The organism is Sphingomonas metalli, from assembly GCF_014641735.1.
Lineage (GTDB): Bacteria > Pseudomonadota > Alphaproteobacteria > Sphingomonadales > Sphingomonadaceae > Sphingomonas > Sphingomonas metalli.
Window position 1 is genome coordinate 1 of sequence record NZ_BMIH01000006.1, and the last position, 52326, is coordinate 52326.

Annotated in this window: 69 protein-coding genes (1 of these 69 only partly in view); 39 read left to right on the plus strand and 30 right to left on the minus strand. The window is 66.3% G+C overall.

Annotated features, from left to right (window positions below; genetic code table 11):
* The first annotated feature begins 505 nt into the window (after positions 1-505).
* From IEX18_RS17200 to IEX18_RS17210, 3 genes are all read left to right on the plus strand, one after another.
* On the plus strand, positions 506-1210 hold the full coding sequence (locus IEX18_RS17200; protein WP_188660873.1) for a hypothetical protein: 705 nt from the start codon (positions 506-508) through the stop codon (positions 1208-1210).
* 31 nt (positions 1211-1241) lie between these two features.
* The gene (locus IEX18_RS17205; RefSeq protein ID WP_188660877.1) at positions 1242-4310 is read left to right on the plus strand and encodes a hypothetical protein; all 3069 of its coding nucleotides are present in this window, start codon (positions 1242-1244) and stop codon (positions 4308-4310) included.
* Positions 4311-4658: 348 nt separating this feature from the next.
* Positions 4659-5210 (plus strand): recombinase family protein, encoded by a 552-nt coding sequence (locus tag IEX18_RS17210; RefSeq protein WP_114688837.1) that lies wholly within the window; start codon positions 4659-4661, stop codon positions 5208-5210.
* Positions 5211-5248: 38 nt separating this feature from the next.
* Here the strand turns inward: IEX18_RS17210 and IEX18_RS17215 are convergent, their stop codons facing one another.
* Positions 5249-5656: a MerR family transcriptional regulator gene (locus IEX18_RS17215; RefSeq protein ID WP_041043303.1), complete on the minus strand. Its 408-nt coding sequence runs from the start codon at positions 5654-5656 to the stop codon at positions 5249-5251.
* Positions 5657-5703: 47 nt separating this feature from the next.
* Here IEX18_RS17215 and IEX18_RS17220 point away from each other — a divergent pair, with 47 nt between their 5' ends.
* The 3 genes from IEX18_RS17220 to IEX18_RS17230 are packed head-to-tail and all read left to right on the plus strand — an operon-like array spanning position 5704 to position 7108.
* Positions 5704-6471, plus strand: a complete 768-nt coding sequence (locus IEX18_RS17220; protein WP_444544615.1) for a MauE/DoxX family redox-associated membrane protein — start codon at positions 5704-5706, stop codon at positions 6469-6471.
* Positions 6472-6508: 37 nt separating this feature from the next.
* On the plus strand, positions 6509-6841 hold the full coding sequence (locus tag IEX18_RS17225) for a hypothetical protein (protein WP_133178094.1): 333 nt from the start codon (positions 6509-6511) through the stop codon (positions 6839-6841).
* Positions 6842-6886: 45 nt separating this feature from the next.
* Positions 6887-7108, plus strand: coding sequence for a hypothetical protein (locus tag IEX18_RS17230; protein ID WP_058733717.1), 222 nt, complete (start codon positions 6887-6889; stop codon positions 7106-7108).
* Between the two features lie 31 nt (positions 7109-7139).
* Here IEX18_RS17230 and IEX18_RS17235 read toward each other — a convergent pair whose 3' ends face one another.
* The 9 genes from IEX18_RS17235 to IEX18_RS17275 form a co-directional block, all read right to left on the minus strand.
* The gene (locus IEX18_RS17235; protein WP_184116771.1) at positions 7140-7502 is read right to left on the minus strand and encodes a DUF411 domain-containing protein; all 363 of its coding nucleotides are present in this window, start codon (positions 7500-7502) and stop codon (positions 7140-7142) included.
* A gap of 137 nt (positions 7503-7639) precedes the next feature.
* Positions 7640-8014, minus strand: a complete 375-nt coding sequence (locus IEX18_RS17240) for a DUF305 domain-containing protein (RefSeq protein WP_066779343.1) — start codon at positions 8012-8014, stop codon at positions 7640-7642.
* Between the two features lie 75 nt (positions 8015-8089).
* Complete coding sequence (locus IEX18_RS17245; RefSeq protein ID WP_197420567.1) at positions 8090-8689, minus strand: DUF305 domain-containing protein; 600 nt, start codon at positions 8687-8689, stop codon at positions 8090-8092.
* A 47-nt stretch (positions 8690-8736) separates the two neighbouring features.
* Entirely contained in the window at positions 8737-9474 is a 738-nt protein-coding gene (locus tag IEX18_RS17250; RefSeq protein ID WP_066779346.1) for a PepSY domain-containing protein, read from the minus strand.
* On the minus strand, positions 9465-10643 hold the full coding sequence (locus IEX18_RS17255) for a copper resistance protein B (protein WP_184116743.1): 1179 nt from the start codon (positions 10641-10643) through the stop codon (positions 9465-9467). The genes IEX18_RS17250 and IEX18_RS17255 overlap by 10 nt, the downstream gene beginning before the upstream one ends.
* 23 nt (positions 10644-10666) lie before the next feature.
* The gene (locus IEX18_RS17260; protein WP_066779353.1) at positions 10667-12637 is read right to left on the minus strand and encodes a copper resistance system multicopper oxidase; all 1971 of its coding nucleotides are present in this window, start codon (positions 12635-12637) and stop codon (positions 10667-10669) included.
* 67 nt (positions 12638-12704) lie between these two features.
* Positions 12705-13274 carry an RNA polymerase sigma factor gene (locus IEX18_RS17265; protein ID WP_188660880.1) on the minus strand — a complete coding sequence of 190 codons (570 nt, stop codon included), beginning with the start codon at positions 13272-13274 and terminating at the stop codon, positions 12705-12707.
* Complete coding sequence (locus tag IEX18_RS17270) at positions 13271-13711, minus strand: periplasmic heavy metal sensor (protein WP_041043253.1); 441 nt, start codon at positions 13709-13711, stop codon at positions 13271-13273. The genes IEX18_RS17265 and IEX18_RS17270 overlap by 4 nt, the downstream gene beginning before the upstream one ends.
* Positions 13708-13980: a hypothetical protein gene (locus IEX18_RS17275; protein WP_093008121.1), complete on the minus strand. Its 273-nt coding sequence runs from the start codon at positions 13978-13980 to the stop codon at positions 13708-13710. Before IEX18_RS17275 ends, IEX18_RS17270 begins: the two co-directional genes overlap by 4 nt.
* A gap of 120 nt (positions 13981-14100) precedes the next feature.
* Here IEX18_RS17275 and copC point away from each other — a divergent pair, with 120 nt between their 5' ends.
* Positions 14101-14472: a copper homeostasis periplasmic binding protein CopC gene (gene copC, locus IEX18_RS17280; protein WP_093008123.1), complete on the plus strand. Its 372-nt coding sequence runs from the start codon at positions 14101-14103 to the stop codon at positions 14470-14472.
* 1 nt (position 14473) lies between these two features.
* Entirely contained in the window at positions 14474-15403 is a 930-nt protein-coding gene (gene copD, locus IEX18_RS17285; protein WP_188660883.1) for a copper homeostasis membrane protein CopD, read from the plus strand.
* Positions 15404-15439: 36 nt separating this feature from the next.
* Here copD and IEX18_RS17290 read toward each other — a convergent pair whose 3' ends face one another.
* Complete coding sequence (locus IEX18_RS17290) at positions 15440-15763, minus strand: four-helix bundle copper-binding protein (protein ID WP_229664686.1); 324 nt, start codon at positions 15761-15763, stop codon at positions 15440-15442.
* 166 nt (positions 15764-15929) lie between these two features.
* Between IEX18_RS17290 and IEX18_RS17295 the strand changes: the two genes are divergently transcribed.
* The 3 genes from IEX18_RS17295 to IEX18_RS17305 are packed head-to-tail and all read left to right on the plus strand — an operon-like array spanning position 15930 to position 18293.
* Positions 15930-16361 (plus strand): LexA family protein, encoded by a 432-nt coding sequence (locus IEX18_RS17295; RefSeq protein ID WP_116462783.1) that lies wholly within the window; start codon positions 15930-15932, stop codon positions 16359-16361.
* 3 nt (positions 16362-16364) lie between these two features.
* The gene (locus IEX18_RS17300) at positions 16365-17627 is read left to right on the plus strand and encodes a Y-family DNA polymerase (protein ID WP_188660886.1); all 1263 of its coding nucleotides are present in this window, start codon (positions 16365-16367) and stop codon (positions 17625-17627) included.
* 33 nt (positions 17628-17660) lie between these two features.
* On the plus strand, positions 17661-18293 hold the full coding sequence (locus IEX18_RS17305) for an SOS response-associated peptidase family protein (RefSeq protein ID WP_116462782.1): 633 nt from the start codon (positions 17661-17663) through the stop codon (positions 18291-18293).
* On the opposite strand, the gene IEX18_RS17310 is transcribed toward IEX18_RS17305, so the two are convergent.
* Entirely contained in the window at positions 18290-18697 is a 408-nt protein-coding gene (locus IEX18_RS17310) for a MerR family transcriptional regulator (protein WP_116462781.1), read from the minus strand. The genes IEX18_RS17305 and IEX18_RS17310 overlap by 4 nt on opposite strands.
* Positions 18698-18766: 69 nt before the next feature.
* Between IEX18_RS17310 and IEX18_RS17315 the strand changes: the two genes are divergently transcribed.
* The 5 genes from IEX18_RS17315 (at position 18767) to IEX18_RS17335 (ending at position 25522) form a co-directional block, all read left to right on the plus strand.
* Positions 18767-19387: a cation efflux transmembrane domain-containing protein gene (locus tag IEX18_RS17315; protein WP_116462780.1), complete on the plus strand. Its 621-nt coding sequence runs from the start codon at positions 18767-18769 to the stop codon at positions 19385-19387.
* Between the two features lie 110 nt (positions 19388-19497).
* Positions 19498-19821, plus strand: coding sequence for a hypothetical protein (locus tag IEX18_RS17320; protein ID WP_133177375.1), 324 nt, complete (start codon positions 19498-19500; stop codon positions 19819-19821).
* A 49-nt stretch (positions 19822-19870) separates the two neighbouring features.
* Positions 19871-21133 (plus strand): TolC family protein, encoded by a 1263-nt coding sequence (locus IEX18_RS17325; RefSeq protein WP_188660889.1) that lies wholly within the window; start codon positions 19871-19873, stop codon positions 21131-21133.
* Complete coding sequence (locus IEX18_RS17330; RefSeq protein ID WP_188660892.1) at positions 21130-22293, plus strand: efflux RND transporter periplasmic adaptor subunit; 1164 nt, start codon at positions 21130-21132, stop codon at positions 22291-22293. The genes IEX18_RS17325 and IEX18_RS17330 overlap by 4 nt, the downstream gene beginning before the upstream one ends.
* Positions 22294-22297: 4 nt before the next feature.
* A complete protein-coding gene (locus tag IEX18_RS17335; protein WP_188660895.1) occupies positions 22298-25522 on the plus strand; it encodes an efflux RND transporter permease subunit in 3225 nt (1074 codons plus the stop codon).
* Between the two features lie 34 nt (positions 25523-25556).
* On the opposite strand, the gene IEX18_RS17340 is transcribed toward IEX18_RS17335, so the two are convergent.
* From IEX18_RS17340 to IEX18_RS17350, 3 genes are all read right to left on the minus strand, one after another.
* Positions 25557-26771 carry a Fic/DOC family protein gene (locus IEX18_RS17340; RefSeq protein ID WP_229664687.1) on the minus strand — a complete coding sequence of 405 codons (1215 nt, stop codon included), beginning with the start codon at positions 26769-26771 and terminating at the stop codon, positions 25557-25559.
* An 80-nt stretch (positions 26772-26851) separates the two neighbouring features.
* Positions 26852-27109 carry a hypothetical protein gene (locus tag IEX18_RS17345; protein WP_041043231.1) on the minus strand — a complete coding sequence of 86 codons (258 nt, stop codon included), beginning with the start codon at positions 27107-27109 and terminating at the stop codon, positions 26852-26854.
* Positions 27110-27236: 127 nt separating this feature from the next.
* Entirely contained in the window at positions 27237-27623 is a 387-nt protein-coding gene (locus IEX18_RS17350) for a DUF3768 domain-containing protein (protein WP_041043230.1), read from the minus strand.
* Positions 27624-27914: 291 nt separating this feature from the next.
* Here IEX18_RS17350 and IEX18_RS17355 point away from each other — a divergent pair, with 291 nt between their 5' ends.
* The 7 genes from IEX18_RS17355 to arsH all read left to right on the plus strand — a co-directional run bounded on the left by IEX18_RS17355 (position 27915) and on the right by arsH (position 32259).
* Positions 27915-28574 (plus strand): hypothetical protein, encoded by a 660-nt coding sequence (locus IEX18_RS17355; RefSeq protein ID WP_058733676.1) that lies wholly within the window; start codon positions 27915-27917, stop codon positions 28572-28574.
* Positions 28575-28643: 69 nt separating this feature from the next.
* On the plus strand, positions 28644-29126 hold the full coding sequence (locus IEX18_RS17360) for a hypothetical protein (RefSeq protein WP_058733677.1): 483 nt from the start codon (positions 28644-28646) through the stop codon (positions 29124-29126).
* 72 nt (positions 29127-29198) lie between these two features.
* Positions 29199-29531 carry an ArsR/SmtB family transcription factor gene (locus IEX18_RS17365; RefSeq protein ID WP_041043227.1) on the plus strand — a complete coding sequence of 111 codons (333 nt, stop codon included), beginning with the start codon at positions 29199-29201 and terminating at the stop codon, positions 29529-29531.
* Between the two features lie 11 nt (positions 29532-29542).
* Entirely contained in the window at positions 29543-29986 is a 444-nt protein-coding gene (arsC, locus tag IEX18_RS17370; RefSeq protein WP_058733678.1) for an arsenate reductase (glutaredoxin), read from the plus strand.
* A 4-nt stretch (positions 29987-29990) separates the two neighbouring features.
* Positions 29991-31070: an ACR3 family arsenite efflux transporter gene (arsB, locus tag IEX18_RS17375; RefSeq protein WP_058733679.1), complete on the plus strand. Its 1080-nt coding sequence runs from the start codon at positions 29991-29993 to the stop codon at positions 31068-31070.
* A complete protein-coding gene (arsN2, locus tag IEX18_RS17380; protein WP_052490788.1) occupies positions 31067-31504 on the plus strand; it encodes an arsenic resistance N-acetyltransferase ArsN2 in 438 nt (145 codons plus the stop codon). Before arsB ends, arsN2 begins: the two co-directional genes overlap by 4 nt.
* Positions 31504-32259, plus strand: coding sequence for an arsenical resistance protein ArsH (gene arsH / locus IEX18_RS17385; RefSeq protein ID WP_041043294.1), 756 nt, complete (start codon positions 31504-31506; stop codon positions 32257-32259). Before arsN2 ends, arsH begins: the two co-directional genes overlap by 1 nt.
* Positions 32260-32450: 191 nt before the next feature.
* On the opposite strand, the gene IEX18_RS18690 is transcribed toward arsH, so the two are convergent.
* From IEX18_RS18690 to IEX18_RS17395, 3 genes are read right to left on the minus strand one after another with little or no spacing between them, the layout of a single operon-like run.
* A complete protein-coding gene (locus tag IEX18_RS18690) occupies positions 32451-33578 on the minus strand; it encodes a hypothetical protein (protein WP_229664688.1) in 1128 nt (375 codons plus the stop codon).
* Complete coding sequence (locus IEX18_RS18695) at positions 33470-34288, minus strand: ParB/RepB/Spo0J family partition protein (RefSeq protein WP_229664689.1); 819 nt, start codon at positions 34286-34288, stop codon at positions 33470-33472. The genes IEX18_RS18690 and IEX18_RS18695 overlap by 109 nt, the downstream gene beginning before the upstream one ends.
* A 42-nt stretch (positions 34289-34330) precedes the next feature.
* Positions 34331-34522, minus strand: a complete 192-nt coding sequence (locus tag IEX18_RS17395) for a hypothetical protein (protein ID WP_066671104.1) — start codon at positions 34520-34522, stop codon at positions 34331-34333.
* Positions 34523-35041: 519 nt separating this feature from the next.
* Here IEX18_RS17395 and IEX18_RS17400 point away from each other — a divergent pair.
* Positions 35042-35680: a hypothetical protein gene (locus IEX18_RS17400; protein WP_188660899.1), complete on the plus strand. Its 639-nt coding sequence runs from the start codon at positions 35042-35044 to the stop codon at positions 35678-35680.
* Positions 35681-35806: 126 nt separating this feature from the next.
* Here the strand turns inward: IEX18_RS17400 and IEX18_RS17405 are convergent, their stop codons facing one another.
* Positions 35807-36001, minus strand: a complete 195-nt coding sequence (locus tag IEX18_RS17405; RefSeq protein WP_058733683.1) for a hypothetical protein — start codon at positions 35999-36001, stop codon at positions 35807-35809.
* 200 nt (positions 36002-36201) lie between these two features.
* Positions 36202-37116: an ArdC family protein gene (locus IEX18_RS17410; protein ID WP_188660902.1), complete on the minus strand. Its 915-nt coding sequence runs from the start codon at positions 37114-37116 to the stop codon at positions 36202-36204.
* Between the two features lie 330 nt (positions 37117-37446).
* Here IEX18_RS17410 and IEX18_RS17415 point away from each other — a divergent pair, with 330 nt between their 5' ends.
* The 3 genes from IEX18_RS17415 (at position 37447) to IEX18_RS17425 (ending at position 38928) form a co-directional block, all read left to right on the plus strand.
* On the plus strand, positions 37447-37776 hold the full coding sequence (locus tag IEX18_RS17415) for a hypothetical protein (protein WP_206542365.1): 330 nt from the start codon (positions 37447-37449) through the stop codon (positions 37774-37776).
* Positions 37777-38032: 256 nt separating this feature from the next.
* On the plus strand, positions 38033-38518 hold the full coding sequence (locus IEX18_RS17420; RefSeq protein ID WP_041043290.1) for a helix-turn-helix domain-containing protein: 486 nt from the start codon (positions 38033-38035) through the stop codon (positions 38516-38518).
* Positions 38515-38928, plus strand: coding sequence for a type II toxin-antitoxin system PemK/MazF family toxin (locus tag IEX18_RS17425; RefSeq protein ID WP_229664690.1), 414 nt, complete (start codon positions 38515-38517; stop codon positions 38926-38928). The genes IEX18_RS17420 and IEX18_RS17425 overlap by 4 nt, the downstream gene beginning before the upstream one ends.
* 176 nt (positions 38929-39104) lie before the next feature.
* Here IEX18_RS17425 and IEX18_RS17430 read toward each other — a convergent pair whose 3' ends face one another.
* Both IEX18_RS17430 and IEX18_RS17435 read right to left on the minus strand, forming a co-directional pair.
* Positions 39105-39482, minus strand: coding sequence for a hypothetical protein (locus IEX18_RS17430; RefSeq protein ID WP_188660905.1), 378 nt, complete (start codon positions 39480-39482; stop codon positions 39105-39107).
* Positions 39483-39485: 3 nt separating this feature from the next.
* Positions 39486-39809, minus strand: a complete 324-nt coding sequence (locus tag IEX18_RS17435; RefSeq protein WP_188660908.1) for a hypothetical protein — start codon at positions 39807-39809, stop codon at positions 39486-39488.
* A gap of 89 nt (positions 39810-39898) precedes the next feature.
* On the opposite strand from IEX18_RS17435, the gene IEX18_RS17440 reads away from it, so the two are divergent.
* The 3 genes from IEX18_RS17440 to IEX18_RS17450 all read left to right on the plus strand — a co-directional run bounded on the left by IEX18_RS17440 (position 39899) and on the right by IEX18_RS17450 (position 41785).
* The gene (locus IEX18_RS17440; RefSeq protein ID WP_188660911.1) at positions 39899-40660 is read left to right on the plus strand and encodes a nucleotidyltransferase family protein; all 762 of its coding nucleotides are present in this window, start codon (positions 39899-39901) and stop codon (positions 40658-40660) included.
* Positions 40657-41370 carry a DUF6602 domain-containing protein gene (locus IEX18_RS17445; protein WP_188660914.1) on the plus strand — a complete coding sequence of 238 codons (714 nt, stop codon included), beginning with the start codon at positions 40657-40659 and terminating at the stop codon, positions 41368-41370. Before IEX18_RS17440 ends, IEX18_RS17445 begins: the two co-directional genes overlap by 4 nt.
* A gap of 88 nt (positions 41371-41458) precedes the next feature.
* Positions 41459-41785 (plus strand): hypothetical protein, encoded by a 327-nt coding sequence (locus tag IEX18_RS17450; RefSeq protein WP_188660917.1) that lies wholly within the window; start codon positions 41459-41461, stop codon positions 41783-41785.
* Between the two features lie 7 nt (positions 41786-41792).
* Here the strand turns inward: IEX18_RS17450 and IEX18_RS17455 are convergent, their stop codons facing one another.
* Entirely contained in the window at positions 41793-41963 is a 171-nt protein-coding gene (locus IEX18_RS17455; protein WP_188660920.1) for a hypothetical protein, read from the minus strand.
* A 78-nt stretch (positions 41964-42041) separates the two neighbouring features.
* On the opposite strand from IEX18_RS17455, the gene IEX18_RS17460 reads away from it, so the two are divergent.
* The 3 genes from IEX18_RS17460 to IEX18_RS17470 all read left to right on the plus strand — a co-directional run bounded on the left by IEX18_RS17460 (position 42042) and on the right by IEX18_RS17470 (position 44119).
* Positions 42042-43213, plus strand: a protein-coding gene (locus IEX18_RS17460) for an IS3 family transposase (protein ID WP_188660923.1) whose coding sequence is annotated in 2 segments (ribosomal slippage) — positions 42042-42306 and positions 42306-43213 — 1173 coding nt in all. Because the reading frame shifts where the segments join, the coding sequence is not laid out codon by codon here.
* A 189-nt stretch (positions 43214-43402) separates the two neighbouring features.
* Positions 43403-43666, plus strand: a complete 264-nt coding sequence (locus IEX18_RS17465) for a DksA/TraR family C4-type zinc finger protein (protein ID WP_096343125.1) — start codon at positions 43403-43405, stop codon at positions 43664-43666.
* 138 nt (positions 43667-43804) lie between these two features.
* The gene (locus tag IEX18_RS17470; RefSeq protein ID WP_188660926.1) at positions 43805-44119 is read left to right on the plus strand and encodes a hypothetical protein; all 315 of its coding nucleotides are present in this window, start codon (positions 43805-43807) and stop codon (positions 44117-44119) included.
* Here IEX18_RS17470 and IEX18_RS17475 read toward each other — a convergent pair.
* The 3 genes from IEX18_RS17475 to dinB are packed head-to-tail and all read right to left on the minus strand — an operon-like array spanning position 44090 to position 47072.
* The gene (locus tag IEX18_RS17475) at positions 44090-44683 is read right to left on the minus strand and encodes an alpha-ketoglutarate-dependent dioxygenase AlkB (RefSeq protein WP_373284597.1); all 594 of its coding nucleotides are present in this window, start codon (positions 44681-44683) and stop codon (positions 44090-44092) included. The genes IEX18_RS17470 and IEX18_RS17475 overlap by 30 nt on opposite strands.
* Positions 44683-45948: a DUF763 domain-containing protein gene (locus IEX18_RS17480; RefSeq protein WP_188660930.1), complete on the minus strand. Its 1266-nt coding sequence runs from the start codon at positions 45946-45948 to the stop codon at positions 44683-44685. The genes IEX18_RS17475 and IEX18_RS17480 overlap by 1 nt, the downstream gene beginning before the upstream one ends.
* Positions 45948-47072: a DNA polymerase IV gene (gene dinB / locus IEX18_RS17485; protein WP_188660946.1), complete on the minus strand. Its 1125-nt coding sequence runs from the start codon at positions 47070-47072 to the stop codon at positions 45948-45950. Before dinB ends, IEX18_RS17480 begins: the two co-directional genes overlap by 1 nt.
* Positions 47073-47224: 152 nt before the next feature.
* On the opposite strand from dinB, the gene IEX18_RS17490 reads away from it, so the two are divergent.
* The 3 genes from IEX18_RS17490 to IEX18_RS17500 are packed head-to-tail and all read left to right on the plus strand — an operon-like array spanning position 47225 to position 49058.
* Positions 47225-47470: a glutaredoxin domain-containing protein gene (locus tag IEX18_RS17490; protein WP_096342240.1), complete on the plus strand. Its 246-nt coding sequence runs from the start codon at positions 47225-47227 to the stop codon at positions 47468-47470.
* Positions 47467-48006 carry a TspO/MBR family protein gene (locus IEX18_RS17495; protein ID WP_188660950.1) on the plus strand — a complete coding sequence of 180 codons (540 nt, stop codon included), beginning with the start codon at positions 47467-47469 and terminating at the stop codon, positions 48004-48006. Before IEX18_RS17490 ends, IEX18_RS17495 begins: the two co-directional genes overlap by 4 nt.
* A gap of 59 nt (positions 48007-48065) precedes the next feature.
* Positions 48066-49058, plus strand: a complete 993-nt coding sequence (locus tag IEX18_RS17500; protein WP_188660953.1) for an MBL fold metallo-hydrolase — start codon at positions 48066-48068, stop codon at positions 49056-49058.
* On the opposite strand, the gene IEX18_RS17505 is transcribed toward IEX18_RS17500, so the two are convergent.
* The gene (locus IEX18_RS17505) at positions 49055-49885 is read right to left on the minus strand and encodes an aldo/keto reductase (protein WP_188660956.1); all 831 of its coding nucleotides are present in this window, start codon (positions 49883-49885) and stop codon (positions 49055-49057) included. The genes IEX18_RS17500 and IEX18_RS17505 overlap by 4 nt on opposite strands.
* A 72-nt stretch (positions 49886-49957) precedes the next feature.
* On the opposite strand from IEX18_RS17505, the gene IEX18_RS17510 reads away from it, so the two are divergent.
* The 3 genes from IEX18_RS17510 to IEX18_RS17520 are packed head-to-tail and all read left to right on the plus strand — an operon-like array spanning position 49958 to position 51128.
* Positions 49958-50449, plus strand: coding sequence for a nucleoside deaminase (locus tag IEX18_RS17510; protein WP_183930236.1), 492 nt, complete (start codon positions 49958-49960; stop codon positions 50447-50449).
* Positions 50446-50946, plus strand: a complete 501-nt coding sequence (locus IEX18_RS17515; protein WP_229664691.1) for a cupin domain-containing protein — start codon at positions 50446-50448, stop codon at positions 50944-50946. The genes IEX18_RS17510 and IEX18_RS17515 overlap by 4 nt, the downstream gene beginning before the upstream one ends.
* Complete coding sequence (locus IEX18_RS17520; protein ID WP_188660959.1) at positions 50943-51128, plus strand: helix-hairpin-helix domain-containing protein; 186 nt, start codon at positions 50943-50945, stop codon at positions 51126-51128. The genes IEX18_RS17515 and IEX18_RS17520 overlap by 4 nt, the downstream gene beginning before the upstream one ends.
* A 2-nt stretch (positions 51129-51130) precedes the next feature.
* Here IEX18_RS17520 and IEX18_RS17525 read toward each other — a convergent pair whose 3' ends face one another.
* From IEX18_RS17525 to IEX18_RS17535, 3 genes are all read right to left on the minus strand, one after another.
* Positions 51131-51754, minus strand: a complete 624-nt coding sequence (locus IEX18_RS17525; protein WP_188660961.1) for a class I SAM-dependent methyltransferase — start codon at positions 51752-51754, stop codon at positions 51131-51133.
* Positions 51751-52113, minus strand: coding sequence for a hypothetical protein (locus IEX18_RS17530; RefSeq protein WP_188660964.1), 363 nt, complete (start codon positions 52111-52113; stop codon positions 51751-51753). Before IEX18_RS17530 ends, IEX18_RS17525 begins: the two co-directional genes overlap by 4 nt.
* A 65-nt stretch (positions 52114-52178) precedes the next feature.
* Positions 52179-52326, minus strand: partial view of a DUF6961 family protein gene (locus tag IEX18_RS17535; protein WP_188660969.1) — the 3' portion only. It continues 50 nt past the right edge of the window; the window shows 148 of its 198 coding nt (coding positions 51-198); its start codon lies off the right edge, out of view; it ends in the stop codon at positions 52179-52181.

A 52326-nucleotide genomic window follows, 5' to 3' on the forward strand; every position in this document is an offset into this window, starting at 1 on the left:
CCCAAATGGAGCAGCTTACCACTGGCAGGATTTCTCTCCGCCGCACCGGCACCTATGCCGGCGCTCCCGTGGCCGGGTTTGTCACCGCCCTACACATGAGCGTCGGCTCTTTCCGAAACCCGCCAAACGGGGCAAGTGAATCAGTGGGTCGGCTTTGCGCCCAAATCCGATCGCTTAGTCGCTGCCACGCAAGGCCCGAAAACTGCCGATCCGATCGATAAGTGAGTAGCAGTCTACGAGAGTACGTTTATCACGATGACGCCAACCACGATCAAGCCCATTCCCGCCACCGCGGGAATGTCTAGCTACTGTCACTGAATGATCTACGCGACGGCCGCGACAAGTCCGAAATCGCAGCCCGACCAAGTAGCATATGCTTCGCTATCCGGCTTGTTTGCGTGCTTTTGCCTGTTGGTCGTGCCGGATGGTGGCGGCCGCTGCGCTTGCAGCGCCGCATTCCTATGAGCGCGGGCGCTGGGTTGAGTGAAAGCTCTGGGAGAACATCGTGAGTGAAACGGGAAATATCGAAGTGAAGGACGATGAGCTGCTGGGTTTCGTCCTCCGGTGCTTTCAGTGGTCGAACGCCGATGTCTTTGCGCTAGGCAGGCATGAGAGCATCACTCGCCTTGGAGAGATCGCTACCTTCATCTCTTGGTATGACGGAAGAGGAAAGCGTCCGACGGCGGAAGCCGTGCGCATCGTCCTCCCGCCTTTCGCTGGGCGTGACGCCGCCGTAATGATCGATCAGCTTAAGATGGGGATCAGGCGCGGGCTCGAGCGGTTTGGCGCCCCGGAGGAGGGTATCGACGGCTTCGTCGACAAGACTTTCGACAAGCTGGCGATAGTTCACGCAGCTGATTTCGAGATGACCTCTCTCGACGCGCACTTCGAAGTTATGACGAAGCACGAGGTCCTGATCGTCGGCGAAGCGTCGCATTACCGTTCGTCAGCCTTGGCTCTCGCTCATCCGGGCCGCTCCCTTCCAGAGGACATCTGGTCGGCGCATTTGAAAGAGACAATGCTCTTGGCGGAGCGACGAGCGAAGGCGTCGGAAGCCTACATCGTCCTCGACATTGGTCAGTTCTTTCCAGAGCGAGCAAGGAACATGGAGTTGCTCAGGTCTGCAGGCGACGTCGGTCTCTGCGGGGGGGGGCTACGAGCAGCTTCTCACGCCCGAGCAAGTCATCGCGAAGGTCGAACTTGCATATGACGCCGCCGCGAGCGGCGACATTGGGAAGGCGATGTCGCTGATCGAGGGTGATGCCGATTTCTCAGATCTTCAGAAGTGGGTTCTGAAGCTCGTCGTGCTTGAGCGCGCCAACCTCCGCGACGAGGTGAGCCGGATCCTAGACGAATCCGGCGACATCATATCGGACTTGAGGAGCGAGAATCTTCTAGGGGTCGCGCGGATCGCCGCAGGCGTCGATCGCGACGACTTTGCACAGGATCTAGTCGAGCGGGCCCTGCCGCATCTGATCGCGGCCAACGATCTCGAAGAGGCATTGAAGGTCGCGCGGGACACTCGGCGCCGTCCTCTAATCGAGGCAACCCGCGAGCGGCTGCGCGGGCTCTACCCCAGCTCCGAACTGCTCAAGTCCGTGGACGCCAGGGAGGCTGCTCAAGAAGGAAGATACGGCGAAGCTGCGGGGCTTCTCGAGAAGGCGTCTGACGATCGGGAGCGCGAGATCGGCGAAGTCTTTGGGCTTCTTGCCAAAGGCAATGAAGGCTCAGGGCTTGATGATCCGGGCAAGCTCGCAGCGGACCTTTCGCGAGGGAAGCCGGACTGGCGGTCGGACATCCAGCGCGAAATCATGCTTTCGTTGGAGCGGGCGTCGCGACGGGACGACGCCGTCGAAATGCTGCTTCACGGCGACGTCGCCTGGGACGAGACATGGTTCGTGTTCGCCCGAGGGCTTCTGTCGCGATCGCTCAACTCCGACAGCGGCATCGTTGATCGTGCCGCCATGTCGAGAATGATGGACGTTTGCGCAGCCTTCCTCGCCGAGCACCCGGCGGCAGGCTACGCTCGCACCAGCGTCGCCGACCTGCTGGACGCCGACAACGCCGGAGTGGCGGGCATAGCCGTGATGGTCATGAACGTCGTGGAGAAGGCTCTCCGGCAGCCAGATCCCGTTCCCGGAGCTGAGAAGGAGAGCGCTGGTCTCGACGATATGGGGAGGTTGCCCAAGGCCATGCAGAGGGTGCTTCGCTGGCTCGCGAAGGAAGGTGAGGGCGTCATCGTGCCGGGCAGGCACTTCGTGCCACGCGAGGTGCTTCGCGAGGATCCCGATGCATTCCTGCACGGCATTCTCGTGATGGTTGACCGGCATGCCCCCGAACCCGACGATCCGGTGGAAGAGACTTTGCTGAGGCAGTTCGGGGCGGTCGCGATATCCGCTGCGCCGATGGCGGAGGATCCGGACGCGGATCTGCCGGTACTTCGGGGGACCGCGGTGAAGGCAAGCATGAGCGGACGACCCCAACTTGCGCGCGATATCGCGGAGCTCGTGCTGCTTGTGGCCGGCGACCGCCCGGATAGGCGACGCGCCGCATTCGCTGCGTTCGCGGACATCTATGCGCGTGTAGGGAAATACCGCGAAGCGCTTCTCGTTCTGGCCGCGGCTTTCGAGCTGCCGTCAAGTCGCACCTGGCGGGAGATGTGGGAGGAGCGGAGCGTGCTGCTGCGCATCCTCCGCGATCTGGGAGTCGCTGATGCGGCGGTCGACGTCGTGACGAGCCTTCGAGAGGTGGCCAAAGGCATTCCGGAGGCGAAGGGCTATGGCTCACGCTTGGACACGCTTGAATTGCACGCGCAGTTGCGTCGAAGCCAAGTCGGAGAGAAGGACGCCTGGACCGCCGGTCGTCTTCTGGAGGCAGCGGTGATGAACGCCGAAGCCGTTCTCGAGGCAGGCGACGAAGCTCTTCCGGCTGCGGTCATGCTGCGCCAGCTCGTCGACCGCGCGGAGGAGGAGGGGGTCGAGATACCCGTGGCCGCGACGACGGCGATGGAGAGCCTGAACGACCGCCTTGCGCCGCCCCATCGCACTTTGGTTTCCGCAGCCGGACGCCTGCCGGAGGCGGCCCTCGTGGCCTCCATCGCCGGACGGATCGCGCCAGCGCGATACAACGACGACGTCAGTTACGATCTGCGGCTGGCGCGCACGATGGCCAGTCGGCTTGCGCGCGCAGCTGCTGTGAACGGCGACCCGCTCAGCTTCGCCTACGCGCTGGAAGTGCTCGGCAGCCAAGGAGTGGGCGTCCACGGGACAGGGCCGGAGGTCAAAGCTGCGGAGCGTCTATTGAGCGCTCCCGAACAGCCGCTCGCGGTAGCAACGGAGATCGCTGCGCTCGGCGTTCCTGTCGTGGGCATGGCGCTGGACGGTGACGGGCTCATGATGATGACCGTCGATGCGACCGGTCCGACGCCTCCGGTTGCTGTCGGCAAGGAGGTGTTTGACCCGGCGCAGATCCGCGTCTGGCAGCAGGCGTGGCCCCGGCGCTACGGAAAACCGGGCCTACCGGTAGAACAGTTTCGTGGCGCAACTGACCGGCTCGGGATTCCGACCCTGCCGGAGCGCGCAATCATTCTGTCTGGCGACCTCTCGCCCATGCCTCCGAACGTCCTCACCGTTGGCGACGATCTCGCGGGGACCAGCCGCTCCCTCGCGATGGCACCTTCACTTTCATGGTTGAAGGCGTCGATCCGGTCAGCGCGTGTGGGCGACGGGAGTGCGGCGGCATGGATCCCGGTCGGGGCGGACGGCTACTACATGGACACGCTCAGCCTGATGAGCGGCGAGGTCGAGGATGTGCTCGAGAAGGCCGGAATTCCTCTGCACACGCAATCGGCGGTGCCAATCGAGATGGCATCGGCGGATCTGGCGATCGTGGGTGCGCATGGCGGGCTCGCAGAGAGCAACCGCTTCTTCCAGGGAGTCAGCGACGACAAGGCCCAGCAGACCGACCTGAGGCACATGGTCGATGCGCTCCGCTCTAGCCGCGTGGTCCTCCTCTTCGTTTGCTCCGGCGGCCGCCTCGACCAGCATCCGGAGAGCGGGGGCGTGGTCGGCATCGCCCACCGGCTCCTCGACAAGGGCGTGGATGCGGTCATAAGCCCTGCCTGGCCAATACCGTTCAACATGGTCCGGCCCTGGCTAGGATCGTTTCTTGCGAAGTGGAAGGACGACGTTCCGTTGCTTGACGCCTACGGCGCGGCCAACGCGGAGGTGGCGGCGGCTACCAGCATGGACCTCTCGCGTAGCCTGGCGATGTCGCTCTATGGCAACCCGTTCCTAAAGCGCCTCGGCTGACCGTTTCCAGCCAAAGCAGCCGCTCGGAACCGTCGGCTGGAAGGGCGGAAATGTCCCCACTTTTTGCCAATCCGCGTCCTCTACACCTCGTTCACGGCGACGGATCAGCGTACATGAATGACCGACCGAAGCTGGGAAGCGAGCAGGGCGGCCTGAACGTCCACATGTGGGTCTGCGCGGACGACGGTCGATTGCGAGTGAAGCACCAGATCAGAGTTTTCTCACAAACGATCGATTTTGATCCGCGCCCATGTGAGAACGTCTAGCAGGCGCGGAGCGTGTATCAAAACACATTCTCGATTGCGGTTGGTCGTGTTAGGCACGTGAGATGAGTTTTGAGAAGGTGCCATGCTGATCGGCTATGCGCGGGTGTCGACCCCCGAACAGGATCTGACGCCGCAACTCGACGCACTACGCGAAGCGGGGTGTGAGCGGACCTTCAGCGACAAGGCGAGCGGTGCGAAGGCGAACCGGATCGGCTTGGCCGATGCCCTGTCACACGCTCGCGCCGGCGACGTGCTGGTGGTCTGGAAGCTCGACCGGCTCGGCCGGACGATGAAAGGCCTGGTCGATCTTGCGGCCGAGCTGGCGGAGCGGGGTATCGGCTTCCGCTCGCTGACGGACGGGATCGATACCGCCGGCACCGCCGGCAAGCTCGTCTTCCACATCATGGCGGCCATGGCGGAAATGGAGCGGGACCTGAACCGCGAGCGCACGACGGCCGCACTGATGGTGGCGAAGCGCGAGGGCAGGGTAGGCGGCCGCAAGACAGTGATGACGCCCAAGCGGCTCGAGGCCGCCCGCAAGCTCCTGGCCTCCGGAATGCCGATGCGCGAGATCGCGCCGGCGATCGGCGTCTCGGTCCCGACACTCTACCGCCACCTTCCCGCGCCGGAATAAGAGGCGATCAGCGCGGAAGGGGTATAGCACCGACCGGATCAGTCGGCGTCGAACGCGGTTAGAATGGGGCAGGGGCCTTCCGAGCCCGACCCACATTCATGAGCAAGCCGCTGGAGTGATGCGCGCACGCGCTTCAGCTCCTGGATCTTCGCATCCAGCGCCGCGATCCGCTCGTTGGCAAGCTGGCGTGCCCGAGCGCGATCGTCGGTCGCGTCCAGCGCCACCAGTTCTCCGATCTGCTCCAACGTGAAGCCAGCGGCCTGCGCCGATCGGATGAACCGGAGCCGGCGAACATCGTCTGCTGTGTAGCGGCGAATACCGCCATTCGAGCCCGATCCTTCAGGCCTCTCCGGCGTCTCGAGCAACCCTCTGCGCTGATAATAGCGGACCGTTTCTACACCGACGCCGCCCTCGCGCGCGAGCCCCGCAATTGTCACGTCGGCCATGCCTTGACTCCGTACCATAGTACGGCCCCTATATAGGTGTCGCGAACATGGTGGAGAAGAACATGGCGACCGCGGCGCCCAAGAAGGCAACGATCTACCGCATGGTGATGCCGACGCACACCTGCCCCTACGGCTTGAAGGCAAAGGACCTGCTGCACCGACGCGGCTACGAGGTCGAGGACCATTGGCTGACGACGCGCGAGGAAACCGACGCATTCAAAGCCGAGCACGGGGTCAAAACGACACCCCAGACCTTCATCGGTGGCGAGCGGGTAGGCGGCTACGACGATCTGCGCCGGTTTTTCGGCAAGACCGTGGCCGACCCCAAGGCGGTGACCTACCGGCCGGTCGCGGTTGTGTTCGCGATGACGGCATTAATGGCGCTGGCGGCCAGCTATGCCGTGCTCGGCACACCCTTCACGGTACGCGCCGGTGAGTGGTTCATCGCCTTCTCCATGTGTGTGCTGGCGCTGTTGAAGCTCCAGAACGTCGAGAAGTTCGCGACCATGTTCCTCAACTACGACTTGCTCGCGAAGCGCTGGGTGCCATACTCCTATATCTACCCCTACGCGGAAGGCGCGGCGGGCGTGCTGATGGCGGCCGGCGTATTGACCTGGTTGTCGGTGCCGATCGCGCTGGTGATCGGGACGATCGGGGCGGTCTCGGTCGTCAAGGCCGTGTATGTCGACAAGCGCGAGCTGAAATGCGCGTGCGTGGGCGGTGACAGCAATGTGCCGCTGGGCTTCCTGTCGCTCACCGAGAACGTGATGATGGTCGCCATGGCGATCTGGATGGTGCTGGGCGTCGCGCACTGATCTGGTGCAGCGTCCCGGCGCAGCCTAGAAGGGCCGCATGAGCTTCGGCCGCCTCGCCCGCACACTCGCGCTGCTCCTGCTGGGCGCGATGCTGTTCGTGCGGATGGGCCCAATGTGCGAGGCCATCGCGCAGGCTGCTCCGCCTGCGGAGGCGCATGCCGGAATGGCCGATTGCGATCGAGCGCCGCCCACGCCCGTGAAAAAGGCCCCTTCGGTGGACTGCGTAGGAGCCTGCATCGCGACGGTCCTCGACGTTCACACGTCTCCCGCGCCGCAGCTCGCCGTGCGGACGAACCTGCCCGCACCCGAGCCTCATGCCCTTGTTGGTCGCTCGGGCGGTCCTGCGCCGCCACCTCCTCGAACCGCCTGATCGACGTGGATTCCAATCAATCAGTGCATTCGAGGAAAATTACACATGAAGACCATCAAGTTCATCGGCGCGGCCATCGCGCTCGCTCTCGTTCCCGCCACGGCCTTTGCCGCCGCTGACTGCTGCGCCGGGAAGGAGTGCTGCAAGGATGGCGCCGACTGCTGCAAGGACAAGGACGGCGCGAAGAAGGATTGTTGCGCCGACATGAAGGACATGAAGCACGGCGAGCACGCCGGTCACGACATGTCGGGCATGCAGAAGAAGTAAGCGGAGAGGGAGGCGTTCGCGCCTCCCTTTTTCAATGGCGGGCGAACACTCTGCGGCCGCTCAGCCCAAACGCGATCACGTCATAGGCCTGGGCCTTCATGCCCGGCATTTCCATGCCGGGTGAGCCCATCGGCATTCCGACGACAGCGAGGCCGGTGACGCCCTTCGGATGCGTGGCAAGGGCGCGCTTCATGTCGGCGATCGGGACGTGGCCCTCGAAGGTCATACCGTCGATGATGGCAGTGTGACACGAGGCGAGGTCCTGAGGTACACCGCGTGCCTTCATGAACGCCGGCCGGTTCGCATCGTCGACGACGCGGACGGCGCGGCCGAACTGCGCCTTCACCTGCTGCGCCCATTTCTCGCAACAGGGGCAACCCGGGTCGCGATGCATCAGGACGGGACCTGCAGCGAGAGCCCCCGCAGGGGTAGCGCACGCCAGCGCGGCGGCGAGAAGGCGAAAGCGATCCATATCTGAGTTCCCGGGTGGCCATCCCCCCGCACGGTGACGGGGGGAGGGACGATAGTCGATTACTGGGCGCTCTTGCCATGCGCCCGCAGCCAGGCGTTCAACTCGCCGATCTCGCGGGTCTGCTCTGCGATCGTCTTGGTGGCCATCTGGCGAACCTTGGGATCCTTGGTTTCGCGCAGCACGATACGCGACATGGCGATGCCGCCGCGGTGGTGCTCGACCATCTTGCGGACCCACGTCTCGGTGGCATCCGCACCCATCGCCGACATCATCTTCTGATGCATGTCCATCTCGGCCTGCGGGTACGGGTTCGCCGGCGTCGGCCGCATCATCTGCCCATGGTTCATGCCGGAATGGTCCATGCCCTGCATCTGGGCGACCGCGGGGACCGCGCCGAGGGCGGCCGCGACGGCCAAAATCATCATCTTCTTCATCGTGTCGCTCCTGCGTCAAAGCCCCCGCTCAACAGGGATACGGGCTTCAAACGATTAGCCCTCAAGCGATGTTGCTCAGCGGATCGGCTGAAGCGTGTTGATGCCGACGCTCTCGTCGGTTTCGGGGGGCGGGGGAGGCACCTGCTTGTCGCGATAGGAGGGGAGGTCGGGCGCATTATCGGGCGTCGGGTGCGCCTCGAGCCGAGCGATGTAGCGCTTCATCTGCGCGATCTCGCGGACCTGGGCGTCGATGATCCCGTCTGCGAGCTTGCGCACCTCGGGGTCTTTGATGTGCGCTCGCTCGCTGGTCATGATCGCGATCGAGTGATGCGGGATCATGGCCTTCATATACGCGACGTCGCCGACCGTCTCCTGGCTGCGGACAAGCCACAAGGCGCCGGCGAACACCACGATCGAGGCCGCCACGATGCCGAGATTGGCCTTCCGGTTGGGGTACATGCTCCACATGAAGCCGATCATGATGAGCGCCATCACGGCGCCCATAACGATCGCCATCCATGTCCTGGTCTGGCTGTATTCGACGTGGCTCAGCGCGTAAGTGTTGAGATACATGAGGCCGAACATCACGACCGTCGACGTCACGATCATCGCGGCGAAGCGCCCGTAGCTCATCCCCATAGCGCCGCCCTGTTTGGAATTGGGGTCGTGGTCCATGTCGCGCTCTCCTGTTCGGCCCCACCCACTGAAGGATACGCGGCTCTCTAGCGGACCCCTTGAGCTTTTCTGCGGCGTCGACGGGGCCAGCGCATGAAGAGCAGGATTGCCCCGGCGACGGCGAACACGAGTCCCCCCGCTGCGAAGGCGTTGAGCCACGGCGTGTTGAACCGTTCGTGCTCGGTCCAATCCATGATGTGGAGTCCCCAGAAGAAGTCGTAGAGCCGCCACGTGCCGGTTCGCACCGATGTCAGCCGGCCAGTCTCCGCCGCGACGTAGATGCGGGTTCCGTCGGTGTCGGGGAAGGAAGCACGCCAGGCGGGGAGGGCACCGCGGTACTCGGTGCTGGGGCGCTCGATCCGCTCGACGACGGGCGCCGAACCAGTTTCGCCGCGATACGCCTGCCTTGCGATCAGCGCTGCGGCCGGGCCGTCGACCGGGGGCAGCGGCTTTGCGGTGCGGGCGTCCAGCAAACGCACCTTGCCGTCGCCGAGCTGGGCTTCGACGATCGGCCGCCCCAGCAGCATCCGGTGCTGGAGCTGACGCACCGGCGCTCCGGCCGATGCGAGAAGGGCAGGGACGGGCGCGAAATCCTGAGTGGCGATCAGGGCCGGTTCGACGTTCCGGTCGATCCGGTGATCGCCATGCACGGTGTCGATCGGCAGCAGGCTCATGACGAGCCCGCTGGTGAACCAGACGATCGCCTGCGCCCCGATCAGGAGCGCAAGCCAGCGGTGAACCTTGCTTGCCCCGACATGGAGGCGGAGCCGCGGGCTCAGAACCAGGTCCTCACGCCCGCGACGAAGCTGAAGCCGCCCGTATTGTCACCGCGTGCGCGGGTGAAGCGCGCGGTGTCGCCGAACTGCCGCTCCCACGACACGCCGATGTAGGGCGCGAACTCGCGCCGGCCCTCGTAGCGAAGCCGAAGCCCGGCCTCGAGGTCCGTGAGCCCGGAGCCGGTGCCGGTTTCGGGCACGTCCTGCGCGGAGAAATTGGCCTCCACCCTAGGCTGGAGCACGAACCAGTTGGTGATGCGCTGGTCGTAATAGCCCTCCGCACGGCCAAGCACGTCGCCCTTGTCGGAGAGGAACAATGCGCCCTCCACCTCGAACCAACCGGGGGCCAGCCCCTCGATCCCTACCGTCGCGTAGGTGCGCGAGGGGTTGGGCTTGAAGTCGTAGCGAACGCCCGCCTGAAGGTTCCAGTATGGATCGAGCGCGCGGCTGTAGAGCGCCTGCACCTCGGCCTGTTCGAGCGGCTTGCCGAACGTGCCTTCGCCCTCGCTCTTTAGCGTAAAGCGATTGATGTCGCCCCCGATCCAGGCCTCGCCATCCCAGCGATAGCCGTCGCCACCCTTGCGAGCCTGATATTCGGCGAGATTGAAGAGGATCTGATAGACGGTCATTCCGCCATGCTCGCGGCGTAGATCGTTCTCGCGCGAGCTGGCCATGGCGTCCGCGCCCCAGAAACGATCGGCGAGGTGGTCCCCGGCCGGAGCGGGAGCGGGCTTGTTGCCGGGGGGAAGGTCGGTTCCGACCTTGGCAGCGGGCTGATCGCCGGGCATCGCCATGCCCGGCATCGTGCTCATGTCGTGGCCGGCATGCGGGTCCTGCCCCGCACCTGTCGATGCTGCCATGCCCGGCATAGCAGACATATCGTGACCGGCGTGCGGGTTCTGGGTGGGCGCAGCCTGCTGCTGACCGCTCATATCCATTCCCTGCATCCCGCTCATGTCATGCCCGGCATGAGGGTCGGCAGCCTGCGTCTTCGCCGGTTGCGCGCGCCGCGGCGCGGTGCATCGGACGGGAGCCTTACGCTTAGTCGCGGACTTGGCCGCGGCTTTCGCCTTCGGCTTGGCGGCCGGCTTTGCCGGCATCGTCATGCCCGGCATGTTGTGCATGGAATGGTCCATGGTCTGCCCGAATGCGGGTGTCGCAAGGCCGAGCGGCGCCATACCGGCGAGGAGGAGCGACCGGATCACGCCGCGGCCTCCCCGGCCTTGCGGACCTGGACAACGCGCATCATGCCCGCGTGCATGTGGTAGAGCATGTGGCAGTGGAAGGCCCAGTCGCCTTCCTCGCCGGTCACGTCCCAGCTCACCGTGCCTCCCGGCTGCACCAGCACCGTATGCTTTCGGGGGGCGTAGGCGCCCTTGCCGGTCACCAGGTCGAAGAAGTGGCCGTGGATGTGGATCGGATGTCCCATCATCGTGTCGTTGATGAGCGTCACCCGTACCCGCTCGCCGTGAAGCAGCGTGATCGGGTCGGGGTTCTCCGACAGCTTCTCGCCGTCGAAGCCCCACATATAGCGCTCCATGTTGCCGGTGAGGTGGAGCTTGATCTCCCGCTCCGGTGCGCGTGTGTCCGGGTTGCGGTCGAGCGCCATCAGGTCGCGATAGGTGAGAACGCGATGCCCGACATTCTCCAGCCCCTGCCCGGGATCGCCGGTCCGATCGACCGGCATCGGCGAGATGGTCTGCACGCCCGGTCCCTTTTTAACCTCGGGGGCATTGCTGAAATCGCGCATGGAATGGCTCATGCCGCCCATGTCCATCCCGCCCATCTGATCGCCGTTCATCGCCGGCATCGTGCCGGAGCCATGGTCCATACCGGCCATGGCGCCGCCCTGAGCCTGGCCGTGGTCCATGCCTGCCATGCCGCCTGCCGCGGTGCCGGCCGCGCCGTGGTTCATTTGGGAATGATCCATACCCGGCATTGCGCCGGTGCCCGCGCCATGCCCCATCGCAGCATGGTCCATGCCGGACATCGAACCCGCAGCGCCGCCCATGGCGCCATGATTCATGCCGCCGTGGTCCATCGTGCCATGATCCATGCCGCCCATGCCCATGTCCTTCATGGTCGCGAGCGGGCGCTTGCGGAGCGGGGGCACCTCGGCCGCCATGCCCTCGCGCGGAGCGAGCGTCGCGCGGGCCATGCCGGAGCGATCGATGCTCTCACCGACCAGCGTATAGGCGCGCAGGTCGGGCGGGGTGACGATCGCGTCATAGGTCTCGGCCGGGCCGAACTGGAACTCGTCGATCTCGACCGGGCGCACGTTCAAGCCGTCGGCCGCGACGATCGTCATCGGCAGGCCCGGAATGCGGACGTTGAAGGTGGTCATCGACGAGGCGTTGATGAAGCGCAGCCGCACCCGCTCGCCGGGGCGGAATAGCGCGGTCCAATTGTCCTTGGGGCCGTAGCCGTTGACCAGGTAGGTGTAGACCGAGCCCGTGACGTCGGCGACGTCGGCGGGGTCCATCCGCATCTTGCCCCACTCCAACCGCTCTTTCAGCGACTGATCCTTGCCGGCGAGAAGCCCGGCCAGGGTCTGGCGCTGGCGGTTGAAGTAGCCCGACTCCTTCTTCAACCGATCGAAGAGGTAGTGCGGGTGGTGGAAGCTGTGGTCGGACAGCACGATCACGTGCTCCCGGTCGAACTTCACCGGATCGGGATTCTTCGGATCGATCAGGATCGGGCCGTAGTGTCCCTCCTGCTCCTGAAGCCCGGAATGGCTGTGATACCAGTAGGTCCCGCTCTGGATGATCGGGAACTCGTAGGTGAAGGTCGAGCGCGCCGGAATGCCGGGGAAGGCGATCCCCGGCACCCCGTCCATCTGAAAGGGCAGCAGCAGCCCATGCCAGTGGATCGAGGTTTCCTCGTCGAGCTCGTTGACGACGTGGAGGCGGACGTTCTGTCCCTCGCGCAAGCGGATGAGCGGCGCGGGCACGGTGCCGTTGATGCCGATGGCGTGGCTCTGCCGCCCGTCGATCATCATCATCTGATGCGCGACCTTGAGCGTGATGTCCTCGCCCGACACCGTGGGCAACGGCTTGGCGATGCCGGCGGAGACGGGCTGTGCCCATGCCGGCATATAGGCCGACAAGGCGAGGCCGCCTCCTGCCAGACTGGCACCGCGCAGCACCTGGCGGCGGTCGAGAACGCGCGACATGCAAGCTCCTAAGAATGGGGCCGTGAAAGGGCCGTCGCTTCTTCTACGCGGCCGATCCGTCCAGCCCTCAGCGGTTCCCGAGTTTTTCGAGCAGCCGCGCCCGCGCGCGATACAGGCGGGTTTCGACCGCCTTCTGGCTGATCCCCAGCACCTCGGCCGTCTCGGCCTGGCTCAGGCCTTCGATCGTCCGAAGTACCAAAGGCTCCTTCAGGTTCGCGGGCAAGGTCGAGATGGCGCGGGTCACACGATCGAGTTCCTGCCGATCGCCGGCTGCGTCGTCGATCGGCACCTGTTCGTCGACGATGCTCTGGACCTGTTCGTCGTTCGGCAGCGCGAACGACAGAAACCGGCGCACGGCACGCTTACGCGCCCAATCGCGGCATTTGTTGACGGCGATGGTCGTTAGCCACGCCTGCATCGATCGGTTGGGGTCGTAGCGCGACAAGGCCTGATGCGCGGCCACAAACGCTTCCTGCGTCACGTCCAGCGCTTCGTCGGCATCGCCGAGGAAGGCGCGCGAAAGCCGGAACATCGGCTGCCGATAGCGTCGCACGATCTCGGCGAAAGCGGCTTGTCGGCCGTCGATGCTGAGCGTCGCCAGTTCGCCATCCGACAGCGCGGTCCAATCGAGGCTCACCCCTGGCCGTCGGTGAGCGCCTTCACCACCGCGTCATCGAATTGAGAGGTCTGATCGGGCCGGAGAAGCTGACGCATGGCGAAGATGTGCGCCAGCGTCGCCTTCTGCAGCTCGCCCATCGCGGCATGGCTCTGGTCGACCGCAGCGGCCACCCGCGGACCATTGCCGTGCTCGGCCTCGATCGCCTCGGCAAGGCGGGCATTGGCGGCACGCATCTCCAGCTCGAGGGCGCGGCGTTGCACCGCGAACCGGTCTTCGAGCACCTTCAATCGGGCCTGCTGGTCGCCATCGAGCGCGAGCTTGTGGTGCAGCACCTCGTGGAGCGCCGCACCGGGTTGCTTGGGCTGCGGCAGCAGCGCGCGCCCGATAAAGACACCACCAATCGCTGCCAGGAAGGCGAGCAAGGCGCACAGGACAACCCGCTTGGTCGAGGTCATGGCTCGCCGATCAGCAACGCGGAAGGAGCGAGGGGGGAGGCTCCGCCGAGCGGCGCGAGCGAGACAGCAGGGCTTGCCGTCGCGGGCAGCTCGGCACCGACGATCCCGATACCGAGCGCCGCGGCGGTTATCACACCGATCCCGAGCCCGGCCCCGCGCACGGCGGGGCGGCTGCCGATCCGTGCGAGGATCTGGTCCTCGATACCCTCCAACGCGGCCGGGGCGGGTGCGCCCGCTAGTCGCGCCAATGCTCTGTCTAGATCGTCCATGCTTTCCACTCCGCCCCTCTATCACCGGATACGCATCGCTGCCCATCATCCCTCAACAGCTGGTGAGGGGTCGGGCAGCGCGCCGCGTAGAAGGGTGCACGAACCTCGTCGGAGTACCTCATGCGTAGTCTCGCCCTTCCTGCCGCCCTCGCTCTCCTGAGCCTCGCCAGTGCGGCGCAGGCTCACCCGAAGCTCGTTGTGGCCTCACCCGCGCCCAACGCGACCGTTGCCAAGCCCGCGCGTGTCGCTTTGCAGTTCAGCGAGAAGCTGATGCCGAAATTCTCTGGCGCGGACCTGATGATGACGGGCCATGGCGGCGCCACGCACCCGCCGATGAAGGTTGCAGCCACCACCCAGGTTGCACCCGACGGTCGAACGCTGGTCGTGGTGCCCAAGTCGCCGCTCGGTGCGGGCCGCTACAGCGTCGCATGGCACGTCGTCTCGGCCGACACGCATCGGGTGTCCGGCAACTTCGCCTTCGCGGTGAAGTGAGGTGGACGCCGACTGGCCGCTGATCGGGGTCCGCTTCGCGCTTTATGCGACGTTGAGCGGGCTGTTCGGCCTGTCGGCGTTCAGCCTCTACGGGCTCAAGGCCGGGGAGCGCGCAGACGCACTCGCCTTGCGCCCCTGGCTGGTGGGGACCGGGCTGCTCGGCCTTCTGTTTTCCGGCATCGCGCTCGTCCTCCTCGCAGCGGCGATGGCAGGTGCGCCGGCGTGGCCGATCGATTGGGAAGCGATCGGGATGCTGCTTACCGGGTCCGCGACGGGCACGGCGTGGGAAGCGCGCATGGTCGCGCTGATCGTTGCCGTGATCGCCGCGCTGATCGCGGCGGGACGTACCGCGCCGCTCGGCCTGGTGGTGCTCGCGGCGGGCATTGCGCTCGCGACGCTCGCTTGGACGGGCCATGGCGCGATGGATGAGGGCGCGACGGGCTGGGTCCATCTATTGGCCGATATTCTGCACCTGTTGGCGGCCGGCGCCTGGGTCGGTGCACTGCTCGGGTTGACGCTGCTCGTGGTGCGGCCGGCAGCTCGCGTCGACGTCGCGCATCTCAGACTGACCCACCGGGCGCTGCACGGCTTCGGTATGGTCGGCACGATCGTTGTCGGCACGATCGTTGTGACGGGTCTGGTGAATGGCTGGCTGCTGGTCGGTGCCAGCAATCTGCCAAGACTTCCCACCTCCCTGTACGGCCAGCTCCTCCTCGCCAAGCTGGCGCTGTTCGGCGCGATGCTGGGGCTGGCCTCCCTCAATCGCTTTCGGCTGACGCCGGCGTTCGAGCGCTCAGTTGCCGCGCGCGATCATCGGGCTGCGCTCGGTGCTCTGCGGCGCAGCCTCGCGATCGAGGCGAGCTGTGCCGTCACGATCCTGGCGCTGGTTGCTTGGCTGGGGATGCTCGAGCCTCCCGCAACGGCGATGTAAGGAGCGGGCGGCCGATCGCCGCCCGCCCATCGCCGATCAGGCGGCCATCTTCTCGCATGCGTCGGCGCAGCGCTCGCACGCGGCGACACAGTCTTCCATGCCGTCGAGACCCCGGCAGCTCTCCGCGCAAGCTCGGCAGATCCGGGCGCAGATGCCGCAAACGAGCTTATGCTGGTCGGACCCGCGCGCCATAAAATCGAGCGAGGTGGCGCAAATCTGCGCGCAATCGAGCATGATCTTGATGTGGTCGGGCGCGGCGTGGGCCCCGCCCACCTCGAGGCAGTGTTGGGTGGTCATCGACAGGCAGGTGACATGGCAGTGGTGGCAGGCGTCCATGCAAGCCTGCATCTCGGCGCTCATATGATCGTGCATCGGTGATCTCCGCGTGAGCCCCCGCTCAAGGGGGAATACGCGCCTCGTCGCCTCGGCCCTCACCGGGAGTCCGATCGACCGATGCGCCGAACGGCGCATGTAACCCGTTCACTTTTCGTTCCTTCACGCGTTACAAGGGCGCGAAGGGAATCATATGCTGCCACTGATGCAGCCGGTCCCGCTCGCCGACGTGCCGCAGGGAACCGTTCTCCGCATCGTCGGCGCAGCAGGAGCCGGCTTTCCGAGCCCCGCCCAGGATTGGGAAGATGACGGGATAAGCCTGATCGAACTGCTCCGGCTCGATCGGGCGGCCAGTTTCGTGTTCCGGATCAGCGGCAGCAGCATGATCGAGGCCGGCATCCACGACAACGACGTGGTGGTCGTCGACCGCGATACCCGCCCCGTCGAGGGCCATATCGTGATCGCGATCGTCGATGGTGGCTTTGTCTGCCGCCAGCTCGTCCGGCGCTCCGGGGCCATGTTCCTGGAGGCGCGCAATAGCCGGCAATGCTATGAGGCGACCTCGGCCGAGGGTGTCGAAATCTGGGGTGTGGTGCGGACCGGCGTCCGCGACTACCGGCGCTAGCCGGTGTCGTGGGCAATCGTCGACGTCGCGAACTTCTACGTCAGCGCGGAGCGGCTGTTCGACCCCTCGCTGCGCGGCGTGCCGGTCATCGTGCTGTCCAACAACGACGGGTGCGCCGTTGCGCGGAGCGAGGAAGCCAAGGCGCTGCACGTCCGAATGGGCGAGCCCGTTTTCAAAATCCGGGATCGGATCAAGCGTCACGGCATCCAGCTGCGATCCAGCAATTATGAGCTGTATGCAGACCTCAACCGCCGCTTCAACGCGGTCATCGCCGATCATTCCGACCTGGTGGAGATCTACTCGATCGACGAGAGCTTCTTCCGCTTGCCGGCACTGGCGAACGGGCTCGGCGATGTGGGAACGGCCCATCGGGTTCGCGAGGACATCGCCCGATCGGTCGGCCTGCCGACGAGGATCGGGCTCGGCCCGACCCGCACGCTGTCCAAGGTGGCAAACGCCCTCGCCAAGGCGACCGAGAAGGTCTGGGGCGGCGTGGTCGACTTGCACGACCTCGAACTGCGCCGGCGGCTGTTCGAGCATTGGCCGGTGGGTGAGGTGTGGGGGATCGGGAGCGCACTCGAAGCGCGGCTTCGCCCCCTCGGCGTGAAAACCACGGCGGACCTGGCGGCGCTGCCGCCCGCGGTCGCGCGCGATATCGGAACGGTGGTGCTCGAACGCCTCGTGCGCGAACTGGGCGGGATCGAATGCGACGACTTCAAGGTTGCCCCCGAACCGCTCAAGGCGACGGCGGTTACGCGGCAGTTCGGGGAGCCTGTAACCGCGCTGCCCGAACTGCGCGAAGCCATGGCGCGACGCGCGGCGCGTGCGGCGGAGAAAATCCGTGCGCAAGGGTTGGCGGCGAGCCGCCTGATCGCCTTCGCGCATGGCTCCCGATACAAGCCGAACCCGCCCTCCGCGTCGCGATCGGCACGCCTGTCGCCTCCGACCAACGACCCCCGTGTTATCGTCGGCATCGCGGGAAAGATGATGGAGACGATGTTCCAGCCCGGCGGGGTTTACACCAAGTGCGGCGTCCTGCTCGAAGACCTGTCCCCGGAAGGGCAGGGGCAAGCGGACCTGTTCGCGACGGCTGACCCCAAGGCACCCGGGCTTCTCGCCGCAATGGACGGGTTGAACGCCCGTTACGGTCGCAACACAGTCATCCTTGCGGCGCAGGGCTGTGGGGGGCGATCGTTCGACACCAAGCGGTCGCAGAAGAGCCCGGCCTGGACGACGCGCATCGGGGAGATCCCGGTAGCTCGCTAGTCGGCGCGGACCGGATCGGTATATCGGGACGCCATGTGTAATCGCGCCCGCATGTCGAATGAGCCCGAAACCCTATGGGGATCGGCCGCGAAGCTGTTTAGCGAGCGGCCCCGCGACAACCGGTTTGACCCGCGCGAGCTGCGCCCCAAGAGCCGCAACTATGTCATCCGCGAACAGGGCGGGGAGCGAGCCTGGGACGTGATGACCTGGGACGTGCTCGGCGGGAAGGCGGCGTGGCCGATGACCAACGTGCGCCAGCTCGGCCTCCCGCAATGGCGCAGGCTGGCAGAGAAGCCGGAGAACCGCTGTCTGGTGCCGTTGACCGAGTTCTGCGAGTTCACGCCCGACAAGCATGATCTGGGTGACGGCAAACCACCGCTGAAGGGGGAGATGTGGTTCGGCGTGACCGATCAGCCTGTGTTCGCGGTCGCCGGTTTCTGGCAGCGTACCGAGGGCGGCAACGGCTTCACGATGGTGACGTGCAACCCCAATTCGCTGGTGGCGCCGATCCACCCCAAGGCGATGATCACGATCCTTGAGCCGAGCGACATCGATACGTGGCTGCGCGGCTCCTATGACGAAATCGTTGGCCTGCAAAAACCCTACGATCCCGACCGGATGACGGTGCGCGGACCGGTGTTCCCGACCCGTCGTAACGAACGCTAACCGCTCGCGTTAGGGGCGAAAGCTTCCAGGATACGGCAGTCAGCCATCGTACCGCCGGCGCAGCTCGCGATCGCGCTGGCCAGTTCGCGACGGAGTGCGGTCAGGTCCGCGATCTTGCGGTCGATCTCTTCCAGGTGATGCGTGGCGAGCTTGTCTACGGTGCCGCAATCACGATCGCGCTGCGCGGCCAGGTTCAACAGCGCTCGCACCTCGTCTAGTGAGAAGCCAAGATCGCGCGTGCGGCGGATGAAGCGCAGTCGCTCCAGATCCTCCGGACGGTAAGAGCGGTAGTTTCCATCCGTCCGCGCAGGGGGAGCGATGAGTCCAGCACGCTCGTAATAGCGGACGGTCTCCACCTTCGTGCCCGTTGCGGCCGCGAGCTTGCCGATCGTCAGTGCATTCATCTCTTGACCCTGTACCAACTACAGGGTCCATATAGGCCGTCGCATCGAATACTCGAAGGGCGACGACGCATGGCTTGCAGCGATTGCTGCTCAGTTCCGGATCGCAGTGCGATCAACGATCCCGCGTATCGTCGCGCCCTCTGGATCGTCGTTCTACTCAACCTGGGTTTCGGCCTCATCGAGATCGTCGGCGGGTTTGTCGCCGACAGCCAAGCGCTCAAGGCCGATGCCCTCGACTTCATCGGTGATGGGACGATCTCGCTCTTCGGCCTGATCGCACTAGGGTGGACCGCGCAGGCCCGGTCGAGGATCGCGCTAGCACAGGGACTCTTTCTCGGCGCGCTCGGCTTAGGAGTGATCGGGTTCGCCGCTTGGCGCGCGCTCAACGCAGTGGCGCCAGAGGCCGAGCTGATGGGCGGGATCGGGGTGGTTGCCCTGATCGTCAATGTCAGTGCAGCGCTGGTTCTCTCTCGCTTCCGTGAAGGCGATGCCAATGTTCGGGCAATCTGGCTGTTCAGCCGCAACGATGCGGTCGCGAACATCGCGGTGATCGCGGCGGCCGCTTTGGTCGCGTGGACGGGGCAGGCGTGGCCCGACCTCGCCGTTGCCGGCGTTATCGCACTGCTGTTTCTACACTCGGCCTGGGAAATCACGCGCGGTGCCCTCGCCGAGATGGGTGAAAAAGGGTGACGGCGCTCGATCGGACCTCCGAGATCGCACGGGCACGCCGCAAGAGTGGATCTCGACGGCCGCGTCACCTCGGCACCGGAAAGGTGGGGCGGAAGGGCTGGCTTCGCGCGATGCTGCCCTTCGTCGCATGTCTGATGCTGGTGCTCGTCGGCTGGACCGGCACGGCGAACGCCGGCGGGAACGGCACGTGCATCGATGTCCCGCAGACCGAGATGGCGATGCATGTCGCGGTAGACTGCGATCAGGTCCCCGCCGACGCGGACAAGAATTTCCCGCATCATCACGCCGCCTGCCACGGTCACTGTGTGGCGACGCCGGGCGAGAGCCGCGTGGCCATCGCGCTGCCTCCAAGACCGGTCGGATTTACGCATGAAACGGCGCCGCTCTGGTTGTCGCACCAGGGCGATGCGGCGCTGCGACCACCACAGGCCTGACGCGCGGGCGCTCAGGCGCCCTGACCCCCGTTCGTCAGGAGCATTTGGAATGAAACGCGTGATGGCGGCCGTCCTGGCCGCGACAGCCTGTGCGGCGATCTCGTCGGCACAGGCACAGGACACCGAGGCGGCGGCACCGTCATTGACCCTCGACGAAGCGCTTGCCGCGGCAGGCGCCGTGTCGCCCGCGATCGAGGCCTCCCGATCCGGGATCAAGGCGGCCGAGGCGCAGCGTGCGGTCGCGGGCCTGCGGCCCAATCCCTCGCTCGACGCCATGACCGAGAATGTCGCCGGGACCGGCATGTACCGTGGGCTGCGCTCGTCCGAAACAACGGTCGGGCTCTCCCTGCCGCTCGAACTTGGCGGCAAGCGATCGGCCCGGGTCGCCGTCGCCGAAGCGCAGCTCGACCGCGCATCGCTCGATGCGGCGATCGCTCAAGCCGACCTTCGGCTGCGCGTGACGCAAGCTTATAACGATGCCGTGGCAGGCCAGCGCCGCGCCGCGACAGCCCGCGAGCAGGTGGGGATCGCGGCCGAGGTGCTGCGCGCCGCCCGGGTCCGCGTCGCGGCAGGGCGCGCGTCACCGCTCGAAGAGCAGCGCGCCGACGTCGCCCGGCTCAATGCCGAAGGGGCGGCCGAGCGGGCAGAACGCTCGGCGCAGGTCGCGCTCGGCAACCTCGCCCGGCTGATCGGGCGCGGTGCCTCGACCCTCGACGCCGCCTGGTTCGCGCGGATCGAAGGCGCGGGGCCACGTCTGCCGGTCCGCAGTGAAGGCAGCCTGGCCGCTGCGGCCGCACAGGCGGACCTCACGACCGCTACGGCGCAGGTTCGGCTCGCCCGAAGCCAGCGCATACCCGATGTGACGGTCAGCGCGTCGGCGCGCCGGCTGGAAGCGACCAACGACACGGCTGCGGTATTCGGCGTCTCCGTCCCGCTGCCGCTGTTCAACAACGGCCGCGCCGCGGTAGACCTGGCCTCGGCACAGCGCAGCCAAGCCGATGCACAACGCCGGGTCGCGCTGCTCGACGCCGAACAGGCCATCGCATCCGCTGAAGCCGACGTTGCCAACGCCGCCACCACCGCGCGCAACGCTACGGGGCCGACGCTCGCCGCGGCGCAGGAAGCCGCCCGGATCGCCCGGATCGGCTACCGTGAGGGCAAATTCGGGCAGTTGGACCTCCTCGAGGCGGAGCGCACGCTCGCCGACACCCGCGCGGCCGCGATCGACGCACTCGCAGCCTACCATGACGCACAGGCCCGGCTCGAGCGGCTCGCCGCCCCGGCGCCTACCGACGCGAAGGACGCACGATGAAGAACAATCACGCGCGGATGCTGCTGTCCGCATTGCTTCCACTCGCGCTCGTCGCCTGCGGCGGGGGCGAGAAGAAGGCCGACGACATGGCCGACATGGAAGGGGTGGAGAAGGGCGAGGGGGGCGAGAAGAAGGCCGACAAGGACGCGGTGACGCTCTCCGCGCGACAGATTGCCGATGCTGGCATCGAGGTCGGGCGTCCCACCATTGGCGGCGTCGCGGGCGCAATTGAGCTGCCCGCGCTCGTCCAAGGCGATCCTCAGGGCGTCCAAGTGGTCTCCGCGACGATTGGCGGGCGCCTCGTCGCGCTCACCCGCAATCTCGGCCAGTCCGTCAGGCAGGGCGATCCCATCGCGGTGATCGAGAGCCGCGAAGCCGCCTCGCTGAAGGCGGAGGTGGAAGCTGCCCGCGCGCGCGCCGCGCTCGCGCAATCGAACCTCCGGCGCGAGCAGCGACTGTTCGCCGAGCGCGTGTCGCCCGAGCAGGATCTGGTCGCGGCCCGCACCGCGGCGACCGAAGCCAATATCGCGCTGCGCCTGGCGCAGCAGCAGCTCGGCGCGACGGGGGGCGGGGGTGGTGCGCTCAATCGCATCGCCATGCGCTCGCCGATCTCGGGGCAGGTGATCGCGCGTCCCGCGGTGCTCGGCCAGACGGTCGATGCAAATGCCGAGCTATACCGGGTGGCGAACCTGTCGCGCGTGACGATCGCGGCATCGGTGTCGCCGGCGGATGCCGGTCGCATCCGGCCCGGGACGCGCGTCGAGGTGACGGCTGCCGGTCGTCGGCAGGAAGGCCGGGTCTCGTTCGTCTCGCCGGCGCTCGATGAGAGCACCCGCCTCGTCCAGGTCATCGCCACGCTCGACAATGGCGGGGGTACGTGGCGCGTGGGCGAACCGGTCACCGCGAGCTTCATGCTCCCCGCGACCGGAGACCGGAGCATCGCGGTGCCGTCGACGGCGGTGCAGAGCGTCGAGAACCGCACGGTCGTCTTCGTCCGAACGCCGACCGGCTTTCGCGCCGTGCCGGTTACGACGGGTCGCCGCAACGGCGACCAGGTCATCATCAGCTCCGGCCTGACCGGCCAGGAGCAGATCGCCACCACGAACTCGTTCACCCTGAAAGCCGAACTCGGCAAGGGTGGCGAGATGGACATGGACTGAGCCCATGATCTCCCGCCTCGTCACCTTCTCGGTCGAGCGGCGCTGGCTCGTCCTGCTGCTCACCCTCGTCGCCGCGCTTGCGGGCGTTTTCGCTCTTCAGCGCCTTCCCATCGACGCCGTGCCCGACATCACCAACAACCAGGTTCAGGTGAATGTGCTGGCGCCCTCGCTGTCGCCCGATCAGATCGAGCGGCAGGTCTCCTTCACCATCGAAACCTCGCTGAAGGGCATTCCGGGGCTCGCCTATACGCGCTCGCTCAACCGCAATGGCTTTGCCCAGATCACGGCCGTCTTCACCGATGCGACCGATATCTATTTCGCCCGCCAGCAGGTCGCGGAGCGGATGCGGATGGCCGAGGATCGCCTCCCGCAGGGTGTCATGCCCGAGATGGGTCCGATCGCCACTGGTCTCGGCGACATCTTCATGTGGACGGTGGAGTTTCAGGAACGCAACCATGTGAAGCACCGCGATGGTGAGCCGGGGCTCCAGCGCGACGGCAGCTACATCACGCCGGCAGGCGAGCACCTTGTCGATGAGCGGGATAAGGCGACCTTCCTCCACACCGTCCAGGAATGGATCGTCGCGCCGCAGCTCCGCGGCACGGAAGGCGTCGCGGGCGTCGACTCGCTAGGTGGTTTCGACCGTGAATACCTGGTCACTCCGGACCTGCAGCGCCTGGCCTCGATGCGGCTCAGCGTCCAGGACCTCGCAACCGCACTCGAACGCAGCAACACGAGTATCGGCGCGGGCACAATCAATCGAAACGGCGAAGGGCTGTTCGTCCGCTCGGATGCGCGGGTGCGGACGGCCGACGAGCTGTCGCGCACCGTGGTCGCGACACGCGAGGGGGTGCCCGTCCTGCTCAGCCAGGTTGCGACCGTGAAGGCGGGCCAGGGTATCCGCACCGGCTCGGCATCCGAAAACGGCCACGAGGTCGTGGTCGGTACTGCCGTGATGCGGATCGGTGGGAACAGCCGCACCGTCGCGACCGATGTCGGCGAACGACTACAGGAAGTCGGCCGGTCGCTGCCGACCGACATCGTGGTCAAGCCGGTGCTGGACCGCACCCGCCTCGTCGACTCCACGATCACGACCGTGGCGCGCAATCTCGCCGAAGGGGCGGTGCTGGTCATCGTGGTGCTGTTCGCGCTGCTCGGCAACTTCCGGGCGGCGCTCATCGCGGCCATGGTAATCCCCATCACCATGCTGCTCACCGCCACCGGCATGCTGCGCGCTGGTGTGTCCGCCAATCTGATGAGCCTCGGCGCACTCGACTTCGGCCTGATCGTCGACGGTGCGGTCATCATCGTCGAGAATGCGCTGCGTCATCTCGGTCACCGGCAGCACGAGGCTGGTGGGCTTCTGCCGCTCAAGGAGCGGCTGGCGATCGTCGCGGCTTCGGCCAGGGAGATGATCCGCCCGTCGGTCTACGGCCAAGCGATCATCATCCTCGTCTACGCGCCGCTGCTCACCTTCTCGGGGGTCGAGGGCAAGATGTTCGAGCCGATGGCGCTCACCGTCATCATCGCGCTCATCTTCGCGTTCGTGCTGTCGCTCACCTTCGTGCCGGCCGCCATCGCGGCGTTCCTGGCGGGCAAGGTCGAGGAGAAGGAGAGCCAGATCGTGGTCTGGCTGAGGCGCCGCTACGAACCGGGCCTCGATGCCGCGATGCGCCGCCCGAGCATCACCGTGGGCGGTGCGCTCGGGGCGGTCGCGCTGGCCGCGCTCGCGTTCACGACCTTGGGGCAGGAGTTCCTGCCGCAGCTCGACGAGGGGAACATCCTCGTTCAGGCCTGGCGCCCGCCCGGCACGTCGGTCGAGCAGAGCCAGCGCATGCAATTCGCGGTCGAGAAGACGATCAGCCGAGAACCCGAAGTGCAGTACGCCTTCTCGCGGACGGGTACGTCCGAGATCGCCAGCGATCCGATGCCGCCCAACGCGACCGATACCTTCGTGATGCTCAAGCCGCGCAATGAGTGGCCTGACCCGAACTTGCCCAAGGTGGACCTGGTCGAGCGGATCGAGAAGAAGGTCTCGACCATTCCGGGGAACGGCTACGAGATCACCCAGCCCATCCAGATGCGCTTCAACGAGCTGATCGCCGGCGTGCGTGGCGACATCGCGGTGAAGGTGTTCGGCGACGACTTCGGCAGCATGAACGCGACCGCACAGCAGATCGCCGAGGTGCTCCGCAAGGTGCCCGGCGCGGCCGATGTCCGCGTCGAGCAAACCGAGGGGCTGCCGCTCCTCGACATCCGCCCCAACCGGGACGCGATGGCCCGGGTCGGGGTCTCGGCCGGCGACGTCCAGGACGTCGTCGCGGCGACGGTCGGCGGCAAACAGGCGGGCATGATCTTCGAAGGCGACGCCCGCTTTCCCGTCGTTATCCGTCTCGGCGAGACCGCGCGCGCCGATCTGCAAACACTCGGCCAGATCCCCGTGCCGACCGCCAACGGGTCGTTCGTGCCGCTGTCGTCCGTGGCCGACATCGGCATCGGCGACGGGCCGAACCAGATCAGCCGCGAGAACGGCAAGCGCCGTGTCGTCGTCCAGGCCAATGTACGCGGACGCGACGTCGCCGGTGTGGTTGAGGAGGCCCAGGCCAAGATCGCGGCACAGGTCGCGTTGCCGGCCGGCACCTACCTGACCTGGGGCGGCCAGTTCGAGAACCTTGCCAGCGCCCGGTCGCGGCTCGCGATCGTGGTGCCGATCTGCTTCGCGGTCATCATGCTGCTGCTCTACGGGGCGCTCGGCTCCGTGCGGGATGCTGCGCTGGTCTTTACCGGCGTGCCGCTGGCGCTGGTCGGCGGCATCCTGGCGCTGGTGCTCAGGGGCATGCCATTCTCAATCTCCGCCGCGGTGGGCTTCATCGCCTTGTCCGGGGTCGCGGTGCTGAACGGGCTGGTGATGGTCTCATCCATCCACGACCTGATGCGCCAAGGCATGGACCGCGCCCGGGCCGCGCGAGAAGGGGCGCTCCTCCGGTTGCGGCCCGTTGCCATGACCGCACTCGTCGCGAGCCTCGGCTTCGTACCGATGGCGCTCGGGCACGGCGCAGGGGCGGAGGTCCAGAAGCCGCTTGCTACGGTGGTGATCGGCGGGCTGATCTCGGCGACGCTGCTGACGCTGTTCGTGCTGCCGACGCTCTATGCCCGCTTCGGTGGGTGGCGTGCGACCGACATGGCCTCCGAGACGGCGGGCACGTTGTCCCCGACCGCGCACGCATGAGCCACGCCCGCGATCGCGGGCGGACGCACCCTCTCTAGCGGCCGCGTTCCTGCCCGCGCTCGGGATGCGTGGGGCCGTGATCGGGAAGCTGCCCGGCAGCGCTGTCGATCACGGCGCCGGTTCTGATCCGGTCGGCGACGAGCTGTCGAGCGGATTCCCCGACCGTGTTGACCGTGCGCGCGCTTTCGCCGCGCTCGCGTGCCTTCTGCATCGCCGCGTCGACGATTGCTTGGGCAGGCGCGAGGCGCGGGTCAGCGTGGTTCTTCTCGGCGGTGTTCTTCAGGAACAGCTCGGCAAGCCGCTCCTGACCTGGCGAAGCACCGGGCGGCAAGATTGGTCGCTCCAGTGAGCGGACGGCGCGCTGGAGCTGAGCGGGCGACTGCGAGTTGATCTGAACCCCGAGCGCCGCGCCGATCTCGCGCACGCGCTCAAGCGGGGTCTGCTGCGGCGTGATGACGGCATCGACCTGACGCACACCGAGATAGGTGAGAAGGTGCGATTGGTAGATCGGACCTTTGGCATGGCGGACATAGGCCAGCTCGGTGCGCGCGTTGGCGATGACAGGGGAGGACGCACCATCCCTGACGAGGCTGCGCAGCCGGTCGGCCGCCTGCTGGCGGGCGGCCGGGAGATAGCGATCCAGCTCCTCGCGTGCCTTGGTCAGCGTCACTCGGTAACGCTGCCCTTCGGGCGGCGCGCGCTGGGGCAGCAAGGCGATCCCGGCGGGACCGATGCGCGCCTCGGGTGCGAGGTCGCGGCGGATCGCCGCCTCGGCGAGCACCGCGGCCATAGGCCGATGATCGCCGGTGAGGAAGCCATGCCGGGACGCGTCCATCCACGCGATCTTGTCGATCGAGGCGATCCTGATGGGATGGCCGGCATCGCGGGCGAGCTGCGCCGCGTGGTGGCGCATCGTCCGCCCGTTTCCCTCGCGGAAAGGGTGGATGGCATTGATCTCGTTGATGTGGTTGCCGAGCCGGTCGAAAAACTCGTCGCGGGCGAGGCCCTTCAGCGCATCGCCCGCCCGCGTATCGGCAAACCGCTTATCGAGCTCGCGCGCGATGTAAGGCACGTGCGCGAAACTGGAGCCGCCCTTGGCGATATTGACGGTGCGATCCTGACCCGCCCAGTCGTAAAGGTCCTGGAAGAGGTGCCGATGTAGGGCGCGATAGCCGTCCGCCGTCGCTGGAAAGGTGAGGCGCGCGGCTTCTGCGCCGCGCGCCAAGGTCAACCTCCGCTCGGCCTCCATGAGGGTCTTGTCGTCCGTGATCCCAAGCCGGTTCCGGAGCGTGTCGGTCCCCGGATAGGTGTAGGGATCGTCTGCCAAGGTCAGGCCGCGATCTGGTGGGTTCCTGGCTTGTAGAGGCCGAGGATGATGGACGGCATGAGCGAAGGGGGAACACCCTCATCGAGCATCATGGCGAACATGGCATCCTCGTCGCCGGTCGGCGTCATGTCCTCGATGACGAGGTTGGCGCGCGCCTCTGCTACGTCCTCGCGCCAGAGCGCGATCTGCTCGGGGGTGCCACGCTCAAAGTCCATGGAGCGGATGCGCTCGCGCAGCGTGTCGAGATTGATCTGGGCCATCGCGTCATCCTTTCGCCGTTAACCCTACGCGCTCCCCCGCGATTTCTCAACAAATCACGTTGGCGCAGGTCCGTTTCGGCACGGTTGATCCGCGCTCAATCGAGCGCGGATCGCTACGCCACAGGCGTTAGTATTCGCTGGCCAGCATGATCGTCAGCACCCGTTTAGTCTGCTCGGGATTCCACGGAGCGTCACTGCCGTAGGTGAGGCTCGTGTCGTAGCAGTCGATCTTCCAGAACACCGTCTGCACAACCGCCTTTGCATCGTCCGGACGGTCCTGCGTCCACGCGCCGGTTGCGAGCTTATAGATCGCGCCGAAATCGTGCTCGCCATGAGGGTCGTTGTTGCCATCGAACTTCGTGAACCGGGTGATCGCGACCAACGCGGCGAAACGGTCCAGCTCGGGGAGGGCCTGGAATCCCATCGTAACGTTGGCGAGGCTCGCGAGGCCAGGGTGGGTACGCGCCGCATCGTTGAGACGCCGGATGGTGTCGATCTGCTCGGGGGTCGGCATGGGTGATCCTCCTTGTTGGCATGGGCCGCAAGGCCGTTCGGCCTCACGGCCCTGCCTGTCCGGCGAGGACGGGATGGGGAGGGGAACGAGAATCTTGGTAAGCTGGCGCGGGCGAGCCGCCCTAGCGCGGCCGGCACCGACGGGGCCGGGCGCCGCGCTTGGCGGCTTACACGGGCGGCAAGATTGTCGTTCGGGAACGAAAGGGCGGCGCCCTTGGCGTTCCCCGGCGCGGGTCGCCCCGCGCCAGACAAACGGATAAGGTTCGGGAGGGGACTTCGGGGGGAAGCGCGAATGTCGAACTGGGCGGAGCGGGCGTCGGCGTCGTTGCTACCGCTCAGCCGCGCGAGCACCCTTGGCGCCGCGCTCAAGGAGTGGACCTATACGGGGCGCTTCTTCGACCTCGAAGCGGCGGACGGCACCTGCGAGCTGTGCGGGCAGCAGGAGCTTCGCTACCATTTCGAGATCGAGAACGACGGCACGTCCGCGTCGTTGCTGGTCGGCTCCGAGTGCATCAAGCGCTTCGAGATCGCCGGCATTGACGAGCAAGGGCGACGGCTCGATGCACGCGATACGGGAAAGCTGGTGGACCGTCACCGCCGCGGCCTGGTGGAGGACGCGCGCAAGCAACGCGTCATGACCGCGCTGCTCAAGCTCGGTCGCAAGGCACCCGACTTCGACGCGCAGAACTTCATCGCCTTCGTCGACGACAAAGGTGCGTTCACCCCCAACCAGGTGGCGATGATCTTCTGGCGGCTCGGCTCGGCCGGGGTGGAGTATCGCCCGGCCGACTGGAAGGTGCGGCTGCGCCGCGACAGCGATATCGGCCAGCTCCGAACGATGAAGCCGGCCGCTTTCAAGCGAGTCATGGCGGCGCTCACCGCGGCGCAGCGGCGCCGGATCGACGAAATCGAGGCTCGCTTAGCTCAGTATGGGCAGCGCTGGCGCGAGTGATGTGCCGCCCGCGGTGCGGACCGTGATTTTCTGCTTTCGTTCCGCTCGGCCCTGACTCATAGAATCGTCATGCCGATCATGCCGGAACATCGCTGGCTGTACCCGATCGACTGGCCCGAGCTGTCCAGGCTGATCCGGTTCGGCCGCGCTAAAGGCCGCTGCGAGCATTGCCGACGGCCGCACGGTGCGCGCGTCTTCCATCTTGGCGATGGTCGCTGGTGGGATGCCGATCGCCGACAGTGGCGCGACGGGCGGGGACGGCGCATCCGTGTCGTCGGGGCAGACGTCGCCGCGATCGTCCGGCTCACGCGGGTGTATATCGCCTGCGCGCACCTCAATCACGACCCGACCGACAATGCGCCGCGCAATCTCGCCGCGCTCTGCCAGCGCTGCCACATGATCCACGACGCGGCCGAGCATCGCCGGCGCCGGTGGTACAACGCCTATCGCAGGCGTGCGCTGGGCGATCTTTTGGCTCTGCTCGATGGGCTGCCGACGATCGGGGCGGGGCAGGGTGTGCCACGTGGCACACCTGCGCGTCACACCGCCTAAGCCCCCCATTCACTCGAACCGCGGTAAGGGAGAAGGCCTATCGCTCTATGATATATCTGCTATGCTGGATATATGGAAAACGAGTTAGCGATCGCGGCACTGGGGGCGTTGGCGCAGGGCACGCGCCTCGACGTGTTTCGTCTGCTGGTGCGGCACGAGCCTGACGGGTTGGCTGCAGGCGAGATCGCCCGCCGGCTGGATGTGCCGCAGAACACGATGTCGGCGCACCTTGGTATTCTGGCCCGTGCCGGCCTCGTTCGCTCCGAACGGCACAGCCGGTCGATCATCTACCGCGCCGACCTCGACGGGCTGCGCGCGCTAACGCTGTTCCTCGTCAAGGATTGCTGTGCCGGCAACGCCGAATTGTGCGGGCCGCTCATCGCCGAACTCGCTCCCTGCTGCTGAAAGGACGCCCCATGAGCCGGACTGACTCGGTCGTCGACATCGTCATCTACCACAATCCCGAGTGCGGCACGTCGCGCAACGCGCTCGCCATGATCCGCAATGCCGGCATCGAGCCGCACGTGGTCGAATATCTGAAGACCCCGCCGTCGCGCGCGCTGCTGGTCGAGCTGATTGAGCGGGCGGGCATCTCGCCGCGCGAGCTGCTGCGCGAGAAAGGCACGCCCTATGCGGAGCTGGGGCTCGGCGACACCACACTGTCCGACGAGGCGCTGGTGGACGCGATGATGGCGCACCCGATCCTCATCAACCGCCCGCTGGTCGTCTCACCCTTGGGCGTGAAGCTCTGCCGCCCGTCCGAAGCCGTCCTCGATCTGTTGCCGAGCGGGCAGCTCGGCGCGTTCGCCAAGGAGGACGGCGAACAGGTGGTGGACGCGTCCGGCGAGCGGGTCGGCTGAGCCCATGTCGACGATCGCCCCTGTCGCCGGACCTGCGCCGGCGCGCGCCGGCATCGGCACCTTCGAGCGCTACCTGACGCTCTGGGTGGCGCTCTGCATCGTTGCCGGCATCGGCTTGGGGCACCTTTTGCCCGGCCTGTTCGCGCGCGTTGCCTCGGCCGAGGTAGCGCGCGTCAACCTCATCGTCGCGGTGCTGATCTGGCTGATGATCGTACCGATGCTGCTCAAGATCGACTTCGGCGCGCTCGGGTCGGTCCGCCAGCATTGGAAGGGGGTGGGCGTCACACTGTTCATCAACTGGGCGGTGAAGCCCTTCTCGATGGCAGCGCTTGGCACATTGTTCATCGGTTGGCTGTTCGCGCCGCTTCTGCCCGCAGGGGAGGGGCCGTCCTACATCGCTGGCCTGATCCTGCTCGCTGCGGCACCGTGCACGGCCATGGTGTTCGTGTGGTCGAACCTGTGCGAGGGCGAGCCGACCTACACGCTGTCCCAGGTCGCGCTGAACGACGTCATCATGGTGTTCCTGTTCGCGCCGCTCGTCGGGCTGCTGCTCGGCGTCGCTTCGGTGACGGTGCCGTGGGACACGCTGCTGATCTCGGTGATGCTCTACATCGTCGTGCCGGTCATCGCCGCCCAGCTCGTGCGCCGTGTCGTGCTGACGAACGGCGGACAAGCCGCGCTCGACCGGCTGCTCGGTCGCTTGGGGCCGGTGTCGCTCGTCTCGCTGCTGGCGACGCTCGTCCTGCTGTTCGGCTTCCAGGGTGAGGCGATCGTGGCGCAGCCGTTGGTGATCGCACTGCTTGCGGTGCCGATCCTCATCCAAGTCTATTTCAATGCAGGTCTAGCCTACTGGCTCTCGCGCCGCTTCGGCGTTGCCTGGTGCGTGGCGGCGCCTGCGGCGCTGATCGGCGCATCCAACTTCTTCGAATTGGCCGTGGCGGCCGCGATCTCGCTGTTCGGGCTCAAGTCGGGCGCGGCGCTGGCCACGGTCGTCGGCGTGCTGGTCGAGGTGCCCGTGATGCTGTCGGTCGTCTCGATCGTGAAAGCATCCCGGGGCTGGTACGAGCGCGGGGCGCACGCATGACCGGCCTCCGCGTCACGTGTCTCGCGCCGGGCGAGCTGGATGATCTGGCCGGCGCGCTGGCAGCCGCCAAGCTGCCGACCGCCGATCTCGCCGAACCCGGCCGCGCCTTCGTCCGCTTCGACGACGACGCTGGGTTGGTCGGGTTCGGCGGGATCGAGGGCGAAGGGTCGGACCGCCTGCTCCGCTCGCTGGTGGTCTTGGCCGATCGCCGGGGCGCCGGCATCGGCGGTGCGATGCTGGCGCTGCTCGAGGGCGAGGCGCGCCGGCTCGGCGCCGAGCGGCTCCACCTTCTGACCGACACCGCGGCGCCATTTTTCCGGGTGAACGGCTATGCAGAGGCCGATCGCGCTGCGGCGCCGCCTGCGGTTGCCGCCTCGCGCGAGTTCACCGCGCTCTGCCCGGCGTCGGCCACCTTTCTCGTGAAAGCTCTTTGATGCCGCTTCGTACGCTCACCGATCCCGACCTCCTGCCGGCACTCGATCCAGCCTATATCCGCGCGCGGCCCGCCACAGGGCTCGGGCCGCTTGATCCGGCACCTCGGATACTCCTGCTCTACGGCAGCTTGCGTGAGCGCTCCTTCTCGCGGCTCGCCACGGAGGAAGCGGCACGCCTGCTGCAGTTATTCGGCGCGGAAACGCGGATCTTCGATCCCTCGACACTGCCGCTCCCCGACCAAGTAGCCGGAGACGATCACCCGGCCGTCCATGAGCTGCGCGAACTGGCGCTGTGGTCCGAGGGCCAAGTCTGGTGCAGCCCGGAACGTCACGGCCAGATCACCGGCATCATGAAAGCGCAGATCGATCACCTGCCGCTCGAGATGAAGGGCATGCGCCCGACCCAGGGCCGTACGCTCGCGGTGATGCAGGTGTCTGGCGGATCGCAGTCGTTCAACGCCGTCAACACGCTGCGGCTGCTCGGCCGCTGGATGCGGATGTTCACGATCCCGAACCAGTCGTCGGTCGCGATGGCCTACAAGGAGTTCGACGAGGCCGGACGCATGAAGCCGTCGAGCTATTATGACCGCATCGTCGACGTGATGGAGGAGCTGGTCCGCTTCACGGTCCTGCTACGGCCACACGCGACGCAGCTCGTAGAACGCTACTCGGAGCGCAAACAGGCCGGCGTGCCGGTCGACACGACGACGGACCTGTCGAGCATCGCGACCGCGCCACAAGGCCGCTGGCGGTGAGCCGCACCACCCGATCGGCAAGGAAGTCGCCACGGCGCCGCCCGACCTCGTGTCGGGCGGCGCGACGCGGACCTGAAAGGGCAGCCGGCGCGCCAGCCCGCCAGGGCTGGCGCGCCGGGGCGACGGGCCGCCTTGCGCTCGTCAGGAGAGGAAAGGGGGTCCGATTATCACCGGACCCCCAGCTTTGCTGTTCAGGCCGTTTCCTCGTCGATCATGCCCTCCTGCTCGCTGCCGTCCTCGTCCATGTCGGCGTCGCATTCCTCCGGCTCGCGCTCCGCTCGGTCAAAGGCACCGATCCGCAGCGGGGCGGGAAGCCAATGGGCGGGCAACCGCTCGGACACGTTCACGGCAAGGTCCGCCTTCTTCTTGATGGTGGCGCAATTCTCGGCACTCGACGCGCCCACTTCCTCGCGCAACAGGTCGATCATCGCAGCACGGCGCATCTTGTCGAACAGGCCGATGGGGGCGGTCCAGCGCGACGCGATGTTCACGCCGCTCGCGCGCACGATCTGCTCGAATTGGTGGTGGCGCTGGCCGGGGGAGCCGCCCGCGAACACCGTGCCGTCCACCGTCATCGCGACAAGCCCGGCCAGCAACGCCATCTTGTCGTCGCTGCCCATGGCACGGATCGCCTCGAACCGGCCTTCGGCGGGAATGGCGGCGAAACGGGTCGCCATCATGTCCTCCACGGCAAGAACGTCGCTCGTCGCCATCAACTCTTGCGCCACGTCGGTCGCGACGGCCTTGGCCTGAACCTCGATCGCCATCTGGTGGCTGTGCGCGCCGTGGAGCAATTGGCCCGCGAGGCTGTCGAGCACGATGTCGAGTGCCAGCGCCGGGTCGGCCGCGACCGCCTCCTGCACGACCCGTGTCTTAATGCGCGTGAGGTCGGCGAACAGGCTGTTGCTGTAAAGCGGGACGGGACCGTCGTGGTTCGCCTTCGGTTTCGGCTCGGCCTTGGCGCGGTAGAAGCTCTTGCCCAGTGATCCGTCATGCGACACCCAAAGGGCCACGCCGCCAACGGCCACCTGCTCGCGATTAAAGGCGCGCAAGCCTTCGGTGATCGCGTCGCGCTCGTCCGATAGCGGGTCGATCCGCTCGCTGTCCTCGCCCTCGGCCTCTGCGATGGCCTCGATCTCGGCGTCGATCGCGGTAAGCCTCGTCGCCTCGTCGTGGGTCGGCTCGCGCGTCGCCGGGTACATGCTGCCCTTCATATAGAGGTCGTAAGGGCGTTCGAGCGCCGCACGGACTTCGTGCCACCCGATAGCGCGATACTCGTCCGCGAGTGCGTCCAGCTTCTCTTCTGCCAGTTCTCGCACAAGCTCGGGATCTCCGCAAAGCCTTCGGCCCCTTGGCTGAACAGGTCGACCGTGATCGTACCGCCTTTGGCCTCGTAAGCCTCCCGCCCGACGAACAGGAACGGGCCGCTGGTGGTGTCCACCTTCTCGGTGGTGAGCATCCGGCGGATAGTGTGCGCGTGGCCGTTCGCGGCCTTCCAGACCTTCATCTGCTGGCTGTGATCGTCGGTGAGGGTGAGCGCACGTGCGGCCTCAAGGCTCAACTGATCCTTGGCGATCAGGTCGATCAGCGCCGGGGCAAGCGCAGACAGGCGGAGCATCTTGTAGACGAAGCTGACCGCCTGACCGAACCGGGCCGCAATCTCCTCGGCGTCCATGCCCGTGTCGCGGAGCGCGGCGAAGGCGCGGATGCTGTCGGCAGGGTGCATGTCCTCGCGCTGGAAATTCTCGGCGAGCGACAGTTCGATGGCTTCTTCCTTGGTCCGCAACTCAACCGGGAAGGTGTCGCTGCTCTTGATCCGCTTACGCTTCACCAAGATTTTGAGCGCGCGGTAACGCCGCCCTCCGGCAAAAACCCACAACAGCCCCTCGTCCTCATAGGCGACAAGGTTCTGCAACAGCCCGTGCGCTTCGATGTCGTCGGCCATCGCCTCGACGGCGGACGGCTTCACGCGGCGCTGGTTGAGCGGGGAAAGGCGAAGCTGGGCGAGCTTGGGATGGATGATAGCCATGATGATGCTCCGTGATCTGGATGATGTGCTGGGAAGGACGGGTCAGCCTTCGAGGCTCGCGAGTTCGTCGAACTCGGCCGAGGCGCGCTTCGCGCTGCCGCCTGCGTAGGTGACGCCGGTGCGCGGATAGAAGAACACGCGCTCGCCCTTTCGGTACGGGGTGCCGTCGGCGCTGGTGCCGTTGGACTTCGCGCGCTTCCAATAGGGATCGCCGGTGTATCGGGTGTAAGCCATTGTCCTTTCTCCTTCTTTCGAGGCGCAGCCGGTTGCCGCTGCAACCGGGTCTGCCTCTCCGGCGAGGAGCGGGATGGGGAGGGAGGAGCGAAATCGATGGCCTGGCGCGGGCAGGCCGCCCTAGCGCGGCCGGCGCCCCGTAAGGGCGCCGGGTGCCGCGCTCGGCGGACCACACGGGGCTGTCGATTTTGCTTCGGGAACGAAAGGGCAGCAGCCCTTGGTGTTCCCCGCGCCAGCGGGCCTCCGGGGGAGGGCCGCGGCGCCCTGCCGGCGACGTTCGCGCCGCTGGGCGCGGCCACAGGTGTGCCACGTGGCACACCTCACGCGAGGATCGTCACCCGCTCAGGGCCGAGACGCCGGCACGGTGGCTCGGTCGGCGCAACGCGCCGATAGAGCCGTGCCCGGCAGGGTCGCGCCCGACCGGGATCGTTGTCTCGAAAAGCGCTTTGCACTGGGCAGGTTGCTCAGCAAAACAGCGCGATGCCCTTGCGGGGGTGGGGACTGACCAGGCGAGAACGAATGACGCCGATCGAGAGGATCTATTTCACGTCGCGGATCATCCACGGCGATTTGAGTTCGGCAGATGGTGAACTGTCAGGTCAGCTCGGTCCTGCGGGCACGTGGGTTCCGTTCATCAAAATGGCCCTGATGGCGCTCGGGAACCTTGCCGATTTGGAAGGACCGATGCGCTTCTTATACCGGGACGCACCAGAACTCGCCGACCAGATGAAAGCGATCGACGCCGACCTTCAGTTTGCGAAATACCTCCGCAATGTCTTCGGGGGTCATCTGAACGAGACGCTGGTCGCCAAAGCCTATGAGTGGCGGCCCGAGCTGCGGATGCTCCCCGATATTCGCGAGCTGAACGGCACCGTGATGCTCAACGTGTTTGTGCTCGAGACAGCGATCAACACCTATGTCGCGCAGGATGGCCAGCACGGCATGTTCTCATCCGAAACGGATCTCGTGTACCCGCCCGATATGGAGCGGTTCTGCACGTGGCTTTCCACCACAGTTCGGGCCGCCATTCGGATTTGCGACATGCTCGGCGAGATCACCCATGTCTCAGTAACGCCGCTGGGCGAGCGAGCCGATATGTTCGAGGCGTACAAGGCTGCCGGGCTGACAGCCTTCGCTCGGATCAGGAAGGGCCGGTAAGGCTCGCTCACCCTGTGCTGCGCGTCGCGAAACGACAAGAAAAGGCGCGCGCCGGTGCCGCGAAGCGAAGCCGGCGCGCGCGCATAGGAGCCTGGAGCGACCCTCGGGGTCGCTCCAGACCGTTCCCTAGTCGGCGTCACCATCGTTGATGGCATCGCACGCGGCTTGGCAGGCTTCGCGGCTGCCATAGGGGCCGATATGCGGGGTGTTGTTGTCGTCGACGCCCCACCAGCCCTTGTCGACATGCCGCCCGCTGTCCCGCATCAACGAGCGGGTCCCGCCACCAATGTGGATCGGATCGAGTGTACCTTTGATCGACATATGCTTCGTCCTTCTATGCCCGTGATTGGGCGCACAGAACCGCGCGAGACCCGCGAATTGGGCGTCGCTCTACCGACCGAAAGCATCCGGTCGGCGCGGTTCGATGATTGATTTACAAGTGTCGATTTCGCGCACGCCCGGGACGGTCCGGGAGAACAGGAACGCGGCCCGTTTCACGAAAGATCGGGGCCGCGTATCCATCACGTTGCGACCGACATCGCCGCGTTGCTCATCCGGCTGAGCAGCCAGTCCGCGGCGGCCTGTGCTTGCGTCGCGGCGGTGAAGATGCACCTTTTGTCGTTGCGGAGCGCCTGCAGCCAGCTCGCCAGATAGGCCGCGTGATCTTCCCGGTCGTGGAGCTTGATGCCGATCGCGCCGCTGACGAATGCCGCACCCAGCTCGGCCACCAGTTCCTCGTGGGCGTAATCCTCCCGCTTCGTGGAAATGAGGGTGGGGCGGGCGAGCCGGTCCACGTGGCCGGTTGCGTGGCAAAGCTCATGGGCAAGCGTCGAATAATAGTCGTCCCCGGTGTGGAAGTCGGCGAACTCGGGCATGACGACGTGATCGCCGCTCGCCTGATAATAAGGCTGCGATCCGTGGTGCCGGACGGCGACGGGAACGCGGGCAAAGAGGGTGTCCAACTCCGAGTCGCGTTCGTGGGGATTGGTCGCGGTGAGGATCGGCGCGGGGGCCGGATACTTCGCCTCGATGCCGTCGATCTGCTCGGCATTGAAGACGGTGTAGCGCTTGAGGAATGCTACCTGCCGCTTGCCATCGTCGCTGGCTTCTCCGCCCCTGTCGGCGTCCACCTCGATCGTGTTGGCATAAACGACGGTTGAGCCCTTCTCGCCCTTGCGGACGCACCCGCCGAGCGCGAGCGCCTGCTTGAAGGTCAGCCAATGCGGCGAGGCATAGCCCTTTGTCATGGCCGCTACCCAAAGGGTCAGGACGTTGATGCCGCGATAGGGAACGCCGGTCGAGCGCAGCGGGATGTTGGGGGCGGTGCTGCCGTTCCACGATTTCGACCAAGGCCGGGTGCCCGCCTCGATCATGGCGATCATCTGGTCGGTGATCTCTTGATAGATGTCAGCCCGGTTGTCGGTGATCCGTGCCATGGTCTCTTCCTTTCCTTCGAGGCTGAAAGCCGGTCGCAACAGCAACCGGCTCTGCCTTTCCGGCGAGGAACGGGATGGGGAGGGAGGGCGAGAATCTGGTCCCTGGCGCGGGCGAGCCGCCCTAGCGCGGCCGACGCCCCAGAGGGCGTCGGGTGACGCGCTTGGCGGATTACACGGGGGGCCTGATTGTCGTTCGGGAACGAAAGGGCAGCCGCCCTTGGTGTTCCCCGCGCCGGCGGGCCTCCGGGGGAGGGCCGCGGCGCCAGCGAGCCTGTGCCGGGCCAACGGCCCGTCCTCGGACCGTGACATGGCCTTGGCAGCGGGCGTGCTTTGGGCGATCTGTTGATGGATGATCGGCACAACGCCGTGACGGAGCGACAGCGCGTGACCAGCATTCGGATCCTGCACCGCGACCCAACCGGCAAGGTCTTTGACGGGGGCGTCGAGTATGGGGTGGAGCAGTTTGCCGGCCAGGTGCCCGCGATCGGCGACACGATCCTCGATCCCGGCGTGATCGCGGGTCAGGATCGGAACGATCCGCAAAATCGATCGATCTGGACGGTCGTCGGCCGTGTGTTCAACCCGAGGGACCGGGAAGACACGGTGGCACTGATCGTGGAGAGTCGGGACGGCAACCTCGCCGACGAAGCCTTCGCGTGAAATTCACGGCCGAGGGGGAGGTCGTTGCGGCTCCCCCCTGCGGTTACTCGGTTGATACGCCATGGGTATGCCCTGAGTGACGTCTACATGGGCACTGGCTATGCTTTGCAGGGCCGCTGCGGCTCCCGGCCGGAGCCCTGAGAGGCGCTCCCCCGGGCGCCCTTGGCGCCTCACGGGGGCGGCGCTGGGGGCTCCCCCTCAAACTTGAACCCCCTACGCGCGAGGGGCATATCCGCCGGGAGAAAGGAATAGCCCCATGGCGGCCAAGAAGCAAACTGACAGCAGCTCCGATCTGCGAACGAACGAGAAGAAGTGGACCAAGCCGCTGATGGATGCGGGTTGGACGGCGCTGCCGAGCGTCATCATCGAGAACCAGCGTCAGCTTGGCCTCGAACCGCTCGATCTCAACATCGTGCTGTATCTAGCGAGCAAATGGTGGACGGCGGAAGGGAAACCTTACCCGTCCAAAAGCACCATGGCGCAAGCCATGAACGTCCACCCGCGCACGATCCAGAAGCACATCGCCAGTCTGGAGGCTGCCGGATACATCCGGCGCGAAGAGCGCCGGACCGACCAGGGAAGCCGGACGAACATTTACCATCTCGACGGACTGATCGAGGCGGCCAAACCCTTTGCGGATGAGAAGCTCGCGGAGATCAAGGAGAAGTCCGAGATCAAGAAGATCCGCCAGAACCGCAAAGGGGCTCCCAAGCTGCGCCTGGTCAAGGATGATGACGCGTGAATGCACACATTCAGGAAGCGCCACCTCGGGTGGCGCCGCGCCTGAAGGGTGCGCCGAAGATCCGTCAGCTCTTCTGGTGCGATTTCCCGCAGGACGCGCAGCTACCGGAGTTCTGGAAGCGGCGGCCGGTGATCGTGATTTCGTATCGGAACACGCTGCATGGAGCGGTGACGGTGATCCCGTGTTCAACGCAGGCGCAGCCAGGCAATCGGTGGGCAGTTCCGCTCCAGACCACGATTGACGGACGCGCGGCGTTCGCGATCTGCGACAAGATGACCACGGTAGCGGTCAGCCGGCTCGTGCCAGACAAGGGCGGCATAGTGCGGATGACGGAAGCCGAGTTTGACGGCATCCTTCGGGTGGCACTCGCCTGGCTGCCTGTGCCGTCGACGCCCGCGCCGGAGGCCTGACAGGCCTCCCTGGGGGCGATTAGATATTAGTTGAATCTTCAGTAGCGGGTTCTATATCGGGAGGCATCTGCGGCCTCCCCCTCGGGGAGTGTCCGTTTCCCGCGAGGGAACTAAACGGTCGGGGCCGCCTCAAAAGGGCGGCCCTTGGCTCATCTGCGTCGGATATAACCCGTTATCTAGGACGCTACCGCAATCGTTGCGATCAGCGACAGAATGGCGATCACGATGCCGGCGACGGTCCAGGCATGTGCGCGATTCAAAGCGCTCCAGCCGCCTTCGGTCAGACGGAAGACGGTCTGGGTTCGCGTAAAGAGAGGTCCGGACGGCAACTTCATGTCTGGCGTCAGATCACCGGTTGGCATGCTGTCATGAAGCGGCTCGACCCACCCTCGCATATGGCAGGTCATCAGCGCCGCCTCTGTATCTTCGTCACGCTGTAGCGCGCGCTCGATCACCCAAACGCCTTGTGGCTGAAGAATCATGGCGACACGCTGCCGCGCCAGGCCGCTCAGCACTTTCCGGATCTGGCGCTCCCGTTTCCACTCGTCGAGCATCGATCAGGCCTGCTCCATGCCGTTCTCCGTCAGCACGTCCCGCAAGGTCCAGAACGCTCCCAGCGCCCAACCGAGGTGCTGAGCCTTGTCGTGGCCGTTGGTGATATCGAAGCCGAGGGCGGCACCAATGTGCCATTGATACTGGCTTACCTTCTCGTGAGCATAGCCATGGCCGTCCCGCTCAGTGTCGATGTACCGGCGGAAGTCCTCGCACTGGATTCGCGCCCCGGCATAGAGCCCGGCGCGGCCGGCGAATGACAGGTCGTCGCGCTTGGCTTCATCATAGATGGACTCCAGCACGCCGAGAGAGAGGTTCAGATCGTTCATGCTTGCCCCATCAGTTGCGTTCCGTAGAACATACCGTGAATGCCGTTCAGGGGCTAGGCGCGCGTCGCGCGAGATCGAGGGTGTCGAGCATGACAGGCATTGACGAGCATCTGCGCGCGGTACTGGCAAGGCATAAGGTCGACACTGGACTCTACTCGCCCGTACGGGCCGTTCAGACGACAATAGACCCGGTCATCCGCAATTGGGGTGGGCAGTTCATCGTCGACATTCGACCGAGTGGTTCGTTCGCAAAAGGAACTGCTGTGCACGGCGGCACGGATATCGACATCTTCGTCTCGCTCACGTCGACGCTGTCCGACACGCTGCAACGTATTTCAGACACGCTCTTCACCGCGTTCTCGCAGGCTGGCTATGTCCCGCGCCGCCAGAACGTATCGATCGGGCTGACGGTGAATGATTGGAAGGTCGATGTCACGCCCGGGCGTCGGCAGGATCAGTATGGTCACTACCATAGCCTGTGGAGCACCAAGACGGGAAGTTGGCTTCAGACCAACATCAATGAGCACATCCGCGTCGTCTCGAACTCCGGCCGGCTCGATGAAATCCGGTTGATGAAGATCTGGCGCAATCGCTTCGGCATCGATTGGCAGTCCTTTTACCTGGAGTTGTTCGTCCTTGATGCGTTGCACGGCGCCCGGACGGGCAATCTTCAGGCTAATATCGTGACAGTCTTTCGCGCAATTGCGACGGCACTCAGCACAAGGCGCTTCATCGATCCGGCCAATACCAACAATATTGTGTCGAACGTGCTGACAGTAGATGGGAAGGCAAGGATCGTGGAGATGGCGCGCTCGGCTCTGAACAGCCCTTGGAATACGGTGTTTCAATGAGCTCAGATTGGTCGCTCGCAGCGCTCTTCGCTGACTTCCATGCAAAGATCCAGAGCGAGCTTGCGACCGCTCGTAAGCTGGGACACCCGACCGATAAAGGTGATGCCAGCGAGCAGGTGTGGATCGATGTCCTCACGCGCTATCTGCCGCGCCGATACGAGGCCCGGAAGGGGTTCGTGGTCGATAGCCAAGGCATCTTCAGCAACCAAATCGACATCATCGTCCATGACCGGCAATACTCGCCTTTCGTGTTCACGTTCAAAGGCACCGACGTCGTGCCGGCGGAGAGCGTCTACGCAGTTTTTGAAGCCAAACAGGAGCTAACGGCGGATCACATCCGCTATGCCGGCGAGAAGGCCGCCTCCGTGCGGCGGTTGCATCGTACCAGCCTCTCGGCCGAGACCATCGACGGGCCGTCACGAGCGAAGCCGCTCCACCACATCCTTGCTGGCATTCTGACACTCAGCGCGGGCTGGAGGCCGCCTTTGGGCGACACATTGGCGGGGCATCTCCGGCGCGATGCCGCGGACGAGCTACTCGACATTGGCTGCATCGCCGATGCTGGCTGGTTCACTAGGAAGGTGGATCAATTTGAGTTGAACACGGTCGATAAGCCGGCGACCCGCTTCTTGTTCGAGCTGATCGCCCAACTTCAGGCAATCGGGACCGCGCCGATGCTCGACATTCGCGCTTATGCGAACATGATCTAATGCCGTTGGCGGCAGCCGGCGCCAGATGCCTGCCAGGCACCATCTCGTTTACCAACTACGGTGTCAGGCGCGGGAAGTGGAGAGTATCGTGGGGACGCTTTATGCCATCGGAGTCTCATCAGGTGATATCGGCGCCGCTATTGCAGAGGCCATCATCCACGATGTCCGCGTGAATGGGCTTGGCATTCAAGGCTTTCCTCAGGTCGTGGTCGCGCATCCTGACAGGGACACGTTCGCGATCACGCTCAAATTCGACACCCATACAAGTGCGTTCACGATTTCGGCGGCCGAGGCGGGCCGCGCCGTCAAAGCCATGAAAGGCGGCAAAGGCCATGACGACGGGATCTTCCGCCGCGTCCAGGGCGCGGCGGTCGAGATCGAGGCGGCGCACATGCGCGGTGTGCAAGGCGGCTAGGGAAAGCTCAGAATTCCGAGCCACTGATGAGGCGCTGAACCCTCGCAATTTCCTCGGACGCTTCGCGCACGGCGCGCATCACGGGACTGTTCTGCATCTCGCGCATAGCCCGCATCGTGGGGCTCTCCTGCAGTTCACGCATGGCCCGCATGGTTGGGCTGTTCTGAAGCTCTTCCATTGCCCGCATAACGGCTGAGCTGCCCCCTTCTGAGTGGTCCATCGACTATGACAGTCTGGATCGAGGAAGGGACGACGAATGCCAGCGAAGAAGCACAAGCCCGAGGAGATCATCGGCAAGCTGCGTGAAGTTGAGATCATGCTGGGCCAGGGCGGCACGACGGCCGAGGCATGCCGGCGCATCGCAGTCAGCGAGCAGACCTATTACCGATGGCGCAAGGAATATGGTGGTCTGAAAACGGATCAGGCGCGGCGGATGAAGGATCTGGAGAAGGAGAACCTCCGGCTGCGTCGCGCGATCTCGGACCTGACATTGGACAAGCTAATCCTGCAGGAGGCGGCAAAGGGAAACTTCTGAGCCCCGCACGGCGCCGGCGGTGCATCGACCAGGTGCGTGAGGTGCTGGATGTGTCCGAGCGACGGGTGTGCCGCGTCCTCGGGCAGCATCGGTCGACGCAGCGCAAAGTGCCGTGTGGGGCAGATGACGAGGAGGCGCTGACCGACGACATCGTCGCGCTGGCCAGGCAGTACGGGCGCTACGGCTATCGCCGGGTGACGGCATTGCTGCATGCGGCCGGCTGGTCGGTGAACCACAAACGGGTGGAGCGGATCTGGCGGCGCGAAGGGCTGAAGGTGCCCCAGCGTCAGCCAAAACGCGGTCGGCTGTGGTTGAACGATGGCTCGTGTATTCGGCTGCGACCGGAGTATCCTGGGCATGTCTGGGCGTATGACTTTGTCGAGGCGAGGACGCACGACGGGCGTAAGTTCCGCATCCTCACGATCATCGACGAGGCCAGCCGCGAGTGCCTGGCGCTGGTGGTCGCCCGCCAGCTCCGCCACGAAGATGTGCTGGCGGCCCTGGCCGAGCTGTTCATTGACCGGGGCCCACCTGCACATATCAGATCGGACAACGGCAGCGAGTTCATCGCCACCGCAGTCCAGAAATGGCTTGGGCAGATCGGCGTGAAGACGCTCTACATCACGCCAGGCTCACCATGGGAAAACGGCTACAACGAGAGCTTCAACGGGTCGCTTCGCGACGAACTGCTCAATGGTGAGATCTTCTACAGCCTCGCGGAGGCCAGGGTGCTGATCGAGGCGTGGCGGCGCCACTACAACACGGTCCGGCCGCATAGCAGCCTGGGCTACCGACCGCCGGCCCCGGAAGCGGCAACACCGCCATTACCGGCCTCCGGTTCCGCTTCGCTCCACCTACGCCCGGCAATGGCGGCCGAGACGACAATGCACTAACTATAAGCCCGGACCACCCGGTGGGGGCTGCTCACGCATGGCGGCGACGTCGGTCAACCCACGGAGCGTAAAAGAATCTGGCCGGGATCAGCCCGACACGGTGCCCTGCTGGTGCTGCCCAGCGCCGGAAAGGCTGAAAACAGCGCCTGCTCACCCCATTTCGGATGAAAATCGAAGACGGAGCAGATGATGGCGGGCGGTTGGACGCGGGACGGTGCCGTCCAGGATCAGATCGACGACTCGGTGGCGGATGCCATCCTCGCCGCCCGGGCCGGCATGCCGACGGGCGAAAGTGAAACCCACTGTGTCGAATGCGGCGAGCCGATCCCCGAGCGTCGTCGGATTGTCCTCCCGGGCGTTCGCACGTGCGTCGCGTGTCAGTCGCTTCGCGATGCCAAGCCAAAGGCGTCCGCCATCAATCGGCGGGGAAGCAAGGACAGCCAGCTGCGCTGATCAAGCGCACTGGGATGCAGATCATAGTCGAGCAGTTGCCGGCCGGTTCTGCTTCAGGCCAGTCTAGGCGTCGGGGAACTTCGCTCCAACCCTTGCGCTCGAGCAGTTGGTGTCGAAGCTTCCACGAAAGGGAAGATCATGGCCGAAGGAAGCTGGGGTGATGCAGCGTCGCCCGAAATCGACTGGCGGATGAGCGCCGCGCTCGAGAACGTCCCGCGCGGCCTGGACGAGCTGGTCGAAGTCACAAGCCTGGAAAAGGCGGTGCGCGCATGGCTCGACCTCGATCCTTGTCATCAAGAGGACGCGATTCTGATCCCGCAACGCCCGCTGATCGTCGATGGAGTTTCCATGATCGAGGTGCGGGGCGACAATATCGGCTCGCTCGCTTTGGAGTTGCCCGACGCGAAGCAGGTCGACCCTGCCTCACGCCCTGAGCCCGACGATGCGGGTTAGGACGATCGCGCGCAGGCTGCGGAACGTGATCGACCAGCGCGTTCGGTCCATCTCGGCGATGCTGTGTTCCCAGTCATGGCGCGCCGCGCCGCTGAGGTGATAGGCGCCGCGGGGCGGCAGCGGCACGGCGACACGCTCGAAGCGGGTGCCGACGCGGCGGCGAAAACGCATCGTGGCCTGCGTGCCCAGCGACAGCCCGACCACATGCTCAAACGCCGGGCGGTCACGATGCCAGCCGATGCCCGCGCCGGGATCGTAGCGGATCAGCAGGGCCTGGACGAGATCGTCGACCGGCAACCGGGCAAAGGCGGCCGCGCGATCACGGATCGGCAGCAGCCAGTCGGGTAGCGGCTCGCCGCGCTCCAGCCTTCCCGCATCGAAGTCGTAGCGCCAGCCATAGGAGCTGGTCAGCCGCTTGCCGGTCCAGCCCTGGAAGCGGAACGGCGCCAGCGCCGTCGCGTCGATCGCCGCAATCAGCATCCGCTCCTCGGCCTCGCTGACGAGATCGTCCTGCGACGCGAGCCCGGGCAGCGCCGGGGTATCGAACAGGTCCGCCATGGCCATCAGGCGGCGCTCTCGTCGGCGTGTACCGGTCCCGGCGGCTCCCAGCCGAACACGCTGCGACCACCGAACGCGTGCGATTGGCTGCGCTCCTCCGCGATCAGCGCTTCGACTGATGGGCCCGTCGCAGTGGCCTCCAGCCGTCTCGCCTGCTGGTCGAGGCGCCCGATCGCCGCCAGCTTCTCGTCTTGGCCGAGCTTCGCGGCCGCCACCGCCTCCTTCATGACCGCGATCGTCCGGTCATAGACGCGGGTCGGGACGGGGTAGGGATGACGGTCCTTGCCGCCATGGGCGAGGCTGAAGCGGGCAGGGTCGCTGAACCGACACGGTGTGCCATGAACCACCTCCGCGACCATCGCGAGCGAGCGGACGGTGCGGGCGCCGATGCCGGGCACCAGCAGCAGCTCGGCGAAGTCCTCAGGCCCACGATCGGCGGCAGCGGCAAGCGCGCCGTGAAGTCGACGCTCGATCACGTCCTCGGCCCGGACCTCGTGATGATCGGGCATGACGAGGTGCGGCAGCATCGCCTGCGCGGCCGGCGCAGATGCCTTGCCGTGGGCGAGTTCGAGCCGGGCAAGCTCGCGGACGATGCCATCGGGCCCTGCGTCCCGGAGCAGATCGAGCTGGCGTTCGCGCGAAGCGGCGGCGCGCCGGTCGGTGAGGTTGACGATCTGACCTTGATTGGCGCCCTCGACCGCGGCATGGGGCGCCTCGACGAAGCTCTCCAGTCCCTCGGAGAGCCAGTGATAGCGGCGCGCCTGCTTCCGGCCGTTGTTCATGCCCTGCTGCACCACCACCCAGCGACCGTCGTCAGCGACGATGAAGCCGTGGAGATAGAGGTCGAAGCCATCCTGCACCGCGGCGCTGTCGACCTTCGCGACCAGCCGACTGGAACGCGCGAGCGCATCGCCATCGAGGCCGACGCGCTCTCCCACCGCGACAAGCTCTGCCGGGGTCGCGCGGCTGTGCCGCCCGCGACCGCCGCAGACGTGCAGGCCGAGCTCGCTCGAGAGAGGGGCAAGGCCGCGCTTGAGCGCGCCGAGCACGCTCGTCGTGATCCCCGACGAGTGCCAGTCCATGCCCATCACCGCGCCAAACGACTGGAACCAGAAAGGGTGGGCAAGCCGCCGCAGCAGCTCGTCGCGGCCATATTCCAGCACGATCGCTTGCACGATCACCGCACCCAGCCGGGTCATGCGCTGGCCAAGCCAAGCGGGTACGCGGCCGCCATGGAGCGGCAGGTCGGCGCTCCCCGACCGCCTGCCCATCAGCGAGCCTCCACCATCATCGGAGCGCCGCGTGAGTCCGGTCCCGCGCCAAATAGGGGCAGGGCCGGCCCGTCGTCGCGCACGGGTGCCTCGAAGTTGGAGACGGTCACCCCGACCAGGCGGATGCCGGTTTCGGGCGGGTAGATCGAGCGGACGAGGTCAAGGCTCGTACGGTGAAGCTGATCCCGATCGGTCACCGCGCCCGCATGGCTGCGGCTGCGGGTGATCTGGCGGAAGTCCTGGAACTTGATCTTGACGGTGACCGTGCGGCCGAAGGCCTGGGCGTTCTCGCACCAGTTCCAGACATCGTCCGCCATGCGCAGTACGCCGGTCTCGATCTCGGCCGGCTCGGTCAGGTCGCGATCGAACGTGGTCTCCGAGCCCGAGGACTTGCGGGCGCGGTTCGGGTTGACCGGGCGATGATCCTCGCCGCGGGCGATCGCATGGTACCAGCCGGCCGAACTGCCGAAATGTTTTTCGAGGAAGGCAAGCGACTTCGCACGGAGATCCGCCCCGGTCTCGATACCGAGCCGTTTCATCTTGGCTGCGGTGACGGGTCCCACGCCATGGAAGCGCGCGACGGGCAATGTCTCGACCCAGGCCGCGCCCATGTCGGGCGTGACGGCGAACTGGCCGTTGGGCTTACGGTGGTCTGACGCGAGCTTGGCCAGGAACTTGTTGTAGCTGATGCCGGCCGACGCAGTCAGGCCGGTCTCCTCGAGGATGCGCGCCCGGATGGCCTTGGCGGTGGCCCAGGCCGTCGGTAGCCCGGCACCGTTGCCGGTCACGTCTAGATAGGCCTCATCGAGCGACAGCGGCTGGATGAGGTCGGTGTATTCGGCGAAGATCGCATGGATCTGACGCGAGACGGCCTTGTAGACGTCGAAGCGCGGCGGCACGAAGACGAGGTCGGGACAACGCCGAAGGGCTGTGACCGAGGGCAGGGCTGATCGCACCCCGAACGCCCGTGCCTCGTAGCTGGCCGCCGCGACGACGCCGCGCGCTGCGGCATAGCCGACCGCGACGGGCCGCCCGCGCAGGGCCGGATCGTCGCGCTGTTCGACGGACGCGAAGAAGGCATCCATGTCGACATGGATGATCTTGCGAGTCGAACGGCCTTCCATCGCCGGGCAGCTTAGCAGCGCGCGAACGAACGAGGAACATGTGATCTGCGGCCCCGCTTCAGGATCATTCTACCCCTGAGCGACGGAACGGCACCAGCAACGCTGCGCTGTACGAATCTGCGGGCGTTACGGTCCGCCAGGGAGTGCCTCACATGGCCGACGAGAACGTAGCGATCCTGTACCGGATGATCCTGCCGGACCACACCTGTCCATTCGGCGTACGCGCCAAGGAGATGCTGGAAGAGGCGGGGTTCGAGGTCGACGACCGCATCCTGTCCTCGCGCGAGGAGGTGGACGCCTTCGAGGAGGAACAGGGCGTCGATACGACGCCGCAGGTGTTCATCGATGGCGAGCGTATCGGCGGGAGCGACGACCTCGAACGGTATCTCGCGGCATGAGCCAACCAGTGTCGAGAAAAGGAGCAGTCGGGCTGTCGCGCCCGGCGGCGATCGCGGTTGTCGCTGGTGTGATGAGCCTGGGCGCGCTTCTCGGACGCCGTAACGCGCCCGACCCGTCCCACCCGAACATCCGGCGCTGGTACAAGCGGCTCGACAAGCCCGCCTTCACGCCGCCCGATCCCGTGTTCGGGGCTGTCTGGCCGATCGTGGAGAGCGGGCTGGCGATCGGCGGCTATCGACTGCTCCGCCAACGGCCAAGCGAGGGTCGCAACCTGGGCGTGGCCTTGTGGCTGCTCAACACCTGCATGATCGGCGGCTGGACCGAGCTTTTCTTCCGTAAGCGTGAGCTGGGCGCCAGCGCGCTCGCATCCGGCGCCATGATCGCAACGGGAGCGGGCTATGTCGCCGCAGCCGCGAAAGTCGATCGGCCGGCGGCGGCGCTCGGCCTGCCCTTTGTGGCCTGGCTCGGCTTTGCGACCCTGCTTGCCGAGCAAGTGTGGCAGCGCAACCCAGATCCGAACGCCTCCGTGTCCTAACCTGGGCTTCGCGTGCTCACCCGGTCGCGTCTGGCGTCGTCCGGCGCTAGGTGAAGCCGATGGCGCGCAATCGTTACTACCAAGGTCCGACCACAGACCATTTCGACGGCGTCCGCTTCTTCAACCCGGGACAGCCATCGACCGATCGCGGGCTTACCGCCATGCTGCGCTGGAAGCTGGCTGGCGGTGCCGCCAAGTGGCCGGTCTCGGTGCCGGTCACCCCGGCCAAGCCGGAGGCGCGGGTCGCAGGCCTCCGGATCATCATGGTCGGGCACGCCTCGCTGTTGATCCAGGCGGCGGGCAGGAACATCCTCACCGATCCGGTCTGGTCCGAGCGCGCCAGTCCCTTCGCCTTCGCCGGGCCGAGGCGGGTGACCGCGCCGGGGATCGCGTTCGAGGACCTGCCGCCGATCGATGTCGTGCTCATCAGCCACTGCCACTACGATCACCTCGATGTCGCGACGCTGCGCCGGCTCCAGGCGGATCATGCGCCGCTGATGGCCATGCCACTCGGCAATGATGCCATCGTCCGCGCTGCTGTTCCCGACGCGCGCTGCCTCGTCGGCGACTGGTGGGACCGGCTGCCGCTGGGCGAGGGGATCGCGACCACGCTGACCCCGGCCTACCATTGGGCGAACCGCTGGCCGACCGACGTGCGCATGGCCTTGTGGGCAGGGCATCATCTGACCACACCCTCCGGCTCGGTTTGGTTCGCGGGTGATACGGGCTACGGTGACGGCGTGATCTTCAGGGAGATGCGCGAGCGGCTTGGCGCGCCGGACGTGGCGCTGATCCCGATCGGTGCCTACGAGCCGCGCTGGTTCATGAGCGCGCAGCACGTCAACCCGGCGGAGGCGGTCCGTATCTTCAAGGACGTGGGTGCCGGCCAGGCGCTCGGCATCCACTGGGGCACGTTCCAGCTCACCGACGAGGCGCGCGACGCGCCGCGTCTGGCGCTCGCCTCCGCGCTGTCGGCAGCAGGGTTGCCACCACGGCGCTTCGTGGCGGCGCAGCCCGGCACCGCCTACGACTTCGAGCCCGCGGGCGGCTAGAGCATCTCCAGCGGCACAGGTCCGGGCGGCCCCGGGAAGATGTCGTCCAGCAGCGCGAGATCGGTGTCGGAGAGGTCCAGGTCCGCCGCCGCGCGGTTCTCGTGAACGTGGGCCGCCGATCCCGCCTTGGGAATGGCGATGATCCCATCTCGCGCCAGCAGCCAGGCAAGCGCCACCTGCGCTGGCGTTACGCCACGCTCACGCGCGATGGCGGTGAGCCCGCGATGGGCGAGCAGGCGTCCCTGCTCGACGGGGCTGTAGGCCATCAACGGTATGAATCGCTCGGCAAGCCAGGGGATCAGGTCGTGCTCGGGCCCGCGGCGGGTCAGATTGTAGAGGATCTGGTCGGTCTGGCATTGCTCACCACCGGCGGCGACCAGCTCCTCCATGTCGTCGGTATCGAGATTGCTGACGCCCCACCGGACGATCTTGCCGACAGCGACCAGCCGCTCCATCACCTCGGCCGTCTCGGCCAGCGGCACGCTGCCGCGCCAGTGCAGCAGATAGAGGTCGAGCCGGTCGGTGCCGAGCCGGTCGAGGCTCGCCTCGCACGCGCGCGGCAGGCGCTTGGCGGAGGCGTTCTGCGGATAGGCCTTGCTGACGAGAAACACGCGGTCGCGCATGCCGGCGATCGCCTCGCCGACGAGGCGCTCGGACTCGCCATCGGCGTACATCTCGGCCGTGTCGATCACGGTGAGGCCGAGCTCGACCCCTTCGCGCAGCGCGGCGATCTCTTGGCGGCGGCGGCTCGGATCCTCGGCCATCATCCAGGTGCCTTGACCCAGCGCGGGAACGGTTGTGCCGTCGGGGAAGCGGATCGTCTTCATGGGCGCACAACGTGCCACCCGGCCTGTCGGACCATCTGCCGCCGCCCGACGTTGCGGAGAGCGGAGGTGCCGATGAACGAGGATGACGAGCGCTGGATGCGCCGGGCGATCGAGATTGCCCGCTCGAAGGGCTCGGATCCGTCCACCTCGCCGCTCGGCTCGGTGATCGTCCTCGACGGCCGCGAGATCGCGGGCGAGCGCAACCAGACCCAAGAACTGCCGGACGCCACCGCGCATGCCGAGATGATGGCAATCCGCCGCGCCTGCGAGGACACGGGCGAGCTCGAGCTGCGCGGAGCGACGCTCTACTCGACGCTCCAGCCCTGCGGCATGTGCACCATGGCTTCGATCTGGTCCAAGGTCGGCCGCGTCGTCTACGGCGCAGGACGCGAGGACGTGCACCCAATGTATTTCGAGGCGCGGCATGTCGACACGCTGTCTTTCATCGCGGACGCCTATCGCGACGACATCGTGATCGAGGGCGGGTGCCTCCGCGAGGAATGCGCCGGCCTCTATTATCCGCCCGACGCGGACCTGCCGCGGGACGAGCAGGCTAACCTGTGAGCGAGCCCGACACCCTGATGCTGGGCCAGAATGGCTGGGTGCCCAACAATCCGGCGCTGCCGGTGCTGATCTATCGCGGCGTCGTGCCCGTATCCGACCCGGATGCGATCGAGGCGACGCTTCGCCGGAACGACTGGCGGCCGGACTGGCGCGACGGCGTCTACCCCTACCACCACTACCACTCCACGGCGCACGAAGCATTGGCCTGCACCGATGGCTCGGCCGAGCTGATGCTGGGCGGCGAGGGCGGCCGAAAGGTGCGCATCCAGGCGGGCGATCTTCTGGTGCTGCCGGCGGGCACTGGGCATTGCCGGATCAGGGCCAGCGACGACTTCCTGTTGGTGGGCGCCTACCCGGAGGGACAGGATTGGGATGTCTGCCGCCAGGCGGCAGACACGGCAACGCTCGCCCGTATCGCCGCCGTGCCGCTGCCGCAGGCCGACCCGGTCAAAGGCAACAAAGGTCCGCTCAGGCGGCTGTGGAGCAACAAGGCATGATCGACATCAACACGGCATCGGCGGACGAGATCGAAGCATTGCCGCAGCTCAAGGGGCACGGATACGAGATCGTCCGCTACCGCGAGGAGCGCGGGCGGTTCGAGGCGGTGCGGCAGCTCGAGGAAGTGCCCGGCATGGCGGGCAAGGCTGCCGGGCTGGAGGACGCCATCCGCTTCGGCTGAGCTCAGCTGCGCGCCTCGACTGCGATCAGCGGATCGCCCGACCGTCCGTCCGCGAGCAAATGCGCCTGGACATCCTGGAAGCCGGCTTTTTCCAGGTAGAGACGGATGAGCGCTGCCTGTCCGTTCATGTCGAGCGCGCGCCAGATCGCGACCGCCTTGGTCGGAAAGCACCGGTTCGAGAAGCTGGCGATAGCCACGCCGTCCGGCTTCAGCACCCGCCGGATTTCGCGAAACACCGCCAGAGGGTGCTGGAGATATTGTACGCCGACGCACACCAGTACCGCGTCGAACGCCTCGTCCGCCTCCGGCAGGACAGCATCCTGGTTGAGGTCCTGGACGAACCATCGGCCGAGGCGCGGATTGGCGGCGAGCTCCTCCGCGTTCATGCCGTGGCCGACGACATCGAAATCCAGGCCGGGCGGCAGGTGGCTGACCCAGCTCGACATGAGGTCGAGGACGCGATCGCCTGGTTTCAACCTCGATTCATAGTGTCTGGTCAGAGCCTCGACTGCCGCCTCATCGATATGTGTGACGAGGCGGGTGGGCGCGTAGAAGTCGAGGTCGGACCCGCCGTCCTGCTTGGCGAACGCCTCGGGCGGCAGACCCAGCGCCTCGGCGTCGCTCATGCCGTGCGCTCGAGGGCTTCGTACCAGTCAGCATAGCGGGTGTTCCGCGCCATCCGCCGGTTCTGGTCAGGCGTGCCGTCGCTCCACCAGACAGGTCCACGCTCGCCAAGCGCGATCTTTGCGTCATTCACCTGCGCGCGAGCCGCCGCGAGTGCGGCGTCATCGTGGGCGCGCAGGGCTGCACCGACCGCGCGGCGAGCGCGCATCAGGTCGGCCGTGAGCGCTCTTCGCTGCTCGGCATCGAGATCAGGATTGGCACGTCGCCAGAGCCGGCCGCGCACGACGATGTAGCGGCCGTCCGGCGTCACCGGCGGCGGGGCTGAAGCTTTGGCGGAGGACCCAGGCTCGAGCGACGACATCAGGGACGAACGAGCAGGCGACAGGCTGGTTCAGGGGATCGGTCGATCGCCTCGTCATGCTCATCTCATTGGCCGCGAGCCGGACCGAACTTGAGCTGCTCGAGACGCGCGGCGAGGATGGAGAAACGCTCCACTCCCTTGCTGTCGCCGGCTTCCCGGAGCGCCACGACCCGCTCGGCGACCCATGCCTTGGCGCGCTCGCCATGAAGCCGC

Coding starts and splice junctions, on each gene's coding strand:
- IEX18_RS17205 (WP_188660877.1), top strand. CDS start 1,242: ATGTCGCTGATCGAGGGTGATGCCGATTTCTCAGATCTTCAGAAGTGG.
- IEX18_RS17210 (WP_114688837.1), top strand. CDS start 4,659: ATGCTGATCGGCTATGCGCGGGTGTCGACCCCCGAACAGGATCTGACG.
- IEX18_RS17215 (WP_041043303.1), bottom strand. CDS start 5,656: ATGGCCGACGTGACAATTGCGGGGCTCGCGCGCGAGGGCGGCGTCGGT.
- IEX18_RS17220 (WP_444544615.1), top strand. CDS start 5,704: ATGGTGGAGAAGAACATGGCGACCGCGGCGCCCAAGAAGGCAACGATC.
- IEX18_RS17225 (WP_133178094.1), top strand. CDS start 6,509: ATGAGCTTCGGCCGCCTCGCCCGCACACTCGCGCTGCTCCTGCTGGGC.
- IEX18_RS17230 (WP_058733717.1), top strand. CDS start 6,887: ATGAAGACCATCAAGTTCATCGGCGCGGCCATCGCGCTCGCTCTCGTT.
- IEX18_RS17235 (WP_184116771.1), bottom strand. CDS start 7,502: ATGCATCGCGACCCGGGTTGCCCCTGTTGCGAGAAATGGGCGCAGCAG.
- IEX18_RS17240 (WP_066779343.1), bottom strand. CDS start 8,014: ATGAAGAAGATGATGATTTTGGCCGTCGCGGCCGCCCTCGGCGCGGTC.
- IEX18_RS17245 (WP_197420567.1), bottom strand. CDS start 8,689: ATGGACCACGACCCCAATTCCAAACAGGGCGGCGCTATGGGGATGAGC.
- IEX18_RS17255 (WP_184116743.1), bottom strand. CDS start 10,643: ATGGCGCCGCTCGGCCTTGCGACACCCGCATTCGGGCAGACCATGGAC.
- IEX18_RS17260 (WP_066779353.1), bottom strand. CDS start 12,637: ATGTCGCGCGTTCTCGACCGCCGCCAGGTGCTGCGCGGTGCCAGTCTG.
- IEX18_RS17270 (WP_041043253.1), bottom strand. CDS start 13,711: ATGACCTCGACCAAGCGGGTTGTCCTGTGCGCCTTGCTCGCCTTCCTG.
- IEX18_RS17275 (WP_093008121.1), bottom strand. CDS start 13,980: ATGGACGATCTAGACAGAGCATTGGCGCGACTAGCGGGCGCACCCGCC.
- copC (WP_093008123.1), top strand. CDS start 14,101: ATGCGTAGTCTCGCCCTTCCTGCCGCCCTCGCTCTCCTGAGCCTCGCC.
- IEX18_RS17290 (WP_229664686.1), bottom strand. CDS start 15,763: ATGAGCGCCGAGATGCAGGCTTGCATGGACGCCTGCCACCACTGCCAT.
- IEX18_RS17295 (WP_116462783.1), top strand. CDS start 15,930: ATGCTGCCACTGATGCAGCCGGTCCCGCTCGCCGACGTGCCGCAGGGA.
- IEX18_RS17305 (WP_116462782.1), top strand. CDS start 17,661: ATGTGTAATCGCGCCCGCATGTCGAATGAGCCCGAAACCCTATGGGGA.
- IEX18_RS17310 (WP_116462781.1), bottom strand. CDS start 18,697: ATGAATGCACTGACGATCGGCAAGCTCGCGGCCGCAACGGGCACGAAG.
- IEX18_RS17315 (WP_116462780.1), top strand. CDS start 18,767: ATGGCTTGCAGCGATTGCTGCTCAGTTCCGGATCGCAGTGCGATCAAC.
- IEX18_RS17320 (WP_133177375.1), top strand. CDS start 19,498: ATGCTGCCCTTCGTCGCATGTCTGATGCTGGTGCTCGTCGGCTGGACC.
- IEX18_RS17325 (WP_188660889.1), top strand. CDS start 19,871: ATGAAACGCGTGATGGCGGCCGTCCTGGCCGCGACAGCCTGTGCGGCG.
- IEX18_RS17330 (WP_188660892.1), top strand. CDS start 21,130: ATGAAGAACAATCACGCGCGGATGCTGCTGTCCGCATTGCTTCCACTC.
- IEX18_RS17335 (WP_188660895.1), top strand. CDS start 22,298: ATGATCTCCCGCCTCGTCACCTTCTCGGTCGAGCGGCGCTGGCTCGTC.
- IEX18_RS17340 (WP_229664687.1), bottom strand. CDS start 26,771: ATGGAGGCCGAGCGGAGGTTGACCTTGGCGCGCGGCGCAGAAGCCGCG.
- IEX18_RS17345 (WP_041043231.1), bottom strand. CDS start 27,109: ATGGCCCAGATCAATCTCGACACGCTGCGCGAGCGCATCCGCTCCATG.
- IEX18_RS17350 (WP_041043230.1), bottom strand. CDS start 27,623: ATGCCGACCCCCGAGCAGATCGACACCATCCGGCGTCTCAACGATGCG.
- IEX18_RS17355 (WP_058733676.1), top strand. CDS start 27,915: ATGTCGAACTGGGCGGAGCGGGCGTCGGCGTCGTTGCTACCGCTCAGC.
- IEX18_RS17360 (WP_058733677.1), top strand. CDS start 28,644: ATGCCGATCATGCCGGAACATCGCTGGCTGTACCCGATCGACTGGCCC.
- IEX18_RS17365 (WP_041043227.1), top strand. CDS start 29,199: ATGGAAAACGAGTTAGCGATCGCGGCACTGGGGGCGTTGGCGCAGGGC.
- arsC (WP_058733678.1), top strand. CDS start 29,543: ATGAGCCGGACTGACTCGGTCGTCGACATCGTCATCTACCACAATCCC.
- arsB (WP_058733679.1), top strand. CDS start 29,991: ATGTCGACGATCGCCCCTGTCGCCGGACCTGCGCCGGCGCGCGCCGGC.
- arsN2 (WP_052490788.1), top strand. CDS start 31,067: ATGACCGGCCTCCGCGTCACGTGTCTCGCGCCGGGCGAGCTGGATGAT.
- arsH (WP_041043294.1), top strand. CDS start 31,504: ATGCCGCTTCGTACGCTCACCGATCCCGACCTCCTGCCGGCACTCGAT.
- IEX18_RS18695 (WP_229664689.1), bottom strand. CDS start 34,288: ATGGCTATCATCCATCCCAAGCTCGCCCAGCTTCGCCTTTCCCCGCTC.
- IEX18_RS17395 (WP_066671104.1), bottom strand. CDS start 34,522: ATGGCTTACACCCGATACACCGGCGATCCCTATTGGAAGCGCGCGAAG.
- IEX18_RS17400 (WP_188660899.1), top strand. CDS start 35,042: ATGACGCCGATCGAGAGGATCTATTTCACGTCGCGGATCATCCACGGC.
- IEX18_RS17405 (WP_058733683.1), bottom strand. CDS start 36,001: ATGTCGATCAAAGGTACACTCGATCCGATCCACATTGGTGGCGGGACC.
- IEX18_RS17410 (WP_188660902.1), bottom strand. CDS start 37,116: ATGGCACGGATCACCGACAACCGGGCTGACATCTATCAAGAGATCACC.
- IEX18_RS17420 (WP_041043290.1), top strand. CDS start 38,033: ATGGCGGCCAAGAAGCAAACTGACAGCAGCTCCGATCTGCGAACGAAC.
- IEX18_RS17430 (WP_188660905.1), bottom strand. CDS start 39,482: ATGCTCGACGAGTGGAAACGGGAGCGCCAGATCCGGAAAGTGCTGAGC.
- IEX18_RS17435 (WP_188660908.1), bottom strand. CDS start 39,809: ATGAACGATCTGAACCTCTCTCTCGGCGTGCTGGAGTCCATCTATGAT.
- IEX18_RS17440 (WP_188660911.1), top strand. CDS start 39,899: ATGACAGGCATTGACGAGCATCTGCGCGCGGTACTGGCAAGGCATAAG.
- IEX18_RS17445 (WP_188660914.1), top strand. CDS start 40,657: ATGAGCTCAGATTGGTCGCTCGCAGCGCTCTTCGCTGACTTCCATGCA.
- IEX18_RS17455 (WP_188660920.1), bottom strand. CDS start 41,963: ATGGAAGAGCTTCAGAACAGCCCAACCATGCGGGCCATGCGTGAACTG.
- IEX18_RS17465 (WP_096343125.1), top strand. CDS start 43,403: ATGGCGGGCGGTTGGACGCGGGACGGTGCCGTCCAGGATCAGATCGAC.
- IEX18_RS17470 (WP_188660926.1), top strand. CDS start 43,805: ATGGCCGAAGGAAGCTGGGGTGATGCAGCGTCGCCCGAAATCGACTGG.
- IEX18_RS17475 (WP_373284597.1), bottom strand. CDS start 44,683: ATGGCCATGGCGGACCTGTTCGATACCCCGGCGCTGCCCGGGCTCGCG.
- IEX18_RS17480 (WP_188660930.1), bottom strand. CDS start 45,948: ATGGGCAGGCGGTCGGGGAGCGCCGACCTGCCGCTCCATGGCGGCCGC.
- dinB (WP_188660946.1), bottom strand. CDS start 47,072: ATGGAAGGCCGTTCGACTCGCAAGATCATCCATGTCGACATGGATGCC.
- IEX18_RS17490 (WP_096342240.1), top strand. CDS start 47,225: ATGGCCGACGAGAACGTAGCGATCCTGTACCGGATGATCCTGCCGGAC.
- IEX18_RS17495 (WP_188660950.1), top strand. CDS start 47,467: ATGAGCCAACCAGTGTCGAGAAAAGGAGCAGTCGGGCTGTCGCGCCCG.
- IEX18_RS17500 (WP_188660953.1), top strand. CDS start 48,066: ATGGCGCGCAATCGTTACTACCAAGGTCCGACCACAGACCATTTCGAC.
- IEX18_RS17505 (WP_188660956.1), bottom strand. CDS start 49,885: ATGAAGACGATCCGCTTCCCCGACGGCACAACCGTTCCCGCGCTGGGT.
- IEX18_RS17510 (WP_183930236.1), top strand. CDS start 49,958: ATGAACGAGGATGACGAGCGCTGGATGCGCCGGGCGATCGAGATTGCC.
- IEX18_RS17520 (WP_188660959.1), top strand. CDS start 50,943: ATGATCGACATCAACACGGCATCGGCGGACGAGATCGAAGCATTGCCG.
- IEX18_RS17525 (WP_188660961.1), bottom strand. CDS start 51,754: ATGAGCGACGCCGAGGCGCTGGGTCTGCCGCCCGAGGCGTTCGCCAAG.
- IEX18_RS17530 (WP_188660964.1), bottom strand. CDS start 52,113: ATGTCGTCGCTCGAGCCTGGGTCCTCCGCCAAAGCTTCAGCCCCGCCG.